Here is a 57671-nt window from a genome sequence, read left to right as displayed (position 1 = left end):
TCTAGAAGAAAGAAATAGGGCTGCCCACACCAACTTGATTGTCATAGAAGACGTATCTAGGATGGAAACAAGCTTAAATAGGCTTTCGAGCAAAAGTGTGTTCCAAAGCTTCGCACAGCTGAAGAAAGATCTTTCTGGGCAGTGAGAATGCTCTAAATGACTATATCGGGAGATGGCATCTGAATCAGCTAGAAATCGGAGGTAATTAGAATGGAGGAAAAGTCGGCGATTAGTTCTGAAAATGGCGTTTTTACGAATGCAGAAGACGTTCGGACGGAGTATAGTTCATTGATCGCATATCACAATGACATAGTAACGCACACAGATTCAGCTTGTTGGGGATTTTTGTTATGCAGTCGGTCTTTTTGTTAGAGAATCGATGGGGCTTAAAGAATCAGCATTGCTGTTAGCCATTACCATTGGTATGTATTTTGCAGAAAGGCGCAACAGAGTTCTTTTCACACAAATGAGCAAGAGGGCAATGGAAATTGAGAGACTTCACTGGAATCTCAACAGAAGGGATAGTCAAGATTTGTCATTGCCCCTATTCTCTAGGTTTCGCATAAACGAATTACCGGAGGAAATAAAGAAGTCTCTTCCAGAATCTTTGAAGGAGGAGATGAAAAAAACTAAGAACCGCTCTCTTAAGCGGATAACTTCTTCCCACTCAAGGGGTCTTGATTTAGTTTATGGAAGCATAGCGCTGTACGCAATATTTAGCATTGTGCAGGCACTCCTGCCCTGAAACCGTTCAAGCCAAGTCATTCTTAAGTAGAAATGCAAACGAAGAAAAAACTGCGAAAATAGTTAAGATGTTGTTATTCCCGCTTTGTCAGCTTTCACAATGAGATAATTGACAGATGCAGAGCAAGAGACCAGCATGAAGCGTGCGTCTTCTTGAAATACCTCACTCTTACCATCTGTGAAGGCGTGCCTTATACCTTGTTCATCACTTGTATATCCGTATAGATTGAGCAATCCTGATTTTAGGGCCTTATGAAACGGGACTAACCCCTTTTTGTCTATGGATTCTAGTGCTTCGCCAAGAGTTGCTTTCGGATTACCACAGATGATTTTGCAAAGAGATTCTACAGCACTTATTGATTCCTTTATCGAATTCCGATAGTCAGGATCATGCTTTCTGGAGAAGAATTCCAGAGAAGTTTGGAGATGCTTCTTAACACCGTTCAGTAGATCTGCTAGGCATATTGCACTTTCTATCTCTTCGATCTCTGCATCATCTACTATTGGAGTTACACAGGTGTCAATAATCCTGTATCCCGACAGATTGCTTTCAAGAACGTTATTCAACTTGTTCTTAAAAGCCCTAAGATGGAACTTGTAGCGGGAATCTTTGGCAATCCAGTCAAGCATGAACTCTATGAGATCATATACTTCATGCCACTCGAGCCTGTAGAAGAGTTTTTTGAGAGACACAAGGTAATTAGTGCTGTCTCTTGGCATTTCATCAAGTGGCAACTTAAAGAACGACTTCCAGAGTTCAGTGAATAATTTTTCGTCTGATGAACTCATGACTAAGTATTCGTAATGAGTATAAAGAACCCCAGTAAACTCGGCATATACTTCGTTCCACAAGGCATTTCGCAAATCGTCATCCATGGAATCGGTCTGAATATCTACCTTTGGTTGCTTGTACCCATATCTTTCAGAGAATGGTTTCATTTTTCACCTCTCCAGTCTTTCAAAATCTGTATTTCACACTCCCAGAACAACCTCATAGTCAAGAATCTTCTTTCGCTCTTTCCAGCCGGGCATGTGTGTACTCAAGAACTCGTAAAATTCTCTATTGTGCCCCGCATAGATGAAATGCACTAGTTCATGGAGCATTACGTATTCTATACAGGGTTTCTTGGCTTTGTAGAGATAATAGTTCATCGTAATGATTCCCTTCTTTCTGTTGCAGCTTCCCCAGAGTGTTTTCATCTTTCTGACCTTTATTGTGGGCCTTTGGTATCCATACTTACCGATTATTGGGTAGAGCTTATCAAGTAGACTTTCATAGAGGCACTTCTGCTTTTTCCTTATCCAGACCTCAAGTTGTTTTGAGAGCGTTTCCTCATCCTTTGGATCTGGTGTGTAAATGAAGAGCTTCGCGTCTTCCAGAATTACATTCTTCTGCCAGGATTCTCGAACGATAATCATGATTTGCTCTCCTAGAATCCTTACAGTGACCCCGCTCTTTATAAAATTCAGTTTATCGTTAGCATTACTCTCTCTGAAAAAGCCTAGTTTACCTTCAATCCATTCTCGTTTCTTCTCTACAAACTTCTCGATCCACTCAAGGGATACCCCGTGAGGCGCCGAAACTGAAACCTCTTCGTTGGGGAAGACTTTCAGTCTCACGTTTCTCATCTGACGTCTTGTAACGGCAACTTCTATTTCTTTGTTGTTATTGAGCTTCAAAGTTATCATTTCCATCAGTACCTCTTCTTTGCTACGATAAGTAGTTTGTCTAGAATAAGATCTACGATATCCGTTGAAATCTTTAATCCATGCGCTTCAATGAAATCGAAGATTAGATCGTCGAGTTCCGCCATGATCCTCTTGTGCACTGTTACATTGTCACGCCAATCAATTTTCGTATTTCCGGTTATTGCCCGTTTTATTCCCTGGGAGAGAATGGCAATATCCTCTTCGATTGCTTCGTTCGCTTTTAGTCCTGAGTGCTCCTGTAACTCATGTAGCACTGTACTGTAGAAGGCTTTCGAGTCGCTGTCGTTGTCTATCCGTGCAGGATATGACTTTCCAGATCGACCTTCTCGGAGATCTTCGGCCAGCTTCTCCATATTTGCGAGGTATTTCTCAGTGTTCCTTTCTTCTTCGTATCTGCGAATTGTCTCTTTTATTCTCTCCGAGAACTCCATGTATATTGCTGGGTCATCGTGTTCTCTCGAGCTTATCTCCGCTATCATTCTGGTCTTTATGGCATCGGCTTTTGACTTGCTGTCAGCAAGCGATTTGAGTTGCTCATCCATTTTCGCTTTGTACATTATGTCAAGCGGTTCCTGTACAGTCCAGGCATCATTTGCCATCACGTATTTGTTCAAAAGGTTCTTGATCTTGTCGTCGTATTCCTTTGTGCTCATTTCTCCACTATCATCATGAATTAAACTGACGGAATTTCTAAGTTTAGTGAAGAAGAGCAGCTCACGCCTATACTCCTCTGCTTTCTCTACTCCGACGAAGTTGAAGAACTCGTAACTCGAAAAGAGAAGATCGACCATCTTTGAGTACTCTTTGAGCCTTTCGTAGAATTCTTTCCGGAGATCGTCTTTCTCAAGACATTCCTGCCAAACGATAGTCCGTCTCTCATCAATTGGGATAGAAGGAAAAAGATTGAGAAGGTTATCTCTCACTCTAAGCAGTTCTCTGCTGTTTTCCTGAGGCCCGCTCAGGACATCTCTTATATCGTCCTTATCGAACTGATTCATCCCTGACTTTTCATCTGAATAGAGGTCTAGCGCACCGTGAAGCTTCTTGAAGATTCCATAGTAATCGACGATGAGCCCGAAGTCCTTCCCAGGATAGACACGGTTAACCCTTGCAATTGCCTGCAAGAGGTTGTGATCCCGCATGGGTTTGTCAACGTAAAGAACAGCCGCTATTGGGGCGTCGAAACCCGTAAGAAGTTTATCTTTCACAATGATGAGCTCAATATCATTGTCTTCTCTGTTGAAGGTGGTTCTTACGTATTCTTCGTATGTCTCCGAATCACCGTGAAGGGGGATCACGATTTTGCTGAAGAAGCTATTTATTTTCTCTCTGCTCGAGTTCGAAAGATCATCGTCATCGCCCTCCCTGGTATCCGATGGGCTTATTACTACCGCTGAGTTGAGATCTCCGAGACTTTCGAGTTCGTGATACATATCGATCGCAGAAGCTCTGGAGGAGCAAGTCAGTATCGCCTTGAAGCCTTTTGGCCGACAATAGTGTATGAAGTGTTCGTACACGTTCACTGCAACCATTTCCAACCTCTTTGTTGTATGTGAGAGATGGAAGAATGTACTGTACTTCTTCTTGAGTTTCTCTTTCTCTTCTTCGCTAAGTGGGGCGGTGACGTATTTGAGAATCTCATCAATCTTCGCGTTAGAAATTCCCTGAGGTATTATTCTTCCTTCATACACAAGCGGAACAGTAACCCCATCGCTGATTGCGTCCTCCATCGTGTAAGAATCTATGAGGGGTCCGAATTTGTCATAGGTGTTCTTCTTTTCCTCTTTGATTAGTGGTGTTCCCGTGAAGGCGAGTTTTACTGCATTCGGAAGCACCACGTTCATATATGTATTCAGTCTCCCGTAGTGGCTTCTATGACCTTCGTCGATAATCAGAAATATGTTCTTGTTTTCTTTCCTGAAGTTCATCTTTATGGCTGTCTCGAATTTGTTAACTATGGTAGTAACTACAGTCTTTCCGTCGTCCTTTATGAGAGATACCAGACCACGGCCCGTAGTTGCCCTTGTCGGATGCATCTTCGTGTTGCTGAAGTTTTCAAGTATCTGCTTGTCGAGGTTCTTCCTGTCAGTAACGAGTATGAAACGTGGATTCTCGAAATCTTTGTCACGCTGGATCATTTTGACGAGCATAATCATGCTTATAGTCTTTCCCGAGCCCTGCGTATGCCAGAGCACCCCGTTTTTTGTTCCCTTGCCGTCCTTCATTTTGATCCTGTCCATGCATTTCTTGACTGCGAAGAACTGCTTGTACCTCGCTATCTTCTTTATATTGGCGTCGTATATAATGAAGCTTCTGGTAAGCTCCAGCAACCTTTCTCTTGACAGAAGAGAAACTGCTGCTCTGTCTTGCTCTACTATCTTTCCATCAGGGGAGCATTTCTTGCAGAGTTCTTCCTGCCAGTCCTTCTGCTCTTCCTTCCATCTGCTGAAGTGCTTTTCGGCTGTTCCACATGTGCCATACAAAAACTCGTTCGAATTGGTTGCTATTACAATTTGAGCGAACTTAAATAGGTGGGGTATGTAATCAGGGTGCCAGTTTCTGATGTTCTGTCTTACTCCCTCGATTACATCTACACTTGACTTCTTACATTCTATAACTACAAGGGGGATACCGTTGACAAGAAGCACAATATCCGGCCGTGCAAACTTGCCGTTTGGCCTCTCTACTTCGAACTCGTCAGTTACCTGCCAGATATTGTTTGCAGGGTTGTCGAAGTCGATGTACTTGATATCGAAAGACTGCATCGCTCCGTCTGGAAGAGTCTGCTCCAGGCTTTTTCCCATGCAGAGAAGATCATATATGACTTTACTAGTCATCATTAGGCCGTTGGTGATGGGAGCGTCTAGCTCTCTAATAGCCTTGCCTATGGACTCACTTGAAAAATGTAGCTTCTCCCCCTTGTAATCAAAGATCTGTCTTCCGAGAAACTTGACCAGTTCGTCTTCAAAAATGACCTTAGTCTTGCTTCCGCGTTTCTCTTCGGCCACGGCCCTTGGAACGTATTCATATCCCAGCTTCTGGAGGAGCTTTATCATCCTCTCCTGGCTCTCCGGTCTTTCGTTGAAGATTCTGTGGTCAAGCATGAGCTCACCCCCGGCTTCAGTTCTCTGCATTAACCCTTACAATACCTGTTAGAAGTAGCTGCATGAGTGATTTTTTCTTTAGCTCCCATTGTTCGAGGTCTTTGTTCAGTAGATCAATCTCTGTGTCAGCGGTTGAGAGAATTTCGGCGATTCTAATTTGCTCAGCTATTTCCGGCAAACATATGGATAGAGATCTGAAATCTGTCTTATTGAATTTCGGTTGAGCTGAAGTACCTTTGATCTGGCTCAGTTGTGACTGACCAATAGAACTCGAAAGAAAGTAGTAAACCCAGTAATCATCTTGATTTGTTCTCAGTAGAATCGCATTAGGACCCAAAGTCATTGGAAGCTTCAAGCTTGGCGCCCTAAACACAAAACCGCAACGCGCTCCTACATTTGCTATTATGATATCGCCCGGTTTAAGTACTGATTTTCTCAAGAATTGATATGAATACATATCAACATACACAAACTCACCTTTGTAGTCATTGCTATGATCTTCCAATCTGAGAAGCACTGCATAATCTTGCTTTCTCAGATATTTGACGTTAGCTCTTAATGAAGCAAAACTTCCGTTTGCCACAAAATCGGTTAATGTAGAAATTATTCTTGACATTTGGAAAACCTGCCATTCCTCAGGAATAATACCAAGAATGCCATTTCTGTCGTATCCCTGAGGAACTTTCCCCCTTCTTATCTGCTCGATTCGTTTCTTGAGTTCTTCGTATGGGGTCCCGTTTTCAATATCCTTGACGCGGATCATTCCTGTTAGCAGCGTCTGCATGAGCCACTTCTTTACCTTTTTCTTATCTTCTATCAGCTTCTTCTTCAGGTCGATAACCCTGTCGCAAGTTGACAAAATCTCTGCTATTCGGTTTTGCTCATTAGTTTCGCAGAGTGGAAGACAGAAGTTCTGTACTAGACTTTGATTTATATTTGGCTGTGCAGCTCCCGCGGAGATCTTGACAAACGCTTCTCTATTAAACGTGATTTGATAGAAAATATACTCAGTATCATATGATGAAGACGGAAAGATGCAGCAACATGCTTGATTTGTAGTCGAGTTTTCATCTAGTATAGAAGCTTTACCAATTGTTGCTCCATACATAGCAAGGATTATACTCCTCTTGGGAAAGACAGGCATTCCACACAGCGCTAATGCTTTAGGAGTTATCTTCTCTTCACTGTTACTAAGGTATTTTGTGAGAAGCTCTCCTGTTTTGAACCAGTTCAGATTTCCACCCTGATAGAATTCGGAATGTCTGTCCCTATCAGGTGTCTTGCCACTCTTTGTTTTTGCGAAGTCTTTGATTTTGTTCAATGACCACGATTCAGGAAAAATTCTACCACCGATTCTTTTATACCCCTCAGGCACCTCTCCCCGCCTGATTTGCTCTATCCGCCTTTTAATATCATCCCTCATTGCAGCCACCTATAAGCCCAGCGCTTTGAGATATTCGTCCATTTTCTTCTGCACTTCTTCAAGCTCGACATTTATTTCTCTTATGTTCTTCTGTACCGCTTCTATGTCAATGAACTCTTCTTGCTCGAAGGTATCAACGTAGCGGGGGATGTTGAGGTTGTAGTCGTTTTCCTTTATCTCTTCGAGAGTGGCAATGTGAGCAAACTTCGGGATGTCGTTTCTATCAAAGTAGGCCTTCGCTATCTCTTCAATATGCTTTTCTTTCAGGGTGTTCTTGTTCTTGGCCTTCTCGTAGTGGTCTTCTCCTGAGGCGTCGATGAAGATTACGTCGTTCCTGTCTCTGTTCTTCTTGAATACCATTATGCAAGCCGGAATCGATGTTCCGAAGAAGAGATTTGAAGGTAGCCCAATAACGGCATCCAGAAGGTTATTCTTGATCACCTGTTTCCTAATTCGCCCCTCTGAAGAGCCTCTGAATAGAACTCCATGAGGAGCAACTGCGGCTATCCTTCCCCGCTCGGACATGCTGTGAATCATGTGAAGCAGGAAGGCCCAATCACCTTTGCTGGCGGGAGGCACTCCCCAGTCGAAACGGTGATACTTGTCGCGTGCGGCTTCCATTGAGAACTTCTTCCCGTTTCCAGCGTTCTCACCGCCCGGATTGAAGCCCGAGGCCCACTTATCTTTCGAGAAGGGCATATTTGCAACGATGACATCGAAGAGCATAAGGTTACCGTTTTCGTCCAGATGGAGCGGATTGGCAAGAGTATCGCCCCAGGCGATCTTTGCGTCCAGGATCCTGTGTATATACATGTTCATCTTCGCCATCGAGAGGCTCGATCCATTGAGTTCCTGCCCGTAGATCTGGACCTTGTCCATTTCCGTTCCGGCTCTCTTTGCCGCGTGAATCAGTAAAGAGCCTGAACCGCATGTGGGATCGTATATCCTGTCATTAGGTTTTGGTTCAACAAGACGAGCCATTAGTTCAGAGACCGCCGTAGGAGTGAAGAAGCTTCCTGCCTTTTTTCCGGCTCTGCTGGCAAATTCGCCGATCATGTATTCATATGCGTCGCCTATGACATCTGCGGGAATTTGACTGGGTTTTGTCTCTATCTGTGAAGGGCGTAGATCGAGGTTTACAAAATCATCTAACAGTTCTCTCAGTATGGCGTTTCTATGAGGCTTGTTTCCCAGAAGACTCTCACTGTTGAAGTCTATGCTTCTGAAAACACCGTTGAGCTGCTCGAAGTTTTTATCTTCTATACCTCTCAAACAGGCGTTGATTAATTGGCCAAGGTCATCGCTGTTCTTGTTTTTGTAGAGGTAATCGAACTTGTGCTCATCGTCCATGACAACCGGAAGCCTTTTTAGTTGACGTTCTAGTCTTACATCGTCGTCATAATTGCTTTTGAGTTCTTCCAGTAACTCCGTGTGAGTATCGCTAAGATACTTCACAAAGAGAATCGAAAGAACGAAGTCTTTGTAGTTGGCCGCATCGATCGTGTCCCTGAAGGTGTCTGCTCCTCTCCATAATACGTTTTCGATGTCTTTTCTAGTCGTCATCTGCCTCTCCCCTCACTTAGTGCTCTGATATATATAGATTTTATGTGATCGCTTTCTTTTTCCGAAAGCCTCGAGAGCAAGTCCCGCTTTTGCTTGTTCAGAAACCAGAGTTCTCCAAGGATCTCCTGAGTCTTCAAATCCGGCAAGGGGATCAAGAACTCATTCAGCTCCTTCTTGCTTACCGAGTGCATTGTCATTCCTCTTTCCGTATAGTGTTTCAGAGCCTCTAGCCCTCTAAGCTCTAGATATCCAGCAAGAAATACTGGTACAACGCTTTGATGACAGCGAATAATCAACATGTTGCTTGAAACAACTACGTTGGAGACTTCACCCGTGACTAACGTTACAAAGTTAGGACTGACTCTCTTTATTAGTAAATCGTCCCGATGGACTAGGTTATGATCTCCGACCTCCGTTTCAAGGTTTACGGGTTCAAGCCTATCGAAGTCGTTCGAATCATCCAGATCAGCTGGGTTCACTATGTGATAAGTGAATTCCCCCGTCTTCTTACCTCTAGCCTCATTTATACCGATTATTACATCGGCGATTTCCTCGAGTTTTCTCTCAGTTATCCTCATTTGTAGCTCCCAAATAGAAACGAAATCGACGTAAGTTTTCAGCATGGATCAACGTAATCTATTATCGCTAATTTCTTACGCTCTCGGAGGTTGCACCAATCGACGCTCATCAGGCCCCTTTTGACAGAATCCTTTGTTAAAAATTTTTTACGGATTGACACTCATCAGAAAACAACCGACTGAGTGCTAAAATGAACTGATAGGTCTCAGGAAGCGACTGCCAATCTGTTATTAGTATAGCACAATCTAACTATGACTGAAGCAATATATAAATTGTAAGTATCTTACGACAATTCATCGCTTGACAAACTGTGTAAATAGTAGTATCATTCTTAATAGAAATCCTAGAGCTGGGGCTCCAGGATTTGAGAAACGAGTTTCGTGCAAATAAAACTGTCACTACAAGTGTACTGGATATCCTTCTCCAAATCACTCTCTTTCCACACACTTCTCCAGACTCAAATGAATCTCACCAGCATGAGACTCCTGAATAGGGAGTGGTTCAGACCAAGTAAACGTTTGAATATTGCTGAATAGGACCTAGATGTTTCGAGAGACTTTGAGTTTCCTGAAAAGAGTATTCTTTTCAAAGGAGGACTGTTGATGGCTGGTTTCATTGTAAAGATGTCGGTGCTGTTTCTCGTTTTTTTTGTTCTGTCGCTAATGTCAGGAATCCTGATGAATTTATTGCTCACTGCATTGATTTCGGGATTAATCTCGTTCGCCTTGACCTGGTTTCTTGGTCTCGAGAATTTCGTGTTTCGTTCGATCTTGATCATTCTTAGGTGCTTACTCAAAAAAGAGGTTAGGCTCTCTATCTCATATCTGTTTAGAATTAAGATTGATGACAGATACCTTCTTGTTCAAGGGAATAGAATCAACAAGCAATTTCAGCCAGTCGGAGGCGTCATTAAATATTACCCTGGAGCTACCTCAACGTTCACGAAGATGAACGCAAAAGACGATAATTGCATGCCAATTGATCAAGATAGCAAAGACGATCTGAGGATTCGAATTCCGGGATGGAAACTAAGGTATTTTCTTAAGTGGTTTTATGGCAGGGAAGATAGGGAGGTTACCGTTGAAAGAGAATTCCGCGAGGAGCTTCTCGAGTCTGGGATTCTTCCAAAGGAGCCTTTTCGGATATTGAAATTTCGGTATCTGAGGACAATAATGCTATACAAACCAAAGAAAATGTCAAAACTGAATCCCAAATCCAATGAATTCCTGTTGGCTGAAATATATGAGTTCCTACCTACAGATGAACAAGAAATCGCATTGAGAAGTACTATGAGCAACGAGAAAGATCATTATAAATGGTGTTCAGAGAATGAGATTGAGTCAGAGGGTGTAGAAATCAATTCACAAAGCGCCAAGATTTCGGAAAATAGCCTATGGATTCTGTGAGGAGTGATGAGTGTGCTGTATGAAGCTTATTTTGTTACTTCAAAACCTGTAATGGATGAATTACTCCAACGTATTGGAAATGAACTACAACTGCCGCAAACAAAAAGAGAAAAGGCAAGTCAGACCTATGATGCAATTTTCAATTTCCTTGATAGTGATGAAGATCTATTTCAGGGGAACGATATCGATGTCTTTCCGCAAGGCTCCTACAAAATAGGCACTACTGTAAAACCTTTGTCTGGTGAGGAGTATGATCTTGACATTGTGTTGAAGATAAAACAAATATGGCATTCCGATTTGAGCCCAAACGTTTTGCTTGATAAGCTTTACAGGAAATTCAGGGATAGTGATAGATACGCCAACATGGTAGAGAAAAAGCGAAGATGTGTTCGCATCAAGTATGTTGATGACTTTCATATGGACATTCTACCTGCTTACCCACTTGCGAATATTGAGTCAGAAAGACTGCGAGTTCCGGATAAGCAACTCAATCATTGGGTGCCATCTGCTCCAAGGCTATATGCAAAGTGGTTTGAAGATCGATGCATTAAACTGCAGAGAAAGATTATTGAGGTAGCTCAGCAGGAACCACTTCCTCACGACCTTCCGTTTGAAGTCAAACCCACTCTCAAACGTTCAGTACAACTCATAAAGAGACGAAGAGATTTCTATTTCTCAACGAAAAATGATGAAGCGCCTAGGAGTATAATTCTGACAACCTTGGCTGGTATGTACTATCAGGATAAGGGCTCTTTGTTTGATGATATGGGCCATATTCTTGACTCAATTCTTTCCAATGTGTGCAGTCTGCAGTCTCCTCCCGCTGTTTTTAATCCTATAGAAAACGGAGAAAACTTTGCAGAATCTTGGAAGGCTAATTCTGCTGAATTCAGGGCCTTTAAGGAATTTGTCTCTGATTTCGCGAATCGGTGGAAAACCCTTAGCTCTATTAGGGGAATCAATGATATATCTAGACATCTTGAAGAGATGTTTGGTGAGACTGAGACAAAAGAAGCTTTGACCAAATACTCTGAAGACATTCAGGCACTTAGGGAAGCGGAGCGTCTGACTATGGGAAACGCAACAGGTAATCTCAGTAGTGTGGGGGATTCTGAGCTGAATTCAACTACTGTGAGGAAGAATACATTCTTTGGAGAGAGCAGGTGAAGAAGAACATACTGAAACCCTTGACAATTATGGAGCAATACAGCCACCTGAAACAAACATTCCCAGGGTTCAAATGTATAGCTAAATGCGGTGAACTGAGAATAAGCGGGCAAATATCTCCCACAACGATTTCATCAACGTACACATTCACATTGAACTATCGTCTCCAATCACGCCCTAGAGTCCGAATTACTAAACCACAACTGGAGAAATCGGATGGGAGAAATCCTCCTCATTTGTTCTCTGATGGATCGCTCTGCCTATATTATCCGAAACACTATGAATGGAAACCAACTATGCTTATTGGTGAGACAATAATCCCCTGGACATCCCTATGGCTTTTCTATTATGAAGTCTGGATTGCTACAGGTACATGGTTTGGCAAGGGAGTACATCCAACTTCAAATAAGAAGAGAGACCGTACTCCCTTAAAGACCAAAGCCTTCCGTACCATAAGACCGGGTAGGTTTTCATGAAATACGGTTATCTAGTAACTGGTTTAAGCGTTCCAGAAGGCAGCAAAGACCACAAGAGCACCTATATTATGCGTAGTGGTCGCAAAGTAACACAGCATTATCTTCGAGCTTCTCGGAAAGCCCTCAAAGCGATAGGATGTTTATTGAAGACAGTTCTTGTTGTCGATGAGCAAGGTAACCCTTTTTTGGGTAACGAAACTCATTCAAGACGTCATGTGATTGTCTTTGGTGATGGCGAGGAATCGGACAACCTTTCTGAAAGGATCGCCGATGCATTCCAGGGAGCATTTCTACTCTCGATGGGTTCTCTACCTCACGAAGAGCCTTTTTACTTACTCAAGTTCCCTCTGAACTTAATAAACACTAAGAGCATTCTGCATCTTCAATCTCTTATGCGATATCATACGGTGAATATTGAGTACTTTGATCCGTTAAGCTTCGAGACAATTATGCATAACAGTCTGGCTATTGGCGAAGACAGACTCAGAAATGTCTTTCGTTTGGTACCGGTTTTGGTCTCCAGTGAAAAGCTTCTTCTGAGCGCGGGTTTCCTTGCAATGAGCCACAGAGACTTCTGTATGCCGAGAGGTACAGAAATACTGAGTGATCCTGATTTCGTGCCGCCCACCAGATTTGAGAAATGTGCCTTTGAAAATGCTCTTCATAATGCCTATAAGTCAGTTGAGGCGATAATTGGAGATCCACCAAAAAATGAAAAGAAGTTCCTTGGAAAGTTTGTAAATGCAGGGATTGATCCACTTAAGAAGATGAAGAAGTACGATAGTGGTACTGGGGATTTCGTTGAAAGGTCTTATTATGAGCTTGTAAGAAAGTTCAATAAGCTAAGGGATGACTATTCGGCCCACGGATCAACCAATCTTGAAAATAGAAAGATTACGATTATAGAATTGTGGAGTTATCAATCCCTCGCATGGAACATTTTCTGGACTGCCCTTGAGTTTCAGCAAAGAAAATTGAAGGAAGGCAATCCAACATAACCAAAGTACATGATCGTCTCTATGTTGGCTCTGAAGCGGATTGCTTCCATTCCAGACCGGGATGGGCTGTAGTTCATGCCTGCAAGCATCCATGTCACGTCATTGCAGTTGGGTACAAAGGTTCACTACCAAAGAACCACCCCAATTACCTGAGTCTTGAGAGAGGAGCTAATCTCTATCTGAACATCGTTGATCCAGATATTCCTCTTTTCATGCCACAGACCTTTGTTGATTTCATGAACTTCGCCAAGAAGCATTATAGCGAAGGCATGAATCTATTGATTCACTGCAACCTTGGTGAATCAAGAGCTCCCTCTCTGGCACTGCTTTTCATGGCTAAGGGTCTGCACGTGATCTCCGATAGAAGTTATGAAGAAGCACGAAAGGAGTTTCAGCTGATCTATCCCGAATACATGCCCGGCTTGGGTATCTCCACATATTTCACCGATAACTGGAACGAACTGGGAAAAGAAACCTGATTAATGCAAATTGCGTGGAGTTATCAGTAAGTGGTATGGGATGTTATGAGTGAAAGATCTCAACACAGCTATGTATGCTCCAATTTGATCGATAGTATATGTGATTCGCGAAATTGGTATGTGGCATCTGCTAATAAACATTCGAGACAATTCTGGACTAAGAAATAGAACCTCTTGAAATGGTGATTGTCAGTCGGGAAAGCAGCCATTTCGGCAGTATACTTACGTGAGGAGGTGAAAAAACGGCGGACAAGACGAAATTCGAAAGATTCAAGAAGTGGTTTACTGAGCAGAGGGAATATCTAAGCATAGTTAGAGACCCGGATTATCAAGGTTCCCCAGACAGGATTCTTCTGACAATAATTGGAATAAGCAGAAAGAATCTGAAACCGTATACTGAAGATCTTTTCTCTCTTTTTAGAGATAATCAGGAATTCTCAGAACTAGTTAATGGCATTCAGGCTTACCTTGAGTTCCAGGATATTCTGGACATCTCTATTAATGCTCAACTGGATTTCAAACCAAGGACCGCTGCTGAGATCCTGCGAATGCATGTATGGAACAGGCATTACTGCTTCCATGAGAGTCTCTTGTATTTGCGCGACAGCATATCGTCATGGCTGGACGGGAATATGCTCGCTTCCTTGGCATTGTTGAGACCATTTCTGGAGCTTTCTGTCTTGCACATATACCGACATGTAACTGCTGACAAGAATGGGCACGAAAAGCATCTCGAGTGGGTTCATGGAAAGAAGAACAAACCTAACTTTCATGCAATGGTTGACTTGAGTATAGAACACATGGCAGCGGCAGAATTCTGCAATACTGAAAGGCTGAATCTGTTGAAAGAATCACTTAAAAAGGCATTCAAAAGCCTCTGCGCTTACAATCACTCTCCTCAACTCGACGAAAGCATTTCGACTATGAACAAAGGAAATCTCTCGATCTCAGCTGAAAGTGTTCTCTTCTACCTGGCTGTGGCCAGTTCTGTCCTTAGGCAGGTAATTTTCCTGTTCGTTCTGGCGTACCCTACTTCATTGTTTCCGGTAGACAAGTACAGGAAGTGGGGTGTAAGTCCACCCGTAGGTCTCTATTTTGATGAGTATAACTATGCCGCAATTAGAGAGTTCTTAGGGGCAGAAAACATTGAAACGCTTAAGCTTCAGCTTGAGAATTGTGATGACGTTGTTGATCTCATGAGCTTCTACAATTCTTGCGAAGATCTTCCAGAGGAAACACTTAACGAGCTATGGGCAGACTTCTGCGAGCAAACCAAAATGCAAATGAACACAGGCATAACGGACAGAAAGGCGCGGATTCTCCTCTCAAAGGCTGTGATAAGAGCATTAAATTGGGGATCAAGTTACACAGAGAAAGATATCGAGGGAAGGATGAACAACGACACTCTGGAATCCCTTATGGCCTCCTGGAGCAAACTGAAAGATTGGTGAGACCGTCTCTCTTCTTCGGATTGTCAACACAGTTATTTCTATGTTTATTTTCTAGAAGTCACTGTAGAATCCGGATGTGAGTTTTCGTCTTCATACAGTGAGTGTTATCTTTCATGTTGCGTATGAAAGACTCCTGTTACTCCTCTCGGTGTTTTGGGTTGAAATGTTCTTTTCTGGGTCGCTAGCTATTAAACACTGGTTAGGTAACAGGGAATTTCAAGAGGTTGACATCTGTCTTTTCCTGCATCAAGGGATCTTCAACGACGTGATAAAACTGTCTGCAACGATTTCTGAGTGTTTAAGTGGTCTGCAGAGAATGCTGTAACTAAGTTCTTGCTTTCAGTAAATTACTGGCGGCTAATGGAGCAATAGATCAACTGGGTGCCTAGGTTGGTTGTATTTCGTCCAGTCTGTGAATAATCGACTGTAGTAAGACTTTGTTGAAACAGTGGTTTCTTGTTATGATATATCGTAAACGTTTACGTATTATCCAGAAAGCAATAGCAGACTATTAGTGATATCTATGTCCCAAACGTTTACTGAGAATATCTTCGAGCTGAAAAGGAGGGGTCAAAGTGAAAAAGTTCTTGTTACTGTTTCTAGTTTCTGCGCTTCTTGTTGTTACTGCGGTATCTGCAGAGATCACTTTTTGGAAGTTTACTGACACATACGCAGATGCTACAATTCAGAGATTTGTTGATCTCTGGAATGAAGAAAACCCGGACAAGAAAGTGGTATTTGAGACTTTCCCCTGGGGAGACTACACTGGGACTAAACTCACCACTGCCTTTGCAACTGGCGAAGGACCTGATGTTTTCTTCATAAGTCCAGGTGATTTTCTCAGATACGTCAATGCTGGAATTGCTCTGCCGCTCAGTGAATACTTGACTGCAGATATCATTTCGGACTTCTTGCCCGAGACGATTGAGGCTGTAACTGTTGGAGGGGAAATATATGCCCTTCCACTTGAAATGGAGCCAGTAGCTTTGTTTTACAACAAGACTGCTTTCGAAGAGAAGGGGATCGCCCAGCCTCAAGATTGGGCGGAGTTGACGGAAATTGCAGCAAAACTTACAACTCCCAACCGCCACGGAATCATCGTTGAAGTTGTACCTGGCTACTATCAGAACTTCACATGGTATCCGTTCCTGTGGACTGCGGGTGGAGACGTCGTAGACGAAAACTGGGAGAAATCGACATTCGATTCAGAGGGCGCCGTTGCTGCTCTTGATCTTTGGGGATCATTTGTCAAAGAAGAGTTGGCTCCGTCCTCGCTTCCAGCTGGAGCAAATGATATTGGTATATTCGGAAACGGGCTTGCCGACATGATCGTCTGTGGATTCTGGGGCGTCAAGCAATTACAGACAGAATTCCCTGAATTCGACTTTGGAGTATTTCCAATTCCTCCTTACGAAAAGGGAGGAGAGAGCATCAGCGTATATGGTGGTTGGAAGATGATGCTAAATGCCAGAGGAGAGAACACAGACATAGCCGCCGAGTTTGCCAAATGGCTGGTAGCAGAGCAGATAGACTTCCCGCTTGACTGGTGCACAGTAACTAATAGTAAGTTCTCACCCAGATACTCTGTTCTCGATGCAGGAGAAGTGTTCTACAGTACTCCACCAAATGATGTATTTCTGGAGATTCTGAAGACGTCGAAGTCGGAGCCGACATTCACTCCGGAAATGGTTAAGGCCGTATCAGACGCTTTGCAAGCCGTTATGTTTGCAGGCATGGATCCCAAGGCTGCTGCAAAAGGGGCTTCTGCGGCTATCGATGCATATCTTAGTAGATACACAGGTGGAGTTCCCGGAAAGTAAGTGAATTTTCTTGGCCCGGGATTGAATCCCGGGCTGGTTTTTCGGGAGGATTGCTGTGAATAGAAAAAATCGGGAAAGACTGGTTGGATACACTTTTATAGGTCCAGACATAACTGGACTGATAATTTTCGCGATTGTCCCTGCTATTGTAGCTCTTGTAATAAGCTTCTTTTCTTGGAATGGCTTAAGTGATATGCTCTTTGTCGGTCTGGACAATTACAGGACAATGTTTCAAGACCCACAGTGGCGAAACAGTATCCTTGTGACTCTAAAGTACTCGGTCTTCTTTGTTCCGTTGAACTTCGTATTTGCTCTTCTCTTGGCAATGCTTGTTCAGAAGCCGGGGCCTGGAATAGGGCTTTTCAGGGCCATTTTCTTTGCGCCCACCGCCATGTCTATGGTTGCGGTTTCTTTCGTCTGGAAATACATGTTTCAGCCTTATGGTTTCGTCAACTACTTTCTGTCATTCTTTGGAATAACTAGACAACCACTTCTTGGCTCTATGTCTCAAGCTCTTTACAGCATTGCTGTGGTTAGTCTATACATGAGTGTTGGCTACTACATGGTAATCTTTCTTGCAGGCCTGAACGAGATTTCGAATGAATACTATGAAGCTGCTGAAATAGATGGTGCGTCAGGTGTACAGAAGTTCTTTAACATTACTCTTCCTCTGTTGAAACCAACTGTCGCTTTTGTTCTCGTAATGACTTTTTTGCAGAGCTTCCAGGTTTTCGATCAGATATACATCCTTACAGGGGGAGGTCCATTCTACAGTACTTCAACAGCGGCATTCTACATCTATTACACTGCTTTTAACATGTACCAGTTCGGTTACTCATCGGCTCAGGCTTTCACGCTATTTGCGATTCTTCTTGGAGTATCTTATTTCATGCTGAGAGCACTGAGAGGCGGTAACGTCTCCACAGGATCGTGAGGGGGTAATTATGAAGACCAGAAGAGTGAAGGGAATTCTGAGGTATTTTTTGCTAGTGATTCTAGCGATGTTCTTCCTCTTTCCAATCTATTGGATGTTCGTGAGTTCTCTGAAGTCACCTAGCGAGATCTTCGCTTTCCCGCCGAAACTAATCCCCGAGAACCCGGTGTGGTCAAACTATACAAAGGTATTTTCGCAAGTACCTTTCGCCAGATATATGCTAAACACTTTCTTTGTTGCCTCCGTTGTTACTATAGTTGCACTTCTTCTTCACTCAATGGCCGCATATTCACTGGCGAGACTCAATTATCGAGGCAGAAATTTTCTATTTATTCTTGTGATCAGTACTCTGATGATTCCGTTTTCTGCAATCCTAATCCCGCTGTTTCTTATTGTGAGAAACTTCGGCTGGATCGACTCTTACAGAGGGCTTATAATACCGGCTATTCCTCACGCTTTCGGGATTTTCTTTTTGAGGCAGTTCTATCTGGGGTTCCCTAGAGAACTGGAAGAAGCGGCAATAATTGACGGAAGCGGATTGGTGAGGGTTTTCTTCAAGATCGTACTGCCGCTCTCAAAGCCCGTGCTCTCAGCACTTGCGGTCTTCTTTTTCCTTGCAAACTGGAATTCATTCATGTGGCCGCTTGTGATAATTAATTCGCCGGAAATGAGGACAGTGCAACTGGGAATCGCCCAGTATGGTGGAGAGTATAATAATCCATGGGCTATTCAACTGGCTGCTTGCACGGTAGCTCTTATTCCCACTTTGATAGTATTTGTGGTATTGCAGAAACAGTTAATGCAGAGCATAAAAATGACCGGAATGAAACTCTGATTGGAGGAGGAATCGTTGGCGCGAAGGGTTACCATAAAAGCAATTGCCGAAGAACTGGGTGTCTCGGTAGCTTCTGTTTCAAGAGCTCTTAACGGGAAGGGTGAAGTTGGTCAGACTCTGGAGAAGAGAATTTTGCAGAAGGCAGATGAACTAGGATATATAGCCAACTATTCTGCCAGGAGCCTCAAGCATCAGAAGACAAATCTTATAGGCGTGCTGGTTCCGGACACATTCAACCCATTCTTTGCACATTTTGTGACAAAGATAGAAGAGCTTCTTTATGATTCTGGATATGAGATACTGCTTTCTACGACAAGGGAGTCTCTTGAGAAGGAACGTGAGTATCTTGAGATAATGGTCTCCAAGAACGTTACCGGTATCCTTGCAGCGCCTGTGGATAGAACCGGTAATGTTTCAATCTACAAGAGGGTGAAAGGGATGGATATCCCTATAGTCTTCTTTGATCGAAACGTTGAAGGGCTTGGTGTAAGTCAGGTGAATGTGGACAACAGAAGCGCAGTCTACATGATAGTTAGATACTTGTACCGTAAGGGTCATAGAAGAATTGCTTTTGTAGAGAGTGTTCCCAACACGTCAATGGGAGAAGAGAGATTAGCTGGCTACAGAGAGGCAATGAAGGATTTTGGTCTCAGTAAAGAATTCACCCTCGAAAGATTCGGATTATTCATAGAAAAGGATGTCAAGTCCCAAACTATTGAAATCCTCTCTCATAGACCAACGGCACTCATAACCGGTAACCTTGTCATAACAAAGGCTTTTCTTCAGGCATTGAAAACCCTTCGGGTAGAGATTCCACAAGAACTTTCGTTTGTTTCCTTTGACGACATTGAATGGCTTGAAGTAACGTCTCCGCCAATTACTGCATTCCGACAGCCTATCGAGTCCTTGGCGATGAACGCCGTGGCACTTTTGAAAAGAGAGATGAAGAACAATGAATCAAACTCTCAAATCGTAGTCGTCGAAGGTGAATTGATAATTCGTGATTCAGTTAATGATCTCTCTTCAGAAAAGCAAGGAGGTTGATTTCATGATAAGAGTAGCGGTACTCCTATTAAGCGTGGTGTTGATTTGCTCGTTTCTCCTTGCCACATCTCTTAAGGATGTTTCAGAACTGGAAATGGTAGCAAAGCTTACAGGCCCCAACGCAATCAACAACACGCTCAAGTATGACGTCTTCGGAACCGATCTTGGTCACAGTTTCAACGATGGTGAGATCACATTCTTTGTTTTTGGTGACACTTTTGGAATCAACAACACAAACTGGCGCAAGAATGTTATGGCATTCACCACCGACCAAGATCCAAGTGACGGTATCATTTTTGAAGGGTTCATAACAGGTGATGGAGGTTCGACATACGAATTTTCCGAAAACAAAATCAAACTCAATGTCGGAAAAGGAGCCGATTTATGGTCTAGTGTTGATCTCGCGCCGAAACTTCTGAAATCGCAGCTACCCGGAGGATGGTCAATAGAAACAAGAATCGAAAGCAACTCTGCTCCTGTTGGAGCAACGAATTTGTGTGGATTACTTTTCTTCAGCGGAATGCGGAGTTGGATTATGTGGGGCCATTTGGGCAACAAGAGAATGGAAGCTAGCGGAATCATCGGAGGAGAATTCGTTAAAATCGCTGAAGTGAATTCCTTATATCCATACCTGAGAATTGAAAACAGGTTATTCTCCAATGTTTACGTCTTCAGCTACAGCCAGGATGGAAAGAACTGGATTGAAGCGGGCACTTTCGATGACAAAGAGGGCTTTCTGAATTCGGCAAGGTATGGGATTGGCGCAAAAGAGTGGGGCACTTCCGACTATGAAGTGATCTTTGCGGATATTACCGAGAATTCTGTGAACTTTGCAGCGCAAGAGCTTCGCGAAGCCTTCTACTGGGGAGGACCAGAAGAATCTTCCGGAGCAGCAAAAGAACTGATTCATTCAATGCCCGGAAATATTACCGCGATTCCTACTAACGGAGTAGCGGTGAACTCCAAACTGTATATCCACTATATGATGGTCAACCGCTGGGGAGAACCGGGGAGATGGAACACGAGCTATTCTGGACTGGCGGTTTCAGAGAACGGCGGACAGACCTGGGAAATACTTGACTCAGTGAAATGGAGTTCGGAGAGTAACTTTGCCCAGGTAGGCATTGCGAAGGCATCCCAATGGCTAAAGATTCCTGATGGATGTGACGTGAACAGTGATACTTTATTCTTCTTTGGCATCCCTAGCGGAAGGTTCGGTGGAGTCAAATTAATGAAAGTGAATGGCGAAGAAATAGAGAAAATTGGTGCGTATGAATACTTCTCAGGCTTAGATAACTCAGGAATTCCTCAGTGGTCAGGAAAAGAAGAAGACGCAGCGATAATTATTGAGGCTCCAGTTGGCGAATGTTCTGCAATGTACAATCACTTCCTCGGGAAGTGGATAATAACTTATTTGAATGAGCACAGTCACGATCTTGAGATAAGAGAATCTGCCAATCCATGGGGGCCCTGGAGTAAACCATATCAGCTTGTTTCTTCCAGGGAGTATCCGGGCTTGTACGGGGCCTTTTTGAATCCTCTGTTAGTTGAAAACGAAGGAGAGTACATTTACTTCATTATGTCATTATGGATGCCATACAACGTCTATTTAATGAAAGCCAGATTAGTCAGATAGGAGGTTTAGGATGGACTTTTCTAGTGGAACTCTTAGAAACCTGATGACACTAAAAGATGCAAGGAGAGGAAGAATATCATCTTACGATGAAAGCGGCGGCAACAGGGACTGGAAAGCAATAGCAGCAGGAGAGACATTGGTTCTGGGAGAAATTGAAGGACCAGGAGTTGTCAGCCATATTTGGATGACATTCAGGTCTACTGAGAAGCACTTCTTGCGCAAGGGCATACTCCGGGTCTTCTGGGATGACGAAAGTGCGCCAAGTGTTGAGACTCCAATAGGGGATTTTTTCGGTGCCGGTCATGGGAAGACAGTTAACTTCTCTTCGCTGCCCATACAAATGTCGCCCGAAGATGGTCGTGGATTCAACTGCTTCTTTCCTATGCCATTCAGAAAAAGGGCACGGATAGAGATTACTAATGAGAATTCTTCCCAAGATCTTGTTGCCTATTACTATATTGATTACGAACTCTGGCCAAAGTTGCCAGAGAACATAGCTTACTTCCATGCGCAATGGCGAAGAAAGCAGGGCGTTTCGAGAGATGAAAGTGTTCTGGTGAAGACACTTGCTCCCAATAATCTAAAGGATTTTGCTCTGGAGCCGTTTGTAGCGAACAACATCTTCGAGTTTCAAGGCCAGAACAAGACCGGCAGGAACAACTACGTCGTTCTTGATGCTCAAGGCAAAGGTCATTACGTCGGTTGCTTCTTCTATGTTCATAACATGCGAGAGACAGATCAGTGGGATTGGTACGGAGAAGGCGACGACATGATTTTCATCGATGACGATTCGTGGCCGCCTTCCCTCCACGGTACGGGCACTGAAGATTACTTCAGTATGGCCTGGTGTCCATCTCAGAGATATGCGTCAGATTACTTTGGACTGGTACTTCCGGGAGATAGCAACTGGAAGGGTTACATGAGCATGTACAGATTTCATATAGAGGATCCGATTTATTTCAGCAAGTCGTTGAAAGTAACCATAGAAAAGGGGCATAACAACAATCGCTTTGACGACTATTCATCTGTTGCTTTCTGGTACCAGGCAGAACCTCACAAAAGTTTCGAATCACTGCTGCCACCTGAAGATAGGTTGCCCTATGCTGATTAGGAGTGAATTAATCCGACGATCACTCGATCTGTGAGCGATTTTCGGTGCTGTCCGAATTCATTGACTGCGATTCCCCAGAAGCAAGCAGAAGCGTCAAGTTGCTGCTCCCGTTTTCCTGTAAAGAAATTCGATAAGCGCGTTCTTTTGGAATGACTATTATTAGTACTAGCAACTGAAAACAGCATTTCTTGAACCCATTAGAATCGTTTCATGGAGTTCTGTCTCTTCTTTGACTCCGCTGTGATAGTTGTCGGCCATTTCAGTGCGGTAGTTGCTTCGGGAAGGCGAATGCCCTGAGGAGAAGAAAGGCGAAGGCTTGAGGAAGTGGTTTCCTCAGCAAAAAAAGAACAAATAAATAGAGAACAAATAAATAGGGTCAGACTCCATTTTTCACTGCTATGTGAGTAATTGCAATCGCCGCCAGCTCTATCGTTACCTGCGTTTTTACCGGCTTTATCCTCAAATTGTGGGGACACTGTCCGCACAATTGAAAACCATGCTGCCTGCGGACTTACATGGAATTGAAAAAGTGTAAATAAACGAAATAAACGGGTCAGACTCCATTTTTCACCGCTGCGAACACTACAAGAAGATGGTTGAGAAATCGAAAGCAGAAACAGGTATCTCCCAAGAAGCCTGTGCAAAGCATTTTAGAATGTATTCAATGGAAGGCCTTAGCAAGAAAAAATGAACATTCGAGTGTCGAAAACAAACCAACCGCACGACTTTAGAAAAGAAGGAATGATGGGTGTATAATTTACACACGATGTGTAACGGTGGTGAAGCCATGGAAAATATCAGAGAAACTAAGGAAAGGCATAACATCATGTTGAAACCCTCATCGTGGAAGATACTCAAAGAGTTGAAAAAAGTTCAGGGCAGAAGTGCCAGCGAAATCATAGAGCATGCTTTGTGGAACCTTATAAAAACAGAAGGATATAATTCTATGTACTTCAAGATAATGGCAACAACTGAACCATGTGATCCACAAGAAAACGAAGAGCTAACGAGAATACTAGATCAGATGACAGAAGAAGATCTAAAAGTAGTCAGAAGATATGAACTACATCGTTGAACTCACAAACGCGGCCGACAAGCAACTTGAAAAACTGGACCAGAAGCAGCAAGACAGGAAAAACGATACTTTACTAGATCTTTGTGAGTTCTATGATGGTTCGTCGAACAAGAAACCAGACATTAAGCCTCTTACTGGGAAGTATAATGGCCTTCTTCGATTGAGAGTCGGCAGTTATAGAGTAATATTTCAATTGAAAGGCGGTCAATTTCTGGTGCTCGTAATTCAGATAGTCAGAAGTGGAGACGCTTACAGATAAGATCAAATGTGTTCTTCTTTCTATCTTCTTATTAGCCTTCAGCCGGTCTTTGTTCTTAAGCTCACAGCGGATCTTCTTGACGCTTCTGATCTAAGTCCCCGCTTGAGCGGGGTGGCGTCATGCTCCTGCCGACGGGGAGTGTGCTCTTAAGATCGGTCGAGTTCAGTCTACACTAGATCTTCTTCTTCACTTCTCTCTTCATAGCCCTGCTGATTACGAGGAATATTATCAGAAAAGCTAGACCTGTTAGGACGGCTATGCTCCTGGAATAGCTAATAAATAAGTCTCCTAAGAAAAAGCCGCCCGCCAGAAACAGAATTGTGCATATCAGGTCTCCGACTGCGAACAGAGAGATAGCGGTCGCTTTCGGTGAATCGCTGAATCCGGCGAACACGGGCACATATTTCCCTATTAGGGGAATCACTTTCGAGAATAGGTAGAAGAGTCGCGGTGAAGAGAGAAAAAGGCCTGTTCCCAGAACCAGAAAACGCTTTAGCCAAGATACACTTTTTGAGCTGGAGTAATTGCCGCTGACTGCATTTCTGAAGTAATTACCCACCAGAATAAACAGAATATCGGTGGAGAGCAGAGAGAGAATGGACAAGAGTATAACGGGTACCGGTTTAAGTATGCCTGCGGCTATGAGTATCCCGCCCGACACGATAAAGACCGGAATGCCAGACTGATCTATTACTGTACCAAAGAAGACAACCAAGTATCCATACTCTCTCAAAAGCTCCAGGGCTCTATCCATATCAATGTCAACAGCAGTTGCAGAGGAGATCACATAAGATACAGGTGGCACAAGCAGCGGCAGTAGTTCCCACGTCTTTCTTGTTGACGTAGGCACCGCCCACTTTCCAGACCTGATCTCTTTGTTTGAGTGTTTCGTTGTTTGGATCTACAGACCTCAGTTCATTCCAGGTATTCGAAGCCTCGGTTTGGCTACCTAGCTTTTCGTACTGGATAGCTAGAAAAGCCAGATAGTTCGGCTCTCTGGAACCCACTTGCATAGCTTTCTTGATATATGTTATCGCTTCAGCGTGATTACCAAGTTCGGCGTGGCTAAAGGCCAGTTGAGCGAATATCCAATCGTCTTGTCCACCATTCCTGATTGCGGTTTCTAAGTCCTCAATCGCTTTCGAGTGGTTGTTCTGGCTGCTTTGCGCAATTCCTCTTATTCCGAACGCTTCATATCTCGAGCTGTCGATAGCTATCGCTTGCGTGCAGTATTCGATGGTTTTCCCCCAGAGCCTTTGAGAGTATGATTCGGTTGCGTTGGCGATCAGAATATCGTAATTCTGGGAAGCCCTGTCACTGTAATGATAACTTCTTTCCGTATGGACTCCCGAATCGTATTCCTCGCGTTTTTCCGGAGTCCCGAGGACTTCGTAGGCTTCATTTATCTCTTTCATCTTCTGTTCTGCGAGTTCACGAAGCGGATTGTTGGAATGTTTGTCGGGATGATAAAGACTTACGAGTTCACGATAACGTTTCCGAATTTCAGACTGAGTTGCATCTGGCTTTACGCCGAGCACCTCGTAATAATTGGCCATTCTCAGCCCTCCTTATCGAATTTCTCTTTCGCTATCTCAAGACTGTTCATCACAGTATTCATTGCGCTTGATACGATCTCTCTATAATAAGTGTCCAGTGAAGGTTTTCCTTGAAGATATATGGCCTTCAACGAAGACTCCACGCCATTCTCGACTAAACCTATCATGTCTTCACGGTTCTGACCCTGTAAGAGGTTGAAAGACCCTTTAGCTACGTCAGAATGAAAGTCTTCCAGCGCATCGACAAGGTACATGATTTTCAGCATATTTATGGAAATAGATTCGCTGCGTTCTGAGTTTCCATTAGCAGGGAAGAATTCAGCGGTCAATCTTCCCCCGAACTCTATGAATTTGCTTAGCCTGTCCAAAGGATTAAGCTTTGGATCTCGTTCGACTTCCAGCGCGGCTAAGCACTCTGATTTCAGATCGGAAATCGATATCTCCCTCTCCGCAAGTTTCCTCTCGGATAGTCTGAAGACCTTGCCAAGGATCTTCAAGAAGATCCTGTTTCTTATAGTAATCTCATTGTCAAACTCCTTGTCCCATAGGGCTATAAGGATCATCAATACAGAAAGATCAGACAATGGATCAAAGTAAGCCTCATACCCTGCCAATACTTCAACTTTCTTGGGTTGTATAATACAGCTCTTTTTTATTACCTTTTCTTCATCGATCGAAGGCAGAAAACCTGACTGAATCGAGAAGAAAATCGGATCATGCTGCAAAAGCATTGAAGCCCTTGTTCCGTATAGCCTCTTGAGATTATGGCAGAGCGTGCAGTAGATAACCTGATACTGTCTTCTCGCTTCGGGCGAAATCGAGTTCCCCGGTTTGAAATATCCAAGCATACGTACCTCGTTTTAGATCACTGCTTTTTTTACCTGTTCAGGCTTCATTTGATTCTCTTGTTACTGCTGTGGGCATCTCTGTGGAATCTTCAGATGCCCAAGGAATATATTATCTCACAGGTGTTACTGCTTCTTCACGCTGATCTACAGACTTTACCCTATCTCGTTTGTAGTCCACTGCCAGCCTTGCCGTGAGTACTAGTATCCTATAAACATACTCGATTACCTGTGAAAGCTTTACGAACTTGCAAAACCTAGAAACATTGAGACCTTGTCTGGCTGAAGACACCTCTCTGTGACAAAGCTTCCTCCAGATTCGCAAAGAACTTCTTGCAAGCAAGATATATCTTTGGGTAGTTCCTTCTCGTAAGATTGATACTGTCTCTTATCGTTGATACTCGAATGTCACTCAGATTATTCAACCACTTATCGAAAAGATCATCAAGTTCCCTTTCTTCTGCATCATCGACTGCTAGATAGTTCTTCCGAATAATTATGACTGCGAGAGCCTTTATGGTCTTAATTATCGAAGATTAAATAGGGTCAGACTCCATTTTTCAGACTAAACGAGAAATAGAAAACAAAAAATCTGCGAGATTATTCCTAAGGACAGAAAAAAAGTCAAGCAGGGCTCTTCATCTGCTCCTCCCTAGAGGATACCTAATACAAAAAGATTATGCCACTATGGTTCACATGTAAGCCATCTAAGTTCATCGTTGAAGAACGAGATACGGAAACACGTACAAAATGATGAAATGCCGCTCTTTCATGCCAGCAGTATGCAACAGCTCTCCACATCATACGGATTTACAGGACGGAGCATCAACGCAATGGAAAGAAACGGAATTCCGAAGCACTAAGGATTGGAAACTACTTCCGATATCGGGAGTAACTTCTGCCCCCGGAAGTACTTTTTCTCGTATGCAGAGTTCACCTTCTAGCCACGGGCCTTGTAGAATGAATCGAATCCAACCGCTGCCAGAATTACAAGTCCTTTGAACACATATTGAACATAGAGATCTATCCCAATCAGGTTGAACGCATTGGTTATCATCGTCAGCAACAACGCCCCGATGAGAGTTCTTACGACTGAACCTTCTCCCCCAGACACACTTGTACCACCGATTACCGCAGAAGCTATCGCATCCAGCTCATAGCCCTGGCCGGCAAGAGGTGTAACTGAAAGCAGCCTTGAGGCGTAGACGATTCCTGACATTGCAGCCATTACTCCTCCGGCAACGAAGGTCAGGGTTATGTAGAAGTCGACTTTGATTCCTGAGAGTCTTGCCGCCTCTTTGTTGCCGCCGATGGCACAGGAGTACCGGCCGAATTTCGTCTTGACAAGAATGAACTGACCGAGAGCTACTAGGATCAGCAGCAAAATTATTGGAAAGGGAATCGGCCCTATGTAGCCGTTGCCGATGAAAGCAAACCCTTCTGAATCGACATAGAGAGGATAGCCGCCCGTATACATATAAACGATCCCTCTTATAATCGTCATAGTCCCCAGAGTGGCAATGATTGGCGGGATATGGATTTTCGAGCTAAGGAATCCATTTACCGCTCCAAAGGCGGCACCAACAAGCAAAACAACAATCACTGCGAGGAACCAGTGCATAGAAGATTGCAGTCCAACCGCCATAGCGGCGGAAAGAGCCAGCAGTGATCCGACCGAGATGTCGAACCCGCCGCCGATAATGACAAAGGTGGAGCCGATAGCCATTATGCCGATTATCGAGCTCTGCCTGAATATGTTTATGATATTTCTCCAAGACAGAAAATTGGGTGTCATAAGCGAGATGACCAGCGCCAACACAAAGAATGCTATGATGATTTTGTACTTTCCCAGAAAGCTTACCAACCTCGACTTAACAGCGGGTCCTGACATTCAACTCACCACCTGATTATCTAGATGCTCTTGTTTTCCGCTCAACGCCTTCTTCAGGATCTCGTCCTGGCGAGCTCCGCGTTTGAATTCTCCCACGACCTCTCCATCTGCAATTACAAGGATTCTGTCGGATACTCTCTGAACTTCCGGCACTTCCGAGGAAATGAAGATAACGGAGAAGCCGTTCTCGGCAAGCTCTCTCACAATCGAGTAAATCTCACTCTTTGCCTTCACATCGATTCCCTGTGTCGCCTCGTCCATGATCAGCAATTTTGGGCTGGTCAGCAGCCACTTTGCGATTACGACTTTCTGCTGGTTGCCTCCGCTGAGAAACTTCGTCTGCTGATGTATCGAAGCAAGTCGGATATTAAGCCTTTCCCTGTATTCATTCGCCTTGACATACTCTCTCTTTGTCAGGATCAATCCGGGTGTCACAGTGAAATCGCTTATCGCAGGGAGAGTAATATTCTTGAAGACCTCGAAAAGCATTATGAGGCCATCGGATTTCCTGTCTTCTGGGATCAGCGCTATCCCTGCATTTATGGCATCTACCGGCGAGCTCAGATTCACTCTCTTGCCCTCGACAGTTATCTCGCCGCTGTCTGCTTTCTCGGCGCCGAAAATCGCCCTGGCCAGCTCTGTTTTTCCCGAGCCGGTGAGACCGGTAATTCCAAGCACTTCACCGGGATAGACTTCGAATGAGATATCCCTGACTCTAGGCAACTTTTGAACGTTCTTCACAGATATGACGGGTGGAAGATCGTAGTTTGCAGAGCTCGAAATATCTTCGATATCATGAAAGACTTCACCGACCATTAAATTGACGATTTCTTCTCTGTCAGTTTCAGCAGTATTCAGAGTGGAGACCTTTCTGCCGTCTCTGAGGACTGTAATTCTATCTGTAATTCTGAAGACCTCTTCCAGGATATGTGTGATATACAGAATCGAGATTCCCCTGCTTTTAAGTTGCGAGATTATCTTGAAGAGATGATCCGACTCTTCCTTCGAAAGCGAGGCCGTCGGCTCATCCATAATCACTACCCTCGAATTCCTGGAAAGTGCCTTCATGATTTCCACAACCTTCTGCTGTGCCACCCCGAGCCTGAATATCTTCTCGTCCGGTGAGAGATCAAATCCATACGATTCACAAAGGCTGCGAAATCTCTTTCTCATATTCTTCTCTGAAAGCAGGCCCGAGACCTGCATCTCGTCACCGAGGAATATGTTCTGCTCGACAGTGAATTTGGGAATGAGGCTCCTCTCCTGATAGATAACACTTATTCCCTGCCTGAAAGATTCCGTTGGAGATGAGAAGCTTGTTTCCTTCCCGTCGTAGAGAATAGTCCCGGCATCTTTCTGATAAGCTCCGACAATGCATTTTGTGAGCGTCGACTTTCCCGATCCGTTCTCTCCCAGAAGAGCGTGGACCTCCCCCTCTCTCACGTCCATGTCTACCCTGTCAAGAGCCTGAACACCGGGAAAGCTCTTGGATAATTCCTTCACTTCTAGAATGAGTCTAGAGCCGGTAGTATCTCTATTCAACTAAATCACCCACATACTCGAGAATCTTATCGCTTATGTGCCTTATATCCCACGAGAGAACAAACCCATCATGGCCTTTTCTAAGAGTTGCCTCTACATAATTCCCGACTTCGTCCAGTCCGACCGAACATACAGGTGGAATATTGACCGCCTCAAAGCCTGGGAAGATCCTGGTTACCGGATTGAGATTCATCTGGTCGATCTTATTCAGCTCGAGTACATAGTTCTTCTGATCGATGCCGCTCATTCTTATTTCTTCAAAGCTTTCAGGCAACAGAAGGCCGGTCAGCTCTCCGATAATCTCAAGCGCTTCTCTCTCCGAAAGCCGCAAGGCGTGATCCACGAGAATTTGCGCCAGAGAGAGAAGTTCCATCGGAAGTCCGGCCGGCCCCATTGTTTTGCAGTAAATCATCGGCTTCATCCAATCCACATGCCTGGATATTCTCTCGTAATCCTGCGAAACGATATTTCTAAGAGAAGGGGAGAAAAGATCCACGCCCACTTCAAGGCCCACGTTTTTCGCCCTGTCGGAATATTGAGTTAGCAGCTGGAGCACCGATGACCTTCTGAACTCGAGAAATTCCCCGGTAATTATGTAAAACTCTTTGAGAGTTTCAAGTACTTCGTCCATTCCCCTCTTCGAACCGAGCTTTCTTAAAAAACCGTGAATTGCCTCCTCAAAGGCTGAACCCGTTGCGCTCGATCTCTCTTTGCAGGTGTCGCAGAAGCAGGTAAGCATCTCTCCTATCCCGTTGGCCGGCGAAGGAAAACGGATCCTGTCGAGAAAGACACCGTCGAAGTCGGCAAGACCAAGGATTTCTTCGAAGCGGCTTAGAAAGGCCTCCTCCTGACTTATCTTGTTGGGGCAAAGAAATTCAAACTCCTCACCGCCGGCCTTTTGGGATTCCAGTATCTCCGACCGGCCGCTTTCTATCGTTCTGACTATCTTGAAGGCGTCCGTATCGAAATCTACTGGCGTGTCTGCCAGCATGGGATACCAGAGATGCGGAGAGACCCCGACGTCTCTGCAAATCGAGACAAGCGGGGAAAGATATTCGGGCCGGACCGACCAGATAATGAGCTTCTCAAGTCCTGCCTTCTTTGCCTTCGAAAGTTTCTCTGTAAGGCTTCCTGAATTATCCCTGGACAGCTCCTCGTTAAAGAACAGCTGTGAGAGGATATTGATCTTACCTGCTTCAGACATCAGCGACCTCCTATCGTATTTCTCTTACATTTCCGGTTCGAAATCGGCCACGTTATCCTTTGTAACCATTACTTGCTGGATCTCGATGAACTTTGGCACTTCCTGGCCGGTCAGGTATAGATGGGCGGCCTCAACTGCTTTGTAGCCTTCTTCAATAACCGAGAAATACGTGGAAGCGTAAACGTCTCCGGCTTCAATGTAAGGAACGAGCTCTTTCGCATACTCCAGGCCCAAAACCACTACGTCGGTGATTCCTCTCTCCTTGAGCGCCATCGATGCCGCTATGGCTCCCGACCACCACTGGCAGGCAATGACGTCGACATTTCTGCCGCTCTGGAGGAAAGCCTCCATGAACGCAAGCGTTCCTTCCTTTGTCCAGCCGTCGATAGGGCGCTTCTCAATTATGCTCCAGGAAGGATTTCTTTCAGCAACGGAGAGAAAACCCTCTTCTCTCATTCTCTGGGCAGTTGTACCTGGATTACCTTCTATAAGAATTATGTCGATGTCGGCGTTCCCAAAGAGCTTCTCGACAAATTCTGCCTGGACAACGCCTGATCCTATCTCAGAACGACCTATGTGGCTAATGACACCCGGATACTTGCCTTCAGGATCTGTTCCGATGCTGTTTGTGAATGTTATCAATGGAATTCCGGCTTCGTCGCAGCGAGTTACCGCCGTTCGAAGGGCCATGTTATCCGCCGCGCAAAGTAGCACGAGATCTACACCTCTTGCAATGAAGTTCTCAACCTGAGACAGTTGCTTGCCTGCATCCCATTCTGCGTCCGCATAGATCAGGTTCAGTCCAAACTCCTTAGCGGCCGCATCCAACCCTACTCTCTGGACGCTGAAGAATTCAACGGTTCCGGGAAGCAAAACTGCAACGTCCGTCCCAAATAGAATTCCTGCCGTTAGAACGAAGATCAAAGCCAGTAGAACAGTAATCTTTCTCATAAGTACCTCCTCTTGTAGTTTCCTGCCGTTCAAAATCCCGAAGTTCCCCCTAGAACCTCTTTAAGGAGCAACTCTTTCTGAGCAAAATAAGCTCCGCCGATGACAACACTGTAAGGCTCAAGAGCCGCTCTGACAAGTAGATCAGGTCTGTAAAGCTCTTGAGGAAGAACCTTCCTCAGAGTGCTGTCGATTATCGGGAAAATCCGGTCATACTGGTTGAAGCCAATACCACCCCCTATCAAAAGTCTTGCCGGATCGAGAAGCATAATTGCATTGGCAAATGCAAGCGCAAGATGTTCGCAGCCTCCCACAATTCTTTTGAGGATTCTCTCATCGGAGTCCATCTTCTCGAATAGGTCCTTTACGCTGAATTCCCAGCCGTTTTTCCTGCAGAAAGACTCGAGAGCAAATCCCGAGAACCACTGTTCGAGCCTTCCAAATCCAGCATTCATCTTTGATTCCGTAGACCAGTCGGTGACAAATTCGCCGATTTCGCCGGCTCCACCGACGCATCCTCTGTAAACCGAATCATTTATGACGATACCTGAGCCTATACCGGTTCCGATCGAAACCAGAATCACATCATTGTACTCCTTTGCAGAACCGATCCATGACTCCCCGAAGGCGGCAAGTGTAACATCGTTTTCGATCAGCGTCGAAATCCCGAACTTCTTCTCGACCGGCGTCTTGAGATCAAGATTGCCGATGTCGAAGGAGGGCATGTATTTTATCTTCTGCGTAGCCCTGTCTACCGTACCGGGAATGCCTAAAGAGATTCCCAGTACCTTCTCTTTTCCGACTCCCTCTATGTAACTCTCGAGCCTCTCATTCAACTCATCTACTAGACCCCTCTCGGTTCGAAGAAGGTCAGTGTCTATAGTGTCGCGTTTCAAGATATTTCCGTCGAGATCGATCAACGCGAAGATAGTCTTGGTTCCGCCTATGTCAACACTTAGTACGTTTCTGTAATCTTTTGCGAAAGAGATATTTATAGGTTTCCTGCCACCGGAAGATTTGCTCTGTCCGAGCCCGTTCTCTCTTACAACTCCCTCTTCAACAAGGTCGTTGACAATTGAAGATATGGTCGGTTTGCTGAGTCCGGTCAGTTTCGCTATTTGGACTCGAGAAGTACTCTTCCTTTCTCTAATTATCCTCAGAATTTCGCTCGTTCTGATCTCAGTAAGTTTCGATACCACTTCTTCCCCCCCCGCTTCCTTCCTTCATTTTCTTCTCCGCCGATTCATGACTGACAACCGGGAGATCGCTTACAGAAAACACCAGAAGGACATCATTCCAGTTGGTAAATAAAAACTACTAACTAATTCAATTGAATTATAGCCCTTGAAGCGTCAATGCCAAAGGGCAATCTGGCTCGACGGCGCGGATCCTACAAGCAGGATTTGACAACTAATCACTTTCACTCTTCTCTCTTGAACCGTAGTCGAGTCGTAAAAATGTTAGAGATGATTTCTCTATTCTCGAAAAAACCCATCTTCCTCCTACAAATCTTCGTTAACCCTTGTTCCTTACATGAAAGTGCGTGGGTCTTGTATTTCAATGGACACAGGAACGGCTCTTTGAGAAAATAATTCTGCTGTGAATCGAAGGCCGAAATCAAAAGCTCTTCATTGTGGCTGCAATAATGCCTGAAGATAAGAACAATCCAAATAATCACGCCTAGGCAATTGGAATCGGTCGACATCGCCAGAAATTAAGTACGGAAATGAAGACTTTATTTTGTATACTCATAATACATCATACATAATACGTATGATGACTAGAGTTATTGGGGGTAGATCGAATTCATGGCAAGAAGAAAATCACTTTACGAGATCATATATTCGCAAATAGAGAGAGAAGTCCAGAAGATGAGCGACGGGACGCAGCTTCCTTCAATAGAGAAGCTCTGCGAGGATTATGGTGCAAGCAAGACCGTTCTAAGAGAAGTAATAACGGCGCTGGAAAAGGACGGCCTTGTCGTAAGAAGGCAGGGTCTCGGAACCTTTGTTGTGAAAGACAGCGGGCTTGTTCATACGGGGATTGAATACTTGAGGGGTCTGACGAGAATCATCTCCAGCTCGGGAAAGAACCCCGAGCTCATCTATGACAAGTTTTGCGAGGTCAAGGCCGATGAAAGGCTGGCAGAAAAGCTAGAGATGCCTGAAAACGTGAGCCTGGTGCTCACAGAGAGGGTCTATGCAGCCGATGGCGTACCTGCAATATTTGCCAGAACTTACATCGCATCCGAGAGGATTCCCGGAAAAACCGAAGCCCTGTTAAAGACGCTTGAGGGAAGGAAGGCAAAGGAACTGGTTCTATTTGATCTTCTGGAAGAAAACTTCAAGGATCCAATCAGATACGCAATTGCCGAAATAGAATCGAGACTTGTCGACGAAGAGTTGGCCGGACTGCTCAAAATGAGACCGGGCTCATCAATAGTGCTGCTGAAGGAAGTTCACAGGGATATCAAAAACGTTCCCATGCTCTACTCGGAGGATTTCATAAACACGGCGGTGTTCAGAATACACGTTCTCAGAAAGAAGATTTGAGGTGACATTATGATGGAGGATTACAGAGAGCCAGTCGGACTTGAAGGAAAGCTTCAGTATCACATCGAGTGCCAGGCGGGAGACATAGCGCCAGTAGTTATCGTCCCGGGAGATCAGGGAAGAGTTGAGAAGATTGTCAGTAGACTTAGCAGCACAAAAAAGATTGCGGAAAACAGAGGTCTTATCACCTATACAGGTGAGTTCAACGGCAAACCAGTCTCCGTTACTTCTACCGGCATGGGTGGCCCTTCAGCAAGTATTGCATATGAAGAGCTTATCAATGTGGGGGCGAGGGTGCTGATAAGGATCGGCAGCGTAGCCGGACTGCAGGAGTACGTAAATGAGGGGGACATCGTTGTGCCGTATGGTTGCGTACGTGATGATGGAGCCTCGAACTACTACGTCCCGGCGAATTTTCCCGCAGTGCCTTCTCCAGATGTTTACTCATCTCTGACGGCTTCGGCAAGAACTCTTGGAAGAGAGATCATTACGGGAATCAACTGGACTCATTCCTGCTTTTACAAACGCGATCCCGAATACTTTCAGAGCTGGAGCAGAAGAAGGGTAGTCTCACTCGAAATGGAGGCTTCGGCACTATTTGTGATCTCTTACCTGCGTGGCGTAAAGGCTGGATTCATAGGTGTATGCTATGCGAACAGATACAGGCAATCTGCCGGCTCAAAGGTTGATCTTTCCGTTAAAAATCCGAGGAGAGACCAAATCGAAGACTCAGTGAAAGATGCGATCGAAATAACCTTGACTGCAATAGAGAAGATGTACAGCGAAGATCTTGTATAACGACCGAAGGGAGGGGATTCTATGAGAAACAGATTTCTGCTTTTTCTTGTTGTTCTCTTGACTGTTTCATGTTTCGCGGTTCCGCTTCAGCTCTCAAGCGAGGTTGGAATTCACACAGACGCCTGGAAGACCAGAATGGAGGGGTTTACAAAAGAGACCGGAATCGAAGTGGAGATTCAGCAGTTTCCTTATGCAAATTACCTTGATCAACTAATGCTCGGGTACACTTCCGGAAGGGTAGAGATAGACGTACCTTACATTTCTATGCTCTGGTACCCCGCTCTTTCGATTGGGAACTACATCTATCCGATCAGCGATATTCCCGGATACGAGAAGATCGACGAGTCGGATATTCCGGGAATAAGAAACGCGAAGCTGAATGGAAAGACGTACATCGTGCCCTACATGAACGAACTCGGAGGAATAATCTATCGAAAGGACCTTTTCGAAGACCCGACTGAAAAGGCTAATTTCATTGCCAAATACGGCTACGAACTTCAGCCGCCGCAGACTTTAGAGCAATACAGAGATGTCGCAGAGTTTTTCAACAGGCCGCCTGATCTTTACGGGGTAACTCTCATGGGAAGAAGAAGCATCTTTCTTGCAACCCACTTCATGCAGAGGCTGTGGGCAAAAGGCGGAGCATTGCTCGATTTGAACATGCGCCCGATCTTCAACTCCGAAGCCGGCATCGAGGCTCTGGAAGAAGTGAAGTACATGTTCCAGTTCGCCAATCCCGCTGCAATGAACTATGACTTCCAGGAAGCCTTGAACGAATTCATAAGTGGGCGGAGCGCAATGGCAGAGGTTTGGACAACTGGAATGTTCTACGTCGAAGATCAATCGAGGTCGTCTGTAGTTGGCAAGGGTGGTTTCGTTGGATTCCCGAGACCAGAAGAAAAACTGGGAGAGAAGCTTCCGATGCTCTACATTTCCTGGGGGTTCTCGGTCAGCAGTGCCGCTCCGGACAAGGAAGCGGCGTTGGAGTGGTTACTTTATGTAACAGAGACGCAGAACGAGGTTGAAGCAGCGCCTACTGGCAACATTCCTGCACGGTTCTCTGCTCTGAACAGTCCGGAGCTCGCAGAGTCTTTCCCATGGATCGGCGATTTCGCTGCTGCTATGGAAAAGTGCATCCCGACGCCAATAGTACCTTTGATTCCCGAAGGCGGAAGCATTGTGAGCGGCATAATAGCTCCGGCCGTCTCGGAATTCTTGGCGGGAACGAAAACTGCCGAAAAGGCTTTGAATGACGCAGTCAAGGAAGTTGACAGACTTATGAGAGACGGAGGCTACTATTGATTTGATACGGAGCCGGGTCGAAAGGCCCGGCATTTTCTATGGTAGGTGATCAAATGAAGTCGAGACGTAGATCTAGAGGTTATTGGTATATTCTTCCTTCAATGGTTTTTATAGTCATAATCTTCATGATACCACTGACCTATACTATCGTGATGTCCTTTCTGCGGTGGAATCTGCTCAGGCCGGATCTGGGCATAAGAGCGGCAGGCTTCAGCAATTACGTCAGGCTATTCACCGACCCTTTCACGCTGGACACTGTGGGAAGGACCTTCTACTTTGTTTTGGGGGCGGTCTTAATAGAGCTGATTGCGGGGCTGTGCATAGCTCTTGCCCTGGATACGGAATTCAAAGGCTGGAAGATTGTTCAGTCGGTCTTGCTCGTTCCATTCATGATCGCTCCCGTCGTTGTGGGGTATGTCTGGCGCTTTGTTCTAAACAGTGACTATGGACCAATTATTCATATATTGAGACAGCTCGGGCTTGGAGGACTTGTCGAAAAACCCCTTCTGTCAAATCCTTCTGCGGCGATGCCTGTATTGATTGTTGCAGATGCGTGGGAGTACATTCCATTTGTGACTCTCGTCTTGCTTGCAGGGCTCAAATCAATCCCTTACGAACCGTATGAAGCGGCATTTGTGGATGGAGCAAGTTCCCTTCAGAGATTCCATTACATAACGCTGCCGCTTCTCAGGCCTTCTATACTGGTCGCAGTGGTAATAAGGACCCTCACATCTCTGCGTGTCTTCGATATTGTGTTTATAATGACTGGAGGAGGTCCCGGAACTGCTACGGAGACTCTCGCCTTCTACGGTTACAGAACTGCCTTTCAGGCGTATAACGTCGGCTTTTCTTCGGCGATTAACATGCTTACTTTCGCCATAGCGGTTTTCTTCACAATACTCTACATGAAGATAATAGGCGGTGGAAAGAACTATGCTTAGGAAGAAACCTTTCACCAGAATAGTGGTTTTTGTGGTCATAGCTATGGCGCTAATCTGGACTCTGGTACCACTGGCGTGGATACTGCTTTCCTCTTTCAAATTTGAGGCCGACCAGTTCTCGATGCCACCCAAGTGGGTTCCAGCACGTATCACCTTCCAGAATTACGCGAAGTTCTTCGGAAATTCCGAGTTTGTCCGTTCTCTGATCAACAGTGTTATGATAACGTTTTTCTCGACAGTCATAGCGCTTTTGCTTGGGGTGCCTGCGGCTTATGCTCTGGCAAGGTTTGACTGGAAACATGCAAACACTATCGCTTTCGTCGTCCTGCTGGCGAGAATGACGCCGCCGATTGTCATGGTTCTGCCCTTCTTTATGATCGCAAGATATCTAGGAATATCAAACACTTACCTCCCTATCGTACTGGCGCTTTCATTTTTCAGCGTCCCGTTTGCAATCTGGATGATGCGCGGTTTCTTTCAGGAGATCCCCAATTCTCTCGAAGAAGCTGCCATGATAGATGGGTGCACGCGATTTCAATCTTTGAGGAGAGTTGTCCTCCCCCTCGTCATGCCCGGTCTCTCGGCCACGTCCATACTATGCGCCCTCATCGCCTGGAACGAGTTCCTGTTTGCCCTAGTTCTTACAGGCAGAGACACCAGACCTCTACCCGTTCTGGTCAACATGTTCGTTAGCGAAAGAAATATTGAATGGGGTGTAATGAGCGCAGCGGCAATAATCACCGTACTCCCTATGATAGTTTTCGGTCTCCTTGTGCAAAACGACCTCGTTCGGGGCCTTACAATGGGAAGCTCTAAGTAAAGCCTGGATTTAGGATTGGCAGGTTACGAGTCCAAAAGAAGCAGCTGGAAAAAACCATGGTTGATTGCTTCCTTCAACAAATTCAATGCTTTCGCTATCACCCCAAAAACACTTACGATTCTTCAATTCATGGAATTGTCTTCAAGAACCGAAGCATGTAGTTTATCGTATGGGATAATAATCGAAACGAGAAAACAGTTTTTGAACAGGGGGTAAGGCGAAATGCCAAGAATGCTTGTTGCAACTGCGCCAGGAAAGGCGTCGATTGTTGAATAGAGCGTAGATTAAATAGGGTCAGACTCCATTTTTTGGTCAAATTAAATAGGGTCAGACTCCATTTTTCAGACTAAACGAGAAATAGAAAACAAAAATCTGCGAGATTATTCCTACGGACAGAAAAAAAAGTCAAGCAGGGCTCTTCATCTGCTCCTCCCTAGAGGATACCTAATACAAAAAGATTATGCCACTATGGTTCACATGAAAGCCGTTCTATGTTTATCGTCAAAGAGCAAGATGCGGAAACACGTACAAAATGATGACATGTCGCTCTTTCAGGCCAGCAACATGAAACAGCTCTCGACATTATCCGGATTTACAGGACGGAGCATCAACGCAATGGAAAGAAACGGAACTCCGAAGGACCACAAAGGATTGGAAACTACTTCCTATATCGGAAGTAACTTCTGCCCCCGGAAGTACTTTTTCTAAAGAAAATCAGACTCGATTTTTCAGAGCCACAATTCTAATCTCTTTCATTCTATGTGTTGGCAGTATGAGGCCAACAGTTTTGATAGAACCGTCTTCTCTGGCAATAAAACGGGAACTTCCCCAAGAATCAAAACCCAAAGAACTGTAGCCATGGCTCTTGTACATTGACGACGTTGTCACCGGTTCTGAAAAGGCTCCTTCACTGGATTGATAGCTCATTCGATCGTATCCTTCACCGCTGGCTGGACAAAACTTACCGCATAGCTATTTCCCTTGAGAAAGACCGTGTCATAGTAAGAAATCCAGAGATACTCTCCGTCATGGAGATCTTCACTCAAGCTGTCTCCTATAAGCCACGCTCTCGGCACGGGCGCACGCGCAACCGATATGAAATCGTCCCAGCCCGCGATTGCAACCATATGGACAAGAGAATCGACTGGCGACTCGTTGTAACAGTAGTACTGTGTCGCGCGAAGAAACTTGAGAGCAAAGCCGACCCAGATACAGGCAGCTGCCTTACTTTCATTCTGTCAACGCTTGTGGCGAATCAGTCCAATCAACTTCGCAATCTCAATTACGGGAATAGGCACCAGCGAGAGAAGGAGAGCCAGAACGTACATCGGTGTCTCCAGTTGAGCCAATCCGAAGATTGTCGCGAAAGGAGAGATGAAAACAACGGCAGCCACCATCGTAAACGAAGTCAGCACAGCAAGAAATAGCACTTTGTTTGAAAGGATCCCGATTCTGAACAGCGAGTGACTTGACCGCATATTAAACGAGTGAAAGATCTGAGTCAAAGAAAGAATCACAAAGGCCATGGTTCTTCCTGCAATAACATCTCCGGTGCTCTTCCAGCCAATCGCAAAGCCAATCAAAGTGAGAATGGCAAACATAGCTCCTTGAAGAAGAACCTGAAGTCCCAGTCCCCCGGCAAAAATGCCTTCATTCTTAGGTTTAGGCTTTCTATTCATGACATCCTTCTCCACTGGCTCCATGCCGAGCGCGATCGCTGGCAGGCTGTCGGTCACGAGGTTTATCCAGAGCAGTTGCGCAGATATCAGCGGGGCTTCTCTCCAGATCATCATGGCGGTGAAGACTGTAAGTATCTCTCCAATGTTTGTTCCCAGAAGGAAACCGACCACTTTTCTGATATTGTCGTATATGCCGCGGCCTTCCTTAACGGCGTATACAATCGTCGCGAAATTATCGTCGGTAAGGGTCATGTCGGCCGCGGACTTCGCAACATCTGTTCCGGTTATTCCCATCGCGCATCCGATATCGGCAGCTTTTAGAGCTGGAGCGTCGTTCACCCCGTCCCCCGTCATTGCAACGACTTCACCCTGCTTTTGCAATGCATGAACGATCCTGATTTTGTCTGACGGCGACACTCTTGCATAGACCGAGATATTTCTTACCCTCCTGTCCAGTTCATCATCAGGCATTTTTGACAGCTCAATTCCGGTTACAATCTCATCTCCATCAAGCAAGATGCCGACTTCTCTGGCAATAGCCGCAGCTGTGAGTTTGTGATCGCCGGTGATCATAACCGGCCTGATCCCTGCCTGCCGGCACAGTCTGACGGACTCTTTCGCCTCGGGACGCGCCGGATCTATCATACCTACGAGACCGAGAAACGTAAGACCACTCTCAATCTCAGCTGGATCGAGGGTCGCAGGAATTTTTTGGATTTCTTTGTAGGCGACGGCAAGAACTCGAAGCGCGCTGCTACCCATTTCCTCCGCGATCTCTCTACCCTTTTGAACATCTCCTGATGTGCATCTTGTGGAAACTGAATCTATTGCGCCTTTTACAATTACTACGTTTTTTCCATCGATGCCGTTAATAGTTGTCATCATTTTCCGTTCAGAATCGAACGGTATCTCGGCCAGTCTCGGATACTTCTTCTCTATCTCATCTTTTAGGATCCCATTTCTCATGGCTGCCAGCACTATAGAGGTCTCAGTCGGGTCACCGATGTGCTTCTCTTCTCCATCCTCAATAACGACTCTGCCGTCAGAACAAAGCGTAGCGTACAGCAAGAGGTCCTTTATGTCAGACGAGTTATCATCGCTGATCTCCTCAGTAACTGACGAAGAAGCCGAAAAGGCCTTGACCAGGGTCATTTTATTCTGTGTGAGAGTTCCCGTCTTATCTGAACAGATTACCGTAGCGCTTCCGAGAGTCTCCACGGCGGGCAGCTTCCGAATAATAGCGTTTCTCTTCACCATTCGTTGGACTCCAATGGCAAGCACAACGGTCACAATCGCCGGAAGCCCTTCCGGAATCGCTGAAACCGCGAGCGAAACAGAGATCATGAAGATCTCCATTATTGGAATACCTTCAATAAGCCCGACAAGAAAAATCACTCCACAGGCGATAAGAGCGGCGATGCCGAGATACTTCCCAAGAGCGGCCAGTCTATGTTGAAGAGGAGTCTGAGTGTCTTCTTCTCCTGAAAGCAGGCCTGCGATCTTTCCCATTTCTGTCTTCATTCCAGTCTCAACGACGACGACCTTCCCTCTTCCATAGCTGACGCCGCATCCCGAGAAAACCATGTTGTGTCTATCACCGATAGAGGCCTCTTCCTTAACGATTGCATCTGCCGATTTCTCGGAGGGGACCGATTCACCGGTCAGGGCAGACTCGTCGACCTTCAAACTCGCACTTTCAATGATTCTCGCGTCGGCAGGAACAAAATCACCGGCCTCAATTAGGATAATATCTCCCGGCACCAGTTTCGATGCTTGAATCAACTTCTGTTCTCCGTCACGGATTACCCTGGCGTTTGGCGAGGAAAGCTTTTTCAGGGCATCCAGAGCCTTCTCTGCCTTGCTCTCCTGTATTACACCGATAACAGCGTTCAAGATGACAATAAGCATTATCAGAACCGGCTCAAAGAACCCTTCCTTTTCGAAGATCGAGACAAGAAACGAAATCGCCGCGGCGGCAATCAGAATGATTATCATAACGTCCTTGAACTGCTCTACAAAGCGTTCAAGATTCGTCTTCTTTTTCTCCTCGCGGAGAATGTTTTCGCCGTATTTGCCCAGACGTTCTTCCGCTTCAGAAAAGCTAAGGCCTACTTCTGGATCGACTTCAAGTTGTTCGGTAACTGCTTTTATCTCAATGAAATGCCAAGTCATAGTATCCTCCACAATTTTCATTTATCTAACTATTCATTCCAGATGAGAATCGTCTAAAACTAGGAAGTCCCACCAGAAAGCTTCGTGAAAACTTCTCGCTGGCGAGCTCCGATCACGATTGACCAAGATTTCCTTTCCTCAAAGAAATCTCGGTCCCTTTTATCAGAGAAGAGAGAACAACTCGAAATGATTGTAAAAACGAATTGCGCAACTCTTCATCACTCATCAGACTCTTCTTTTTGAGGTCGTCGTAGTAAGCCGCAAAGGTTACAAGTGGAATTATCGAGAAGAAGAATTTGAAAAGCGTCATTTCTGACGAGTAGTTGAAGTCGCTATCTGCCTCGGAAATCGATTTGAAAATCTGGTTGTCCTCGGTATCTCTTGTGAGATCAAGCAATCTGAAGAGGTCGTCGTGGTGTTTGCTTTCTTTCAAGGATTCGAACATCAATATTCTCAGAATTAGCCTGTTCTCAATTAGATAATCGAGTACCCTGCTGTAATAGAAGAGCGACCTCTTCACGAAACGCGCAACCGAGTCTTCATCGATGAACTTCATCCTGTCATGCTCTATATCTAGCTCGCCATCTCTTATCATCTGGATAATACTTGCCTGAACGAAGTCCATCGCTATCGTCGTCGCGTCTTTTAGCAGAGAATCCACGATGTGGCTAAGAATCTCTTCCTTGCTATTGAAGTAATAGTATATGAGACCTTTGGTTACGCCCGCAGCTTCCGCTATCTCGCTTGCAGTTGTGGCGTGAAATCCCTTTTGAGAAAACAACGCAATCGATGATTTTATTATTCTTTCTCGAGCCTCGTTGACATCTGAGGATTTCAATTTCGACCTCCTGACTGACTGGTTAGTCAAAAAGATTATATACCGTTATTGCTGACTGTCAATAGATGGAAAAGTGGCTGGGAAAATTGATTGGAGAAAACGAGACTACCACTAAAAGAATGGGCCACCTCAGCTCTTAGAAATCTTATCATTATCCATAAGTCAGGGAGTCAAATGCCATAAATATGCTGATTCTTGCGCGAATTCGTATTTGGCTCCTGATGATCTTGATCTTAAGTGCTCCCTTGAGGGCTTATCATTACCCATAAGTTAAGGAGCTAAAAAGAAATCATATTATGCTTCTTCCCCCTTGGCAGTGTAACTGTATTTGGCGCCTGATGATCTTGATCTTAAGTCCTCCCTTGAAGGCGCTCATCATTACCCATTAGTTGGGGAGCCAAAAAGAAATCACATTATGCTCCTTCTCCTTTGGCAGTGTAACTGTATTTGGCTCCTGATGATCCTGATCTTGAATCCTCCCTTGAGGGAGGAGGGCCACGAAGTGCCGGAGGGTGTCTGTTTCAAAGAAGAACATGGAGAGTACGAGATGAGGAGAGAGTACGAGAAACAGGAGAGAGGGAGTTCTCGTCCTCTCGTGAGCGAAGCGAACGTCTCGAAAATGCCCTTTCTCTAGCTTCACGCTCCACTCTCCACCGATCTTAAGAGCACACACCCCACCGCAAGCGGTCCCCCCCGCTCGAGCGGGGATTTAAGATCAAGAGCAGAAGAGCGGTTCATCGTTGACACTGCGTGTCCAAGTTCTTGGTCAAAAACCGCGAGATGATGAGAGAGCAAGAGACGAACTTCATAGAAGATGATGTGGGTAATGATGAGCTGCTCGAGCGAGGATTTAAGATCAAGAGCAGAAGATTGGTTCATCAGACACTTCGTGTCCAGGTTATTAGCAAAGAGCCACGAGATGATGAGCTTTAGACACTAGTCATTCGATCGGTTAGTAGCTACTCGCTATCATCGCTGCAAAGGCCGTCCTGGTAAACCCTCCTTGAACCGGGACTGCGAGAAAATATCTCTTGAATCATCGAAACCGACAGGCAGATTCAGTACGCCATCGATCTCTGTTCCATCAACACTTTTCAGTGAAGTCTTCCTTTCTGGACTCTTGCCCTCTTGGGGCTATTGAGCTGAGATATCTGCTATCTTATTCCCATCGAGATGGAGCTTAGAAATCTCGGTTCTGTTGGCTGTAGAGGCAAACCGGCGATTCTCTGTGGAGTTACATTCGGTGCCGTCGCCAGCAGTTTCTTCTTCAAAAGCTCGATATAATTATCTTCGTTGAACAATCATACTGAACGGTCCAGTATTCAATTCGGCTCAGCAAAAAACCCTACTCTGCCCGGACAACGAGTTAAATGATGAGATCATGTTCAACTCCAAGTCGCTTTCTTTACAGATCAGAGAGATTCATAATTTTGAGCAAGCCGTTATCAATTCATGAATCGTCTCCGTCCGACACAACGCACGCAGCTTGCTTCGAATCAGAGGATAAGACACAACCTCTCGCATATGTCAACGAAAGTTCCTGGAGCTCTCTCAGAGCTTATGAGGAACACTTTGACCTTATCGAAGTCTTTCACATCGCTCTTCGGCAGCTGGAACCTTGAAGAATATCTGTTCATTGCGCGTACTAGCGATATACGAAGAATGTGAGCCTTTCATAGGTTCTTCATCTATGTACCGGCAGTCTAAACAGCTTTCTTTTCTTCATTCTCCCTGCTTCCCGGCAAGGCTGCAACGAGAACAAAACGTAATTCTTCTGACTCCATTTCAACTGGCCTATGTTCTTCTCTCTTTCTCCACCGGTTTTCTGAGAAATACAGGTCTATTTGAGCAGGATCCCAAGTAGCAAAACTAATAACGAAATAATCGTTCGAACGTTTATTACACTAATACTGGTCTAATAAATTAACTCAAAGGCTGCGACGGCTTTCGAAAGCATGTCCCCGCTCCAGCCCGCCTGTTTCAACGCACAGGCAACCCTTTTCCCGCCGGGCGAGATAAGGGACTGTTTTCAGAAGGAAGTGTAAGCTGCTCTTCGACCGTAAAGAGCTTCTCGCTCGAATCCTTTCGCTTTCTTCAAAAATATGAACTGCGTCGATAACCTGCACGAACTGGTTATGACAAGCAGTAGAATACTCGAATTCAAGTTTATCTTTTTGCGGATCGACCAGTTGCCACGATCTTTTGTGCAGTCTTCAACTTCTTCGGGCATCTCCCTAGAGTGAAAATGTTACTGTTTGTAATCGCTACGCGAGAACACAGTCGTTTAACCTTAATGAAAAAGACATCAGTCAGTTGGCCGTTTGATCTATAATTGATTTGTGAGCTGGGTTCAGATGCTCGCGAAGAAATCCGGAAATGAAATTGCGTATTAGTATCAACTAATATAGATCATTCAAATTAGATGAGGTGGGTAATGAAAAAGTTTTTCGTAATTCTAGCAATGTCGATTCTAGTGGGTGCTTTTGTAATGGCGCTGGACACTAACACAGACACGCAAACGATCACGATCACGATGAATGAAATTGCGCTTCTTGCGGTAACTGGTGAGGAGGCATCTACTGGGCCAACAACTGCTGACGCTCCAGGCGTGACGATCGCTGTAACTCAGCCAGAGTTAGCCGGTGCGGCCCCTGTTGTTTCTGTCGAACACGATCCCACATATCTCAGGTATACATCTTTGAGATTTGCGGGTCTCACGAGAAAGGTAACGACTGAGTTCAGCCCGATTCCGGCTGGTTTCTCAATATCTCTTGCTGCAGGCGCTACCGACGGTTCTGCTAAGGGAAACGTTGGAGCTGGCGGTACTACACTTGAGTTTGTAGGAACAACGCTTAGTGGTGATCTTGTCACTGCAATTGGCCCAGGTCTTGCTAGGACAGGAACTGAGGCAAACGCCGGCCATCCGCTGACCTACACTGCAGACATAACCGCGCTGAATGATCTAGGAAACGATCTGCTTGACGGTGATTTCTTGAATGCAGTAAACACAATTATTACGGTTATTTTCACACTGGTGGATGAGTCATAAAGTAAATGATCTTCCTTATCAGGACATACATTGCATTGAAGCAGCGCAAAGCGCTGCTTCTTTGTCTTGGCATTCTGATTCTTGCCGTTTCTCTTCAGGCCGTGACGCTTTCAGCAACGGGCAAGGTCACAACTGACGTAGCCTGGGAGCTTGTCTCGGCTTCACCGGAGTTAGCGGGAGACGGCCCTGCTTTCAGCTCGGGATCTCTTGTCAGCCCCGAGGATGCAACGATGATCGTTATCGAACGCCCTGAGATCGCAGGCGGTCAAGGGAAAGACAGAAAGTTCAGAGTCATGGCGACTCTCTCTTCCGGTGCTCAGATTTCTCTCAGGCTCTCGTCGGAGCCGATCCTTTGGAACCCCTCAAACAAAAGGGGTTCTGTTACGCTGCTCTACAACGGATATTTGACGCTTGCCACCCAAGGAGTCGCCAGCGATTTCCTGGATATCGTTTTTCATCCAGTAGGGGAAGTCATAACCTTCTATGTTCAATATCTATTGGACCCGGACGATGTGAGCTTCTTGGGTGACAGTGTAATTACCTTCACGGTTATAGATCTGGGCGAAATATAATACTGTTAGTGTTGTTAAAACGGAGCTGATAAACATGTCAAAGAAGTTCGTCCTGTTCCTCCTAATGCTTTCGGTGATCACGTTGAGGGCAGATGTTCTCATAATAAACGGTCTAACTCATATATTCGCTGCTTCCTCAGGCCAGGTGCTTTCGGGAAGAATCGAACTCCAAAACAACGCGAGCGAGCCGGCGATAGTTCGCTTCTACTTGACAGATTACTTCTTTCACCACACGGGTTCGACGGAATATCCCGAAGCCGGAAGCCTGCAACGATCAAATGCTAACTGGATCGAACTTCAGGCGCCGGAAGTAACAGTGCCCGGAAATTCGAACATGACCTACTCCTTCTCGGTTATTGTTCCATCAGACGAGAATCTTTCCGGCACTTACTGGGGAGTCATCATGGTCGAGCCCATTATCGCTTTCGCAGATGAAGAGCTGGAGGGAATTACAGTCAGAACTAAGACGCGCTACGCTGTCCAGGTCGTCACAAATTTCGGCGAACCTGAATCCAGAAGCATCGAGATTGTTGGAAGAAGTCTCTCGAATAACGACGGAGTCTACTCCTTGATCATGGATATCAAGAATACCTCTGACTGGTGGATGAGACCCGAGGTATCGGCCAGCATCTTCAATCAAGCGGGAGAAGTTGTCGGCGAATTCATGGGTAACACCCTGAGATTATATCCTCAGACCTCCGGCCGCTTCGTTGTACCCTTTGAAGGTCTTTCTCCAGGAGACTACAGAGTCCTTGCTCTTATAAGAGACGGTGAAGACGTATGGGGCGCTCAGTATTCAATGAAGATAGAGTGAGAGATGTTCAGTCTCGTATAAGAGCCTCCTTTCTTATATTTCTTCTGCTTTCACTTTCCGCGCTGCTAGGTGCAGTAGATTTTGAACTGGTTCTCTCGACTCCTCCTCCCGGAGAAGTCGTGCCAGGTCAGATAGTCACGATTGCTGTTCTTGTAACAAACAACACCCATGATGATCTAGACTTCGCTGAGGAGCTGTCGCTGCCGCCCGGCTGGCGAAACGTTTTTGGCGTATCAGCCTTTCAGGTGGGGGCCGACTCCTTCGAGATACGCCTTCTAAGCTTCCTCGTGCCCTCCACACCTCTAGCCGGAGAGTATGATGTACGCTATGAAGTCAAAGATAAGAGAGGCGAGTCGGCTGAGCTGAATTTCACTGTCAGAGTGGCCGCGAGCATGTCTTTAGCAATCCGGCTTGTTGAGGCTCCTTCTTATGTAACTGCTGGGGAAGAATACTCGGTCGTATTCTCGGTTGCCAATAACGGCAACGTTCCTGCCTATCTTGAGCTGGGAGCCATTGACAATATGTCATACACTCTAAGGCTAAGTATACAAAGACTTCAGCTCCAGCCTTCGGCTTCCGGCGAAGTGAAGGTCACCGTGAAAACTTCCGCTTTCCTCACAGAACAGCGAAATCACATTATCATTTTAACGGCGACAGGGGAGTCGGGAGAGGCAGGCCTCGTGTCGGGTCGATCTTCGGTGCTTCTTCTTCCTCCGGCCGATTCCCTGGCAAACAGATTCAGAGTACTGCCCACCAGGCTGTCGATCACTGCCGGTTATTCAGACGGCTTCTTGCTGAACGCGGCTTTGAAGATTGACGGCTTTCTGAATGACGCGAAAACCAGAAGCATAAGTCTGAACGGCTCTCTGCCGATAATTGGCAAAGATGAAGACAACAGATTTTCATTAGATCTACGTTACAGAGGGGAATTGCTTGAAGTCGGATACGGAGTTCTCGGCAGAGCGGGCCTGGCCTCGGTGAATCTTGGAACGTCAGCAAGGGGCTTCGATCTCAATCTAAGTCTTGACTCTCTTAGAATGGGCGCAATACTCTCGGAAGACCTGTCCATTTTGGGGCTCTTCGCAGACTGGAATCTCCTGGAAAATCTATCGGCAGGGGTTGCTGTTGACGGAAGCTTCGGCTCGTCGAATATAATTCATTCATCTCTGGCAATAGAGTCCGGTCTGGAACCGGTCTCGACAAGCTCCCTTCTAAGAGTCTCCTTCCTAGATGGGAAGTACGACGGGCTGAAGCTGGGATATGTGTTTTCCAGCCGCCTCGGCTACTTTCAGCTGAGATCGGCCGCAGATTACTCGAAGAAGATCAGCGGACAGCCCGGAAGCGAAGCGCTCAAACTCGATGCCGCTGTCGTATGGCAGGAACCTGATTCCTACAGGATCTCTTTCGAGGGAACGGTCCAGCGCGATAATCCCTTCGATCTCGCTCTGCAGGGGTTGTTGAACAGCTATTCTCTTCGCGGCAGGTTTGACTTTCCAACCTTTTCCGGACTGAGGATAAGCATGGGGGGTTACTACAATTCAAGCGGCAGCAGGAGCCTGACAACTCCGGCCGCCACCCTGGGCGGAAATCTGGCAGCCTCATACTATCCAGGGAGTTTCAGCCTATTTGGCTCTCTTTCCGCTCAGCTTAGTCGGATTGAGAACGTTGATAAGAAAACCATTCAGCTTGATGTCTACGGATCTTACAGATTATCGGGAAACGCCTATCTAAACGCGAGGCTTACCCTCAAAGACTACGTCAAGGAAAGATTCGAGACCACGGCTGCATTAGTCGGCACTCTTCTGATGGAAGATGGATACAGATTCGACGGATCACTGACATATGTGATGAACAACTTTGATCCTGTGAAGCTCACGGCCAGAATATCCTTTTCGAAGATCCTTCAAAACGGCGGTTCGATTAACGCTTCGGCCAGTATCGCAATGACGGATAAGACAAACTGGATTCCTTCAGGGGCTTTCACTGCAGGTTATTCCTTCCCCTTTTCAATCCCATTTTGGCCAAGAAGAGACCTGGGTTCGCTTTCAGGGAAGATCGTAATCTCTTCAGAGGGAAACGAAATACCTTTAGAGGGAGCTGTTCTAAAACTCAACAACCTCGTAGCAATAACTGGCGAAGACGGGAGATTCATGTTTAGCGGGCTGAAGCCCGGCACTTATTTCTTTGACATTGACAATGACTCTCTTCAGAGAGGCTTGATAAGCAGCGATAGGCTGCCGATTGAGATAACAATCTCGGCAAATGAAGAAAAGGATCTTTCAATAACACTGGTCCAATCGGCGGCTCTTAGGGTTAGGGTAAGGAACATGGAACAGACTCCCCTCTCCATCAGAGGCGTGAATCTCGTACTGGAAAGTGAAGATGAGAGATTCAGACTTGTAACCAGAGACAATGGGGAGATTTCGGTTCCAAATCTAAGGCCCGGCAAATGGCTACTGCGCCTTGAGGCCGGAACACTTCCCAAAGGATTTGTGGCAGACAGGGATTCTGTCGAGCTGGAGTTGAAGCCCGGCGACATAATAGAAGTAACTCTTGAAATAAGAAAGAAGAGCGAGGAAATAATCTTTATTGATTCGGGAGTTCTCGATTAACCTTCTGTAAGAGTGAATAAGACTTCCAGATTTACCACACCATCTACTAGCATTTCCGCGGAGAACATGTTGATATCATAAACCACCATTGCACCATCTGCATCTTCAGTACCGGTCCATCCGCTGCCAATACCTTCAACCACAGGTTGAGGGTCAGCCGTGAGCAAGACTCTTCCACTGGAAACTCCAACCCTTCCCCTTCCACTATCGGGCGCACTGACCGTAATACCAATCTCGAGCACTTCCAGCAACGAGAAGTCGGAGAGCGAAGCGGTAATCTTTCTCAAACTCCCAGCTTCCGTAAGAGAAGTGTACTTCAAGTGGCCACCTTCAATGTTCTGGAGAAAGATTGCTGACCCGGGTACGATCATCTCCTGGGGGATCTCAAAAGAGACTGATGAGTTCGAGACGTCTAGCAAAGCCACAGATTCAACGATGATTCTCAGTTCCTGAGAAGCAGTGTTTTGTGCACTGAAGACTATCATCACGAGGCAGGTGACGAACACTGCCGATAGTAGCGTCTTTCTCATTAGTCTCACCTCCAAAACATTATCTCTTTAATCAATCTTATCATAATCAATGGATTAATTATACTTAATGACTTAATCTTAATACTTAATCATTTGCCCTACTACTAATCAGCATCTGCCTTCTTCATTTCAGGCATCCTCCGGGTCTTTGTCCGAAGAGTTTACACCCTCTTCTGGATTCTCGATTTGCGCTGTTTGAGGACAGTCGAGGCTCTTGGCTATTGAGACTCCTGCCTACGTTCAGGTAATCAATATCGAGACTTCCACCGCACACTGGAAATAGGGCGAATACAGATGAAGAGATTTCCTTGGTTTGGTGTTTGACAATGCTCTAATTTCAGAGCAATTATCGAAAGTTTGGGGTTTCGGTATATCTAATTCCATAGGAGATCTTTCACATCCTCGACAGTTTCTTCATTTGTTTTCAGGCGTCTTTTTTGTTGACTTGTCTTTCTTATCAGATGAGTTGAGCGCAAAACTTGGTTTGAACGAGAGGAGAATGAATTGATGTTTTGCGTGAAGGGTGCAAGACTTGGTTCTGATCGTTCTTCCAGGTCAGATTTCATCGAGACAATGATTATCAATGAAATAGGACTCGCTGGTGGAGCGCCATGCAGTTGAAGATAAGCAGATTCCTGAGACGGTGGGTTTCTTCCAGACATTTTAGGTTAGATTTGCGAACATCTCAAGAGACTCGATGCTTCGGGATTTCCCCGAGGTCTGAAAGATGATGAAATGATTTCGGAGGCTGGAATACCTGCCGCATTTGACGATCTGTTTTCGCAAAGTCTTCCTTAGAATCGATTTCAGACCTGTTCTCACAATATCAAAAAGGGTATATCATTAGACGTGTATTCGGGAAACGCCATATAATTCAGAAGGAATTTCGCTCTGCTGGAGTCATAAGAAGAGATTCTTGAGACTGCAAAAGAGTCTCTTGTCCGCATGAAGCGACTCTAGACAAAGACAGTTGCCGTTGTCGGGCAGTTTACGAAGCGGAGAGTCGGCTCGCCACACATTTGATTTTACGATAAGCGTATTCGGAACTCACCATGTACATTACGGCGCGACCAGTATTCGATGCGAGTCAACGAGAACCCTTTCGTGCTTCTTGTAAGTTTCGCTAGCGTACAGTCGCATTAAGAACAGCGCTTTTGCCCTCTAGTAGTCCTGATTGGACGCGACTGGTCGCACCTCTGTTTCGTCGTTGAGGGTGAATTACATACTGGTGGGGAACGGCATCGAAATGTGTGAAAACAATTGATCAAGAGTCCTCATCGATCAAGTATGAGAGAAAGTGAGTCATCTCGGAGCTTACTAGACTCAATTCGGGATTGAAGAGCAAGCTGTGATAAGCCTGGACTTTCAGGATTTCGAAAGCAGTTGGATAGTCGACACATAGGAGGAAAATGTGAGAAACATAGCCATAGTCGGTGCGGGTATTGCAGGTTTGACAGCAGGGATTTACGCTCTCCAAAGCGGATTCGACGTCACTATTTACGAGAGCCACACTATTCCGGGCGGAGCTTCGACAAGCTGGAAAAGGAAGGGGTATCTATTCGAAGGTGGAATGCATTGGCTCACCGGCTCATCCCCGGATATACCTCTTAACAGACTCTGGCGGGAAGTTGGCGCTATAGACGATAGCGTCGCAGTACACTATCGCGATGTGTTTCTCACATTCGAATACGAGGGACAGCACGCCTTTACCGTGATGTGGAGAGACTCCACAATCATCTTATCGAGCTTTCACCTGAGGATGGAAGAGAAATCAGCAAACTATGCTGCGATTTGAAGAGATTCGCAAAGCTCAATATGCCGGTGACCGACATCAAGGGATTGAAGACTAAGAAGAAGTCATTCATGTCCCTGGGTACGATCTTGAGGATGCTGCCAGCATTACCCAAAATGCCCTACTATGCAAGACAGTCGGCTAAAGAATATGGCATGAGATACAAGAGCGAACTACTACAGCGCCTGTTCGAGAACATCATAGGCCCCGATTACAGTGCTACTGCCCTGGTTTTCACCTTCGCGACTCTGGCCTCCGGCGACGGCGGCTATCCTGAAGGTGGCTCCCTCAGTATGGCTTTGCGTATGGCAAAGAAATTCGATATTCTGGGCGGCAAGATTCGCTACGGAATGCGGGTAAACACAGTTTCGGTGAGAAACGGCATCGCCGACGGTGTTGTCGTGGATGGTGAACTCCTTCAATCGGAGGCCGTGATTGTCACCAGGGACACTCTCTCAGCAATCGACGATTTATTCGATTTCCCCATTAGAGAACCATGGACAGAAAGGATGCGCAAAGTCACAAAACCTTTGCTTAACACATTCATTTGTCTCGGCATTGAGGTCGACCTGGAAGGGCTGCCGGAGAAAATGGGTTTTGTGCCTATGAGGCCACTTATGTGCGGTGGGAAGGAGGAACAAGTTATTAAGATCTGCAATTACGCCGGCTACGAGGGATACGCGCCCAAAGGCTGTACGGCAGTCACCTCGGCAATTATTGGAGATACTTATGATTACTCGAAAGCCCGAAAGGAAGACGGCACGTACGAGATTGAAAAAGAAAAGCTGGCAAAGGACTTCATTAAGATATTATCTGAGAAGTTACCCCAGACCGCCGAGAAGACTGCCGTTTGGGATGTGGCAACACCACTAACCTATGAGAGGTATCTGGGATCATTCAAAGGATCCTGGATGACTGTAGCAACCAAGGAGTATAAGATGGAATACTATCCTTCGAAGCCTGAAAACATCCGGAATCTGTACTTTGCTGGCCAGCGACTCAGAGCACCCGGCGGGCTTCCGGTTGCCCTGGATTCCGGAAGAAGAGCTGTTCAGTTCCTGTGCAAGGATTTCGGCATGGTCTTTGGGCAAAGTGAAAAGCCGCCGGCATGAGGAGCAATCCTAGGATTAGTTTCGCAGAAACTGTGATTTAAAGACTGAGTGCGTTTCTTGCTGCGGAGAACAAGGGAATTCAACGCCCGGATAAAGTATTTTCATTCAGGAACACTCTAAGACTCAAGAACAGCCTTTTAATCAGCTCCGCCAGTGGACAGGAGTGTTTCCTTGATCGTCAGTCTCCCGATTCTCGATTGATCAGTTTTCCAAGACTCTCTCTTGTGTCTTCGTTAGACATAGGGAACTTCTGAACCGGCAGTTGTAATGACAGTAATCGCGACGTTTTTTTCGTTCAAGGGAGTTAACGCCACTGACAAGCCGGTCCTTGTGTGAATTCGTATTTTGCTCCTGATCATCCTGATCTTAAGTCCTCTCTTGAGGGAGGAGGTCCGCGAAGTGGCGGAGGGTGTCTGTTTCAAAGAAGAGCATCGAGAGTACGAGATGAGGAGAGAGTACGAGAAACAGGAGAGAGGGAGTTCTCGTCCTCTCGTGAGCGAAGCGAACGTCTCGAAAATGCCCTTTCTCTAGCTTCACGCTCCACCGATCTTAAGAGCACACACCCCGTCGACGATGAAGCCGTCGACACCCCTCTCGAGAGGGGATTTAAGATCAAGAGCAGAAGATTGGTTCATCCGACACTTCGTGTCCGGGTTCTTAGTCAAAAACCGCGAGATGATGAGAGAGCAAGAGACGGACGAGCTTCATAGAAGATGATGTGGGTAATGATTGGAATAGAAAGGGGCACTATCTGAATGTGGCAGAGATTCGAATCTCATAATGCCCTTGGAATGAATTCAACGCTATCTTCGACTCTGAAAGGACTCAAGCCAAATAGATTCTTTCAAAGTTCTACTGGTTCTGCATAGAGCTCAAAGGTCAAGACCAAGATTGTAGACCTTTACAAGAGCCTCCGCTCTTTCATCTTCACTCAATTCGCTGCACATTCCAAAGCTCGCAACAAACTCCATAGAAACGAAGTCACAGATCTCTCTCATGCTCTTTTCGACAATCTCGGCTCCAGAATTAGGATCCTCACCACCGTAAGTCATGAGAAGAACAAACTTCTTTCCTTTGAAGGCCTTTTCGTAGTCGAGCGCGTACAATCTGTCGAGGAAAGTCTTCAACTGAGCACTCATGTTCCACCAGTAAATAGGCGTAGAGAAGATAATCACATTGGCGGCAACGACTTCACCATAAAGATCAAGCATGTCATCTTCAATTACGCAGGATTCGCCATCATTCTTGCATTTGTCGCAACCCGCACACGGTTCGATCTTTTTACCATGAAGAAAGACGGATTTCAGTTCCAGCTTATCATGTCCATCTCTAATTCCCTTCATGAAATTATCCAGGACAAGCATAGTATTGCCCTTCAATCTTGGACTGCCCATAACAGAGAATACTCTCATAAGCGGATCACATCCTCTTAGTAATTTTCATATCAGAAAAATCCTTCACCCGGAAGAGCTCATTCTTCTCTGCGAACTCCTATTATTGTAGGAAGCAAGAGCACTGAGGAACAACATCATTGAACAATTAGAAGTACAGATCAAATCCCAGGAGCACCGGCAGCGGCCAGAAGAACAACGAGTAATTCATTCTGTCTGTCATTTTGGTGACATCGATAATGCTCAGAGCCGGTGATATTTGAGGCTTTGCAAGCTTCAGTGTCGAGAAAGAGAAGGTAGATGAACCTCTTAGGCCCACGGCAATCATGAATCTTCTGCCAAAAAGATTGAAAGAAAGATTTTCGATTCCAGAAAAGAGTCTTCCGCTGATGCCTGCCTCAAAACTGTGATGAACGTTGTCATAGCTGTAGGAAACTGTGGGACCGGCATACAACATAACTTGAGTAAAATCTATCGGGCCAATACTCCAGGGATTCGTTATCTTGAAACCGAAGTGATAATATCCCCTTGCCGAGTAGGTTTGAAGGATGAAGGGAAAGTATGCGATTGAAGCTCCGATATTGTTTGAGTTGAAAGTGTATCCATACGCAGAAACAGAAAGAACCACAACCATCAATACTACAAGCAGTAATTTCTTCATCATTTCCACCTCCCGATTGAAGTATATCATCTCGATCTTCTCGAAAAGAATCTTCAGAAAGGACCTTACGGCTATTCTCACCGGCAGGTGTTCTCTTTTCTGTCAGAAAGGACTGTTCTCCGTATAACCTTTGAAAGGCAAATATCGATCGAGGCTAGGTCCTTGCTAAGAAAACTTGACTCAACTAACATTGAAGTGTAAAATCCTATATGTACGTACATTCTAACTGGGGGCGATTGCCATCACTCCGAAGTACACTCTCATTGAACGTTACTTACTCGAAGAACTCAAGTCCGGGAAATATTCCGTCGGGGATAAACTCCCCACAGAGAAGGAATTGATGAACAAGTTTAGTGCCAGCAGAGAGACAGTCCGAAAAGCTTTGGATCGGCTCTCTTTCGAAGCGGCTATCGTAAGAAGACCGGGCCTTGGAACCTTCGTCAGTTATGGACACGACAACCACCTTGTCGGCATTCTTGTGCAACAGATAACCAGCTACATATTCCCTTATATTGTTCTCGGAGCTGAAGACCATCTCTTCCGGAACGAATACAAGATGTTGTTAGGTAATTCGGCTGAAGATCCAGTGAAGGAGAGGCAGATTCTTTCAGAGTGGATCGAATCAGGAGTGAAGGGCTTGATAATCGACCCAGTCTACAGCGCGACTAAGAGGTCAAACAAGGATCTCGTAAAGTCGATGGCCAAATCTGGAGTGAAGATCGTTCTCGTCCACAGTGACTGGAATATTGATAACGTAAGCTGCAATGTCCTCGATGACGCCTATGGAGGAGAAAAGGCATCGGAAATCTTCTTTGAATACGGTCACCAGAGAGTTGCTGTAATCTACAAGTCAACACATCTGCCTGGTGTCATAAGGGCTAAGAGTTTCGTCGACCGTTGCAAGCAGCTTGGGTTCACAAAGATTTACGAGAAGTCCTTCAACGTCTCGGAATTCACTGGAGCGCCTATGCAGATAGCTCACGAACTCATGTCTCTCCCCGCTCAGCTGCGTCCGACAGCAGTATTCTGCTACAATGACGCGACCGCTCTTCAGCTTCAGTTAGTAGCCAAAAGACTGGCCTTGAATATACCCGAAGATATCTCCGTAATCGGATTCGATGACGGACCAATCGGGGATTTCAGAGAAGTCCTCACCACCTTTGCCCACCCTAAAGAAGAGGTAGGAAGGAAATCAGTCGAGATTCTTCTAGATATGCTAAATGGCTCCAATACTCACAGAGTTGTTCACAAACCAGAATTGATAGAGAGGAGCTCCGTAGCAAGAGTGAAGGAGTATCCCCAGTGAGATGTGAGAGTCCAAGGCAAGGTGTTCGCGAGCAGAAGCGTGGTAGCAGGTGGCAGATTGGGGGTAGGAAAGAGCGGATAATACGCAAGGCTGCCTTCGGCATGAAGTGAGGCTCGCTGGCGCGAGGAAGTGATGCTGCTGCGCAGGAAGTGATGTGCCGAGAATCATCGGCGGAAGTGAGAGTATGCCACCTTCGGTGGGACGCATTGCACTGAAAAGCTCTCAGTGGACGCAAGGCTGGCGAAGACCACGCCAGGTCGCAATGCCCGGAGATTCATCCGGGGACGCAAGGCCCGCTCCGCGGGGATGAGAACCACTTCAAATTCAGACGCGGTTCTGTCTCTTTTTTTGTGTAAACCCCTTTTTTGTAATGGGTTTAAGAATCAGCTTATGTACTTAGCTAATCTTTCATACTTTATCACAAGTTGAGTTAGGATCTTTGACCATTCAAGGGTTCTTACTGTCCATTTCTTTGTTATATTTATTATTGCTAGATAAGCCATCTTTAAGAGAGAAGTATCCGTAGGAAAGACTCCCTTATTCTTCGTTACCTTCCTCAGTTGTCTATTAACTGATTCAATGGGATTAGTTGTATAAACCAATCTTCTCAGTTCCTCTGGATATTGAAAAAAGGTTGAGAGAGATTCCCAGTTTTCCTTCCAGCTTTTTATTGACAAGTGGTATTTGTCACCCCACTTCTCTTCTAATGCAAGCAATGCATTCCATCCTGCCTCTCTTGTTGGTGCCTGATAAACTGTCTTTAGATCGCGTGCGAGAGGTCTACGATCCCTCCAGGTTACATATCTCATGGTGTTTCTTATCTGGTGAACTATGCACTTCTGAACCTCTGAGAATGGATATACAGCCTCTATGGCTTCTTCCATTCCGCTTAATGCATCTATTGAGAAGATTGCTACGTCTTCAACCCCA

Annotated in this window: 51 protein-coding genes (1 of these 51 running past the window's edge); 30 read left to right on the top strand and 21 right to left on the bottom strand. The window is 45.5% G+C overall.

Going from position 1 to position 57671, the window contains the following annotated elements:
- Positions 1-145, top strand: the end of a protein-coding gene (locus tag Q502_RS08905; protein WP_099830335.1) for a hypothetical protein. Its footprint begins 1331 nt before the window's first position; 145 of the gene's 1476 nt are visible here — the last part of the coding sequence; its start codon lies off the left edge, out of view; it ends in the stop codon at positions 143-145.
- A 234-nt stretch (positions 146-379) separates the two neighbouring features.
- On the top strand, positions 380-745 hold the full coding sequence (locus tag Q502_RS08900) for a hypothetical protein (protein ID WP_099830334.1): 366 nt from the start codon (positions 380-382) through the stop codon (positions 743-745).
- A 62-nt stretch (positions 746-807) separates the two neighbouring features.
- On the opposite strand, the gene Q502_RS08895 is transcribed toward Q502_RS08900, so the two are convergent.
- From Q502_RS08895 to Q502_RS08870, 6 genes are read right to left on the bottom strand one after another with little or no spacing between them, the layout of a single operon-like run.
- A complete protein-coding gene (locus tag Q502_RS08895; RefSeq protein ID WP_099830333.1) occupies positions 808-1683 on the bottom strand; it encodes an AbiJ-NTD4 domain-containing protein in 876 nt (291 codons plus the stop codon).
- Between the two features lie 33 nt (positions 1684-1716).
- Positions 1717-2439: a M48 family metallopeptidase gene (locus Q502_RS08890; RefSeq protein ID WP_099830332.1), complete on the bottom strand. Its 723-nt coding sequence runs from the start codon at positions 2437-2439 to the stop codon at positions 1717-1719.
- On the bottom strand, positions 2439-5558 hold the full coding sequence (locus Q502_RS08885) for a type I restriction endonuclease subunit R (protein WP_099830331.1): 3120 nt from the start codon (positions 5556-5558) through the stop codon (positions 2439-2441). The genes Q502_RS08890 and Q502_RS08885 overlap by 1 nt, the downstream gene beginning before the upstream one ends.
- Positions 5559-5574: 16 nt before the next feature.
- Positions 5575-6981 (bottom strand): restriction endonuclease subunit S, encoded by a 1407-nt coding sequence (locus tag Q502_RS08880; RefSeq protein ID WP_099830330.1) that lies wholly within the window; start codon positions 6979-6981, stop codon positions 5575-5577.
- 9 nt (positions 6982-6990) lie between these two features.
- Positions 6991-8544 carry a type I restriction-modification system subunit M gene (locus Q502_RS08875; RefSeq protein ID WP_099830329.1) on the bottom strand — a complete coding sequence of 518 codons (1554 nt, stop codon included), beginning with the start codon at positions 8542-8544 and terminating at the stop codon, positions 6991-6993.
- The gene (locus Q502_RS08870) at positions 8541-9122 is read right to left on the bottom strand and encodes a restriction endonuclease subunit S (protein WP_099830328.1); all 582 of its coding nucleotides are present in this window, start codon (positions 9120-9122) and stop codon (positions 8541-8543) included. The genes Q502_RS08875 and Q502_RS08870 overlap by 4 nt, the downstream gene beginning before the upstream one ends.
- Positions 9123-9725: 603 nt before the next feature.
- Between Q502_RS08870 and Q502_RS08865 the strand changes: the two genes are divergently transcribed.
- The 14 genes from Q502_RS08865 to Q502_RS08795 all read left to right on the top strand — a co-directional run bounded on the left by Q502_RS08865 (position 9726) and on the right by Q502_RS08795 (position 23814).
- Positions 9726-10529: a hypothetical protein gene (locus tag Q502_RS08865; protein ID WP_099830327.1), complete on the top strand. Its 804-nt coding sequence runs from the start codon at positions 9726-9728 to the stop codon at positions 10527-10529.
- Positions 10530-10541: 12 nt separating this feature from the next.
- The gene (locus tag Q502_RS08860) at positions 10542-11696 is read left to right on the top strand and encodes a nucleotidyltransferase (protein ID WP_099830326.1); all 1155 of its coding nucleotides are present in this window, start codon (positions 10542-10544) and stop codon (positions 11694-11696) included.
- Positions 11693-12172: a hypothetical protein gene (locus Q502_RS08855; protein WP_099830325.1), complete on the top strand. Its 480-nt coding sequence runs from the start codon at positions 11693-11695 to the stop codon at positions 12170-12172. Before Q502_RS08860 ends, Q502_RS08855 begins: the two co-directional genes overlap by 4 nt.
- Positions 12173-12315: 143 nt before the next feature.
- Entirely contained in the window at positions 12316-13170 is an 855-nt protein-coding gene (locus Q502_RS08850) for a hypothetical protein (protein WP_099830324.1), read from the top strand.
- 269 nt (positions 13171-13439) lie between these two features.
- The gene (locus Q502_RS14720; RefSeq protein ID WP_243392376.1) at positions 13440-13649 is read left to right on the top strand and encodes a hypothetical protein; all 210 of its coding nucleotides are present in this window, start codon (positions 13440-13442) and stop codon (positions 13647-13649) included.
- Positions 13650-14245: 596 nt separating this feature from the next.
- Positions 14246-15100: a hypothetical protein gene (locus Q502_RS08840; RefSeq protein WP_146024490.1), complete on the top strand. Its 855-nt coding sequence runs from the start codon at positions 14246-14248 to the stop codon at positions 15098-15100.
- A 575-nt stretch (positions 15101-15675) separates the two neighbouring features.
- Positions 15676-16920: an ABC transporter substrate-binding protein gene (locus tag Q502_RS08835; RefSeq protein ID WP_099830321.1), complete on the top strand. Its 1245-nt coding sequence runs from the start codon at positions 15676-15678 to the stop codon at positions 16918-16920.
- A 55-nt stretch (positions 16921-16975) separates the two neighbouring features.
- The gene (locus Q502_RS08830) at positions 16976-17854 is read left to right on the top strand and encodes a carbohydrate ABC transporter permease (RefSeq protein ID WP_099830320.1); all 879 of its coding nucleotides are present in this window, start codon (positions 16976-16978) and stop codon (positions 17852-17854) included.
- A gap of 10 nt (positions 17855-17864) precedes the next feature.
- Positions 17865-18689 (top strand): carbohydrate ABC transporter permease, encoded by an 825-nt coding sequence (locus Q502_RS08825; RefSeq protein ID WP_099830319.1) that lies wholly within the window; start codon positions 17865-17867, stop codon positions 18687-18689.
- A gap of 15 nt (positions 18690-18704) precedes the next feature.
- The gene (locus Q502_RS08820; protein ID WP_099830318.1) at positions 18705-19733 is read left to right on the top strand and encodes a LacI family DNA-binding transcriptional regulator; all 1029 of its coding nucleotides are present in this window, start codon (positions 18705-18707) and stop codon (positions 19731-19733) included.
- Between the two features lie 4 nt (positions 19734-19737).
- On the top strand, positions 19738-21369 hold the full coding sequence (locus Q502_RS08815) for a DUF4185 domain-containing protein (protein ID WP_243392375.1): 1632 nt from the start codon (positions 19738-19740) through the stop codon (positions 21367-21369).
- Positions 21370-21379: 10 nt separating this feature from the next.
- Positions 21380-22480, top strand: coding sequence for a glycoside hydrolase family 172 protein (locus tag Q502_RS08810; protein ID WP_099830316.1), 1101 nt, complete (start codon positions 21380-21382; stop codon positions 22478-22480).
- A gap of 787 nt (positions 22481-23267) precedes the next feature.
- A complete protein-coding gene (locus Q502_RS08800) occupies positions 23268-23555 on the top strand; it encodes a hypothetical protein (protein WP_099830315.1) in 288 nt (95 codons plus the stop codon).
- Entirely contained in the window at positions 23539-23814 is a 276-nt protein-coding gene (locus tag Q502_RS08795; protein WP_099830314.1) for a type II toxin-antitoxin system RelE/ParE family toxin, read from the top strand. Before Q502_RS08800 ends, Q502_RS08795 begins: the two co-directional genes overlap by 17 nt.
- Before the next feature lie 172 nt (positions 23815-23986).
- Here Q502_RS08795 and Q502_RS08790 read toward each other — a convergent pair whose 3' ends face one another.
- From Q502_RS08790 to Q502_RS08755, 8 genes are all read right to left on the bottom strand, one after another.
- Entirely contained in the window at positions 23987-24568 is a 582-nt protein-coding gene (locus tag Q502_RS08790) for a hypothetical protein (RefSeq protein ID WP_133117339.1), read from the bottom strand.
- A 7-nt stretch (positions 24569-24575) separates the two neighbouring features.
- A complete protein-coding gene (locus tag Q502_RS08785; protein ID WP_099830312.1) occupies positions 24576-25370 on the bottom strand; it encodes a J domain-containing protein in 795 nt (264 codons plus the stop codon).
- 2 nt (positions 25371-25372) lie between these two features.
- Positions 25373-26218 carry a DUF5685 family protein gene (locus tag Q502_RS08780; RefSeq protein WP_099830311.1) on the bottom strand — a complete coding sequence of 282 codons (846 nt, stop codon included), beginning with the start codon at positions 26216-26218 and terminating at the stop codon, positions 25373-25375.
- Positions 26219-27155: 937 nt separating this feature from the next.
- Positions 27156-28106: an ABC transporter permease gene (locus Q502_RS08770; protein ID WP_099830309.1), complete on the bottom strand. Its 951-nt coding sequence runs from the start codon at positions 28104-28106 to the stop codon at positions 27156-27158.
- Positions 28107-29648, bottom strand: a complete 1542-nt coding sequence (locus Q502_RS08765) for a sugar ABC transporter ATP-binding protein (protein WP_243392374.1) — start codon at positions 29646-29648, stop codon at positions 28107-28109.
- Complete coding sequence (locus Q502_RS14295; RefSeq protein ID WP_099830308.1) at positions 29641-30852, bottom strand: hypothetical protein; 1212 nt, start codon at positions 30850-30852, stop codon at positions 29641-29643. Before Q502_RS14295 ends, Q502_RS08765 begins: the two co-directional genes overlap by 8 nt.
- A 24-nt stretch (positions 30853-30876) precedes the next feature.
- Positions 30877-31803, bottom strand: a complete 927-nt coding sequence (locus Q502_RS08760) for a sugar ABC transporter substrate-binding protein (protein WP_099830307.1) — start codon at positions 31801-31803, stop codon at positions 30877-30879.
- A 29-nt stretch (positions 31804-31832) separates the two neighbouring features.
- Positions 31833-32999 (bottom strand): ROK family transcriptional regulator, encoded by a 1167-nt coding sequence (locus Q502_RS08755; RefSeq protein ID WP_099830306.1) that lies wholly within the window; start codon positions 32997-32999, stop codon positions 31833-31835.
- A 609-nt stretch (positions 33000-33608) separates the two neighbouring features.
- Here Q502_RS08755 and Q502_RS08750 point away from each other — a divergent pair.
- From Q502_RS08750 to Q502_RS08730, 5 genes are read left to right on the top strand one after another with little or no spacing between them, the layout of a single operon-like run.
- Positions 33609-34352, top strand: coding sequence for a GntR family transcriptional regulator (locus tag Q502_RS08750; RefSeq protein WP_099830305.1), 744 nt, complete (start codon positions 33609-33611; stop codon positions 34350-34352).
- Between the two features lie 9 nt (positions 34353-34361).
- Positions 34362-35150: a nucleoside phosphorylase gene (locus Q502_RS08745; RefSeq protein ID WP_243392373.1), complete on the top strand. Its 789-nt coding sequence runs from the start codon at positions 34362-34364 to the stop codon at positions 35148-35150.
- Between the two features lie 21 nt (positions 35151-35171).
- Positions 35172-36452 (top strand): ABC transporter substrate-binding protein, encoded by a 1281-nt coding sequence (locus tag Q502_RS08740; protein WP_099830304.1) that lies wholly within the window; start codon positions 35172-35174, stop codon positions 36450-36452.
- Between the two features lie 53 nt (positions 36453-36505).
- On the top strand, positions 36506-37393 hold the full coding sequence (locus tag Q502_RS08735) for a carbohydrate ABC transporter permease (RefSeq protein WP_243392372.1): 888 nt from the start codon (positions 36506-36508) through the stop codon (positions 37391-37393).
- A complete protein-coding gene (locus Q502_RS08730) occupies positions 37386-38213 on the top strand; it encodes a carbohydrate ABC transporter permease (RefSeq protein ID WP_099830302.1) in 828 nt (275 codons plus the stop codon). Before Q502_RS08735 ends, Q502_RS08730 begins: the two co-directional genes overlap by 8 nt.
- A gap of 923 nt (positions 38214-39136) precedes the next feature.
- On the opposite strand, the gene Q502_RS14715 is transcribed toward Q502_RS08730, so the two are convergent.
- The 3 genes from Q502_RS14715 to Q502_RS08710 form a co-directional block, all read right to left on the bottom strand.
- Positions 39137-39259, bottom strand: a complete 123-nt coding sequence (locus Q502_RS14715; RefSeq protein WP_258006291.1) for a hypothetical protein — start codon at positions 39257-39259, stop codon at positions 39137-39139.
- Between the two features lie 192 nt (positions 39260-39451).
- The gene (locus Q502_RS08715; RefSeq protein ID WP_099830299.1) at positions 39452-42064 is read right to left on the bottom strand and encodes a calcium-translocating P-type ATPase, PMCA-type; all 2613 of its coding nucleotides are present in this window, start codon (positions 42062-42064) and stop codon (positions 39452-39454) included.
- A 112-nt stretch (positions 42065-42176) separates the two neighbouring features.
- A complete protein-coding gene (locus Q502_RS08710) occupies positions 42177-42902 on the bottom strand; it encodes a TetR/AcrR family transcriptional regulator (RefSeq protein ID WP_099830298.1) in 726 nt (241 codons plus the stop codon).
- Positions 42903-43404: 502 nt separating this feature from the next.
- Between Q502_RS08710 and Q502_RS14710 the strand changes: the two genes are divergently transcribed.
- From Q502_RS14710 to Q502_RS08680, 5 genes are all read left to right on the top strand, one after another.
- Complete coding sequence (locus Q502_RS14710; RefSeq protein WP_258001923.1) at positions 43405-43536, top strand: hypothetical protein; 132 nt, start codon at positions 43405-43407, stop codon at positions 43534-43536.
- A gap of 1800 nt (positions 43537-45336) precedes the next feature.
- Entirely contained in the window at positions 45337-45951 is a 615-nt protein-coding gene (locus Q502_RS08695) for a hypothetical protein (RefSeq protein WP_099830294.1), read from the top strand.
- Between the two features lie 5 nt (positions 45952-45956).
- On the top strand, positions 45957-46523 hold the full coding sequence (locus tag Q502_RS08690) for a hypothetical protein (RefSeq protein WP_099830293.1): 567 nt from the start codon (positions 45957-45959) through the stop codon (positions 46521-46523).
- Between the two features lie 34 nt (positions 46524-46557).
- Positions 46558-47337 (top strand): hypothetical protein, encoded by a 780-nt coding sequence (locus tag Q502_RS08685; RefSeq protein ID WP_099830292.1) that lies wholly within the window; start codon positions 46558-46560, stop codon positions 47335-47337.
- A complete protein-coding gene (locus tag Q502_RS08680) occupies positions 47304-49949 on the top strand; it encodes a hypothetical protein (protein ID WP_112109437.1) in 2646 nt (881 codons plus the stop codon). Before Q502_RS08685 ends, Q502_RS08680 begins: the two co-directional genes overlap by 34 nt.
- On the opposite strand, the gene Q502_RS08675 is transcribed toward Q502_RS08680, so the two are convergent.
- Positions 49946-50479, bottom strand: a complete 534-nt coding sequence (locus Q502_RS08675) for a hypothetical protein (protein ID WP_099830290.1) — start codon at positions 50477-50479, stop codon at positions 49946-49948. The two genes, Q502_RS08680 and Q502_RS08675, sit on opposite strands and share 4 nt — an antisense overlap.
- Positions 50480-51890: 1411 nt before the next feature.
- On the opposite strand from Q502_RS08675, the gene Q502_RS14405 reads away from it, so the two are divergent.
- From Q502_RS14405 to Q502_RS14705, 3 genes are all read left to right on the top strand, one after another.
- Positions 51891-52274, top strand: coding sequence for an FAD/NAD(P)-binding protein (locus Q502_RS14405; RefSeq protein ID WP_207759758.1), 384 nt, complete (start codon positions 51891-51893; stop codon positions 52272-52274).
- The gene (locus Q502_RS08665) at positions 52271-53383 is read left to right on the top strand and encodes an NAD(P)/FAD-dependent oxidoreductase (RefSeq protein WP_207759757.1); all 1113 of its coding nucleotides are present in this window, start codon (positions 52271-52273) and stop codon (positions 53381-53383) included. The genes Q502_RS14405 and Q502_RS08665 overlap by 4 nt, the downstream gene beginning before the upstream one ends.
- A 399-nt stretch (positions 53384-53782) precedes the next feature.
- Positions 53783-53914, top strand: a complete 132-nt coding sequence (locus tag Q502_RS14705) for a hypothetical protein (RefSeq protein WP_258001922.1) — start codon at positions 53783-53785, stop codon at positions 53912-53914.
- A 341-nt stretch (positions 53915-54255) separates the two neighbouring features.
- Here the strand turns inward: Q502_RS14705 and Q502_RS08655 are convergent, their stop codons facing one another.
- Both Q502_RS08655 and Q502_RS08650 read right to left on the bottom strand, forming a co-directional pair.
- A complete protein-coding gene (locus tag Q502_RS08655) occupies positions 54256-54795 on the bottom strand; it encodes a flavodoxin family protein (protein WP_099830287.1) in 540 nt (179 codons plus the stop codon).
- 127 nt (positions 54796-54922) lie between these two features.
- A complete protein-coding gene (locus Q502_RS08650; RefSeq protein WP_133117338.1) occupies positions 54923-55435 on the bottom strand; it encodes a hypothetical protein in 513 nt (170 codons plus the stop codon).
- A gap of 241 nt (positions 55436-55676) precedes the next feature.
- Here Q502_RS08650 and Q502_RS08645 point away from each other — a divergent pair, with 241 nt between their 5' ends.
- Positions 55677-56741: a GntR family transcriptional regulator gene (locus Q502_RS08645; RefSeq protein WP_165775387.1), complete on the top strand. Its 1065-nt coding sequence runs from the start codon at positions 55677-55679 to the stop codon at positions 56739-56741.
- 383 nt (positions 56742-57124) lie between these two features.
- Here the strand turns inward: Q502_RS08645 and Q502_RS08640 are convergent.
- Positions 57125-57671: transposase (locus Q502_RS08640; protein ID WP_181815881.1), on the bottom strand; the 547-nt coding region annotated here is incomplete at its 5' end.

It is taken from the genome of Mesotoga sp. Brook.08.YT.4.2.5.2. (assembly GCF_003351125.1).
Taxonomy (GTDB): Bacteria; Thermotogota; Thermotogae; order Petrotogales; family Kosmotogaceae; genus Mesotoga.
This window is presented reverse-complemented; position numbering and strand designations above follow the sequence as displayed.

What these genes read in the sequence shown, in the direction of transcription:
- Q502_RS08900 (WP_099830334.1), top strand. Translation starts at nt 380, where the DNA reads ATGGGGCTTAAAGAATCAGCATTGCTGTTAGCCATTACCATTGGTATG.
- Q502_RS08895 (WP_099830333.1), bottom strand. Translation starts at nt 1,683, where the DNA reads ATGAAACCATTCTCTGAAAGATATGGGTACAAGCAACCAAAGGTAGAT.
- Q502_RS08890 (WP_099830332.1), bottom strand. Translation starts at nt 2,439, where the DNA reads ATGGAAATGATAACTTTGAAGCTCAATAACAACAAAGAAATAGAAGTT.
- Q502_RS08885 (WP_099830331.1), bottom strand. Translation starts at nt 5,558, where the DNA reads ATGCTTGACCACAGAATCTTCAACGAAAGACCGGAGAGCCAGGAGAGG.
- Q502_RS08880 (WP_099830330.1), bottom strand. Translation starts at nt 6,981, where the DNA reads ATGAGGGATGATATTAAAAGGCGGATAGAGCAAATCAGGCGGGGAGAG.
- Q502_RS08875 (WP_099830329.1), bottom strand. Translation starts at nt 8,544, where the DNA reads ATGACGACTAGAAAAGACATCGAAAACGTATTATGGAGAGGAGCAGAC.
- Q502_RS08870 (WP_099830328.1), bottom strand. Translation starts at nt 9,122, where the DNA reads ATGAGGATAACTGAGAGAAAACTCGAGGAAATCGCCGATGTAATAATC.
- Q502_RS08865 (WP_099830327.1), top strand. Translation starts at nt 9,726, where the DNA reads ATGGCTGGTTTCATTGTAAAGATGTCGGTGCTGTTTCTCGTTTTTTTT.
- Q502_RS14720 (WP_243392376.1), top strand. Translation starts at nt 13,440, where the DNA reads ATGAATCTATTGATTCACTGCAACCTTGGTGAATCAAGAGCTCCCTCT.
- Q502_RS08825 (WP_099830319.1), top strand. Translation starts at nt 17,865, where the DNA reads ATGAAGACCAGAAGAGTGAAGGGAATTCTGAGGTATTTTTTGCTAGTG.
- Q502_RS08815 (WP_243392375.1), top strand. Translation starts at nt 19,738, where the DNA reads ATGATAAGAGTAGCGGTACTCCTATTAAGCGTGGTGTTGATTTGCTCG.
- Q502_RS08810 (WP_099830316.1), top strand. Translation starts at nt 21,380, where the DNA reads ATGGACTTTTCTAGTGGAACTCTTAGAAACCTGATGACACTAAAAGAT.
- Q502_RS08800 (WP_099830315.1), top strand. Translation starts at nt 23,268, where the DNA reads ATGGAAAATATCAGAGAAACTAAGGAAAGGCATAACATCATGTTGAAA.
- Q502_RS08795 (WP_099830314.1), top strand. Translation starts at nt 23,539, where the DNA reads ATGAACTACATCGTTGAACTCACAAACGCGGCCGACAAGCAACTTGAA.
- Q502_RS08790 (WP_133117339.1), bottom strand. Translation starts at nt 24,568, where the DNA reads ATGGATAGAGCCCTGGAGCTTTTGAGAGAGTATGGATACTTGGTTGTC.
- Q502_RS08785 (WP_099830312.1), bottom strand. Translation starts at nt 25,370, where the DNA reads ATGGCCAATTATTACGAGGTGCTCGGCGTAAAGCCAGATGCAACTCAG.
- Q502_RS08780 (WP_099830311.1), bottom strand. Translation starts at nt 26,218, where the DNA reads ATGCTTGGATATTTCAAACCGGGGAACTCGATTTCGCCCGAAGCGAGA.
- Q502_RS08770 (WP_099830309.1), bottom strand. Translation starts at nt 28,106, where the DNA reads ATGTCAGGACCCGCTGTTAAGTCGAGGTTGGTAAGCTTTCTGGGAAAG.
- Q502_RS14295 (WP_099830308.1), bottom strand. Translation starts at nt 30,852, where the DNA reads ATGTCTGAAGCAGGTAAGATCAATATCCTCTCACAGCTGTTCTTTAAC.
- Q502_RS08760 (WP_099830307.1), bottom strand. Translation starts at nt 31,803, where the DNA reads ATGAGAAAGATTACTGTTCTACTGGCTTTGATCTTCGTTCTAACGGCA.
- Q502_RS08750 (WP_099830305.1), top strand. Translation starts at nt 33,609, where the DNA reads ATGGCAAGAAGAAAATCACTTTACGAGATCATATATTCGCAAATAGAG.
- Q502_RS08745 (WP_243392373.1), top strand. Translation starts at nt 34,362, where the DNA reads ATGATGGAGGATTACAGAGAGCCAGTCGGACTTGAAGGAAAGCTTCAG.
- Q502_RS08740 (WP_099830304.1), top strand. Translation starts at nt 35,172, where the DNA reads ATGAGAAACAGATTTCTGCTTTTTCTTGTTGTTCTCTTGACTGTTTCA.
- Q502_RS08735 (WP_243392372.1), top strand. Translation starts at nt 36,506, where the DNA reads ATGAAGTCGAGACGTAGATCTAGAGGTTATTGGTATATTCTTCCTTCA.
- Q502_RS08730 (WP_099830302.1), top strand. Translation starts at nt 37,386, where the DNA reads ATGCTTAGGAAGAAACCTTTCACCAGAATAGTGGTTTTTGTGGTCATA.
- Q502_RS08715 (WP_099830299.1), bottom strand. Translation starts at nt 42,064, where the DNA reads ATGACTTGGCATTTCATTGAGATAAAAGCAGTTACCGAACAACTTGAA.
- Q502_RS08695 (WP_099830294.1), top strand. Translation starts at nt 45,337, where the DNA reads ATGAAAAAGTTTTTCGTAATTCTAGCAATGTCGATTCTAGTGGGTGCT.
- Q502_RS08690 (WP_099830293.1), top strand. Translation starts at nt 45,957, where the DNA reads ATGATCTTCCTTATCAGGACATACATTGCATTGAAGCAGCGCAAAGCG.
- Q502_RS08685 (WP_099830292.1), top strand. Translation starts at nt 46,558, where the DNA reads ATGTCAAAGAAGTTCGTCCTGTTCCTCCTAATGCTTTCGGTGATCACG.
- Q502_RS08680 (WP_112109437.1), top strand. Translation starts at nt 47,304, where the DNA reads ATGGGGCGCTCAGTATTCAATGAAGATAGAGTGAGAGATGTTCAGTCT.
- Q502_RS08675 (WP_099830290.1), bottom strand. Translation starts at nt 50,479, where the DNA reads ATGAGAAAGACGCTACTATCGGCAGTGTTCGTCACCTGCCTCGTGATG.
- Q502_RS08655 (WP_099830287.1), bottom strand. Translation starts at nt 54,795, where the DNA reads ATGAGAGTATTCTCTGTTATGGGCAGTCCAAGATTGAAGGGCAATACT.
- Q502_RS08650 (WP_133117338.1), bottom strand. Translation starts at nt 55,435, where the DNA reads ATGAAGAAATTACTGCTTGTAGTATTGATGGTTGTGGTTCTTTCTGTT.